Genomic DNA, 42,886 nt, shown 5'->3' on the forward strand with positions numbered 1-42,886 from the left:
CTGCTCCCCTGCCCCCTGCCCCCTTGGTGCAGCTGCTACTGTTGTAGAGCAGTTTGGGGAACCTCCTGCTATTTTTTTCATCCGATTCGATGGCGCTAGGGCTGTCAAATAATGATTGATAGAAGCTTTTAACCAGGCATTATCTAACTCGGCGGCTGAGGCTGTATCTGTTCCCCAGCGCCAGCCCAAAAAGGTGGTACGCTCAGTTGTCACTACTGCCGCTGGATTATCTTTGGAATTCCAAACAGCAGGAGATTCAGTGCCCATATCATTAGGAATCACAACACCGCCGCGGATTTTTCCAAAGAGTTCGGTTTGATTTGCCCATTCTGGGATCTTGGTTTTTGTGGGCTTGATCTGTTCTATTTCACTAAGGCTGAATCCCCAATAACCTCCCAAGAGCGATCGCAATAACTGCCGTACTCCTGGCGATGACAAACTACCTATGGGGCCGCTAGCAATCAAACGCCCTCCCTTACTCATCCATTCTTCAAGAGCGATCGCTTGGGTTGGCGTTAATGTCTCGACGTTTGGCAAAAATAATACTCGGCGATCGCCCCAATCTGCACCACTCTTGACATCTGTTAAGGGAATTACACAATATTTCACCCCGATTGTCTGCAAGCGGTCAGTTATCCCTGTCCACTGATTCGCATTTTCTTGGCTATGCACTACGCTCAATACAGGTTCTTCAGTCGCTGCCGTGACTGGCAAAATATTAAAACTATTTAAAATTAAAAAGTTAAAACTTAAAATGAAGAATCCGGCTTTCTTTATGTGAGAATTTGCCTTTTCATGAAACTCTTCCCGATTCTTCACTACTGGCTCCTCAGTGGATTATTTGTTAGGCATTACTTCTTATTTATCATCCAGCATAACAATAAATTACCTCCGAAAAACAACTGATCTTTGATAACTAAACCTGAACAAAATTGGAAATGCATGTTTTGATTAAATCTTCAACTCCTGCTAGTGGGAAAATTTTTGTATTTAGTCTGCCAGCTAATTCCTCGATACTCATATCATCTAAAAACACTAATTCCCCATTTTTTAACATGACATTGGGTAGCAAAATCCCATCACCTAAATCTTGCTCTTCTAAATTTAAAAGTAAATCATGACCAGTTAGTAATCCGGTTACACTGATAGTTTGTCCCCAATAATCACTACATAAAGCCCGCATATTGACCTCTAAACCTTCAACACAATTTAAGCGTTTCAAAATTGGTTGAAATGCTTTTTCTACGGCGTTGCCCACTACCCAGGTCAATTTTCTTTGAGGATATACTTTTGGCGGGAGTAATTCTGCTGCAACGGTGGCAAATTGCTTGATAAATAGTTGAATCGAACCAACTCCGTTATCAATTTGGGGGTATTCTTCATATTCAGACTCACTGGGTAATTCTTCACCTGCAATCAAAAACCACTCATCGGCTAACCAAACAACGCTAGAACCAAATTGTTGGCGAAATTGTCGTGAGAGCATTTGCACTTGAGAAATCACTTCTTGAGCTTTTTCTCTAGTTACAGGGATAAGTTCATCTTCTGGAGGGCGAAACCGTGTCAACCCAACTGGCACAACTGCCACTGATGCCACCGCCGGGACTTCACCAGTATGAAAAGAAGTTAAATCTTTGAGAGTTTGTTCCAGATGTTTGCCATCATTTATACCAGGACAAACAACAACTTGAGCATGAATTTGTAGTCGCCTTTTTTGAAACCACTTCAGTTGTTGCAAGATTTGTCCCGCACGCTGATTTTTTAGCAGCCTAATTCTCACATCAGCTTCTGTCGCATGAACAGAAACATACAACGGAGACAAGCGCATTTGCTCAATTCGCTGCCATTCTCTTTCTGGCAAATTGGTCAGGGTAAGATAAGAACCGTACAAAAAGCTCAGACGATAATCGTCGTCTTTTAAGTACAAACTGGTGCGTTTACCTGGTGGCTGTTGATCTATAAAGCAAAATGGACAGCGATTATTGCACTGAATTAAGCCATCAAATAGGGCAGTTTCAAATTCTAGCCCCAAGTCTTGATCGTAATCTTTTTCGATTTCCAGGGTATGAGTTTTACCAGTAGCATCTAAAACTTCTAGTTCTAAAACTTCATCAGCACACAAAAACTGATAATCAATTAAATCGCGGGGACGTGTACCATTGATTGCAACGATCGCATCCCCAGCCTCAAAGCCAATCTCTGCGGCTATTGAGTCTGGTAGAACCTTGGTAATTCGGGCGGGATTAATATTCATGGGGCATTGGGCATGGGGCATTGGGAATTGGGAATTGGGAATTGGGCATTAGTCATTTACTTTGGACTAATGACTAATGACCAATGACTAATGACAAATGACTATTATTTAATTATCCTTTCCAACCTGCTGCGATCGCAGCTAAAATGGCGCTACCGAATGCTAATCTATACCAAACAAAAACCAAAGTATTCTTGGTTTGCAAGTACTTGATCAAAAATGCAATTGATAGGTAGGAAAAAATAAAGGTTGAAATAATCCCTACAATTAACAATCCCACAATGTTATCTGGCAACTCGTGGGCTTGAAATAATTTGAAGATTTTCAAACTTTTATACAGTGTAGCAATGGTAAGAGTTGGAAATCCTAATAAAAATGAGAATTTCGCTGCTGTATCGCGTTCTAATCCTAAAAATAAGGCAGTTGTCAACGTCGAGCCAGAACGAGAAACGCCGGGAATTAAAGCAAGTGTTTGTCCGAATCCAACTAAAATACCATCCCGAATTTGCAGTGAATCAAAACCTCGCTTGCGAGTACCAATTTTTTCTGCCAAAGCTAGTAATAGTGCCATGATGATTGACATGATGGCAATAATTAATGCACTCTCTGGTAGAATGTCTTTCAAAAGAAAGCCGAAAATTAAGGCAGGCAATGTTCCGACTACAATACCGACCAGAATTTTCCACTCCTCACGTTGCCAATCTTTCTCTTTGAATGCTTCGATTCCACCTTTGATAATACTAGAAATCAGCGACCAGAAATACCCCACAATTGCGATAACACTGCCAAATTGAATGGCATCAACAAAATCTTTAGAACCTAGTTCTTTCCAACCAAATACTTTGGTAAAAATCAGGAGATGTGCAGTACTGCTAATAGGTAAAAACTCTGTAATACCTTGAACAATACCCAAAATAAAAGCTTGAATAAACTCCATAGCAATTAATACCTTTTTCCTGTTCTAGACATGATTATGAACATTGTCTAGATGATGATGTTGCTTTATATACTCTCTACTGCACCTAATATCTTATAGAAAATTCGATTTTACCGATCAATAACATCATCTAAGACGCTGACCATGTTCTTACACCCACCTGAATAAGTCAACGAAATTTTGCCAGTTCATCAAACTTTAATATTTAATGGACTGATGCCGTTCACAAGAGGCAGGGGGGCAGTGGGAAGGGCAGAAAAACCACGCATAAGGGGTACTTCAATCCTCGGTATATTTGGAACAAGAAGGCTTTTGCCCACAAGCAGGACAAAGTTGACAAAGTAAAATTTTTTTTCTTGTCTCTCCCTACCCCCTTGCCCCACACTCCGGGAAATGTCTGTATAATTACAATGCCCCAGGGGGGGATTTTAAAATGTGATATCTTAAATAAGATAAAGTTTAGTAACAAATATTAAAAACTTTGATTAATAATACACTGTCCTCCTACACTGCTTCTACACCTTCTATTGATACTGAGTTGGATTTGGCTGATACTGGGCAGAATGGCATCAGGCAATTGGAATCTGCACTCTCCTTTTCTCCCTCTTTGCCCTTATCTATTTCTGCCCGACAAAATTGGTTAGTGTTTGCGGCGGCGGTGTTTTTGGTATCAGTGCCAGTATTTGTTGAAGCGCCAATAGTGCGATCGCTGCCAACTCTCAGTTTAGCGCTGACAGCATTTTGGGTGTGGCTAAGTTTTACCTTAATGTCACGTCCTGCAACTTATGTCTGGGGCGATTTGCTCTTAGGATTTAGCTGGAGTTGGTTAGCAGGAGCGATTTATTGGGGCTGGTTACGTTGGGAACCTGTATGGCATCTACCAGTAGAATCTATAGGCTTACCGTTTGCTTGTTGGTGTCTAGCGAAGAGTTGGGGCAAAGTTGGTAGCTGGTTTTATTTAGGATCTTTACTCGGTACAATTTTAACAGACGTATATTTTTATCTAGCCGACTTGATGCCTTATTGGAGGCAAATTATGAGAGTGGATGCAGATTTAGCACCACAAATCTTACAAAATGCCCTGATGCAAGTACAAACACCTTGGGGACAAACTTGGGCAATAACTCTCGCCTTAGTGCTATTAACAGTGGGGGTTTTAGCTTTAGGTGGAAAGCAAAGACAGTGGTATGCCTTTGGTGGCGCAGTTTTAAGCACAATTTTAGTAGACAGCCTATTTTTGTTAGCTGCGATCGCAGCGTGAAGAAAGCAGGATTCAAAAGATTGCAATGATCTTCTAGGCTTCTCTTAGCAAAACTTTTTCCAGTCAGTCTATGGCACATCAAGAATGATGCTGTAGATAATTAATTAGTTAAGAAATATTACATAATAATCCATCAGCCTCAAGTCTTCTTGCTAGGTTATTCGGTATTAGACATTAGACGGCTTCGTATCTACTAGGAAGCTAAAATCAGCGACCCCGAAAAGATTTCGTCTCCTTGGGAATGCTACCGGGATCATTGATAGAAAGCTATTACAGCTCTAGAGATACTCCGATCGCGAGAAAAATTTTTGCTAAAACCCCAGTCAAACCCAGTAACGGTAAATATTGTGGATATTAATACGCTGTATATTAGTTTCTGATGACTGCTGTGTTAATTAAGCTATCAAGTTTTGTCTTTTGTCCTTTGTCCTTGGCGCTCTCACGTAGACGCAATAGCGGCTTCCCGCAGGGTATGACTAATGGCTAATGACTAATGACTAATGACCACTGTTAGCTTAAAACTTTTATTTCTGTTTGATGGAAAGAGGTAGAAAATCGTGAAAGGATTGGCGCGTTTATTAACAGTGTTTAGTTTGTTACTTGGTTGCTGGGGATGGTTGGGAACAACTCAGATAGCCCAAGCTGCTAGTTTCAACAGTTTTGCTTTTCCTCAAGTGCCAATTCTGGCAATTGAGCGGCAGAATCGGGCAGATAAGAAGCTAGGAACGGAATTTGGTAAAAAAATTGATTTGAATAATACCAACGTCCGAGCTTTTCAACAGTTTCCAGGGCTTTATCCCACCCTGGCTAAGAAAATCATCACAAATGCTCCCTACAAAAATGTAGAGGATGTATTGGATCTTCCAGGATTGAGCGATCGCCAAAAAGCAACCCTGCAAGCCAACTTGGATAAGTTTACCGTGACAGAATTAGAGCCTGCCTTCAACGAAGGAGACGATCGCTTTAACAACGGCATCTACAGATAAGTTGTAGTTAATGTAGCAAATAGCAGCCCACTCCTGATTCTAGGGACTGGGACCATTCTATTAGAGATGAGTGGGACAAGGAGGATAAGGGAGATAAGAGGGACAAGGGGGACAAGGGGGACAAGGAAAATAACTATATCCAATTCCCAATGCCCAATTCCCAATTGTCAAGAGTTTGGCAATTGAGGGGGTTCAGCGTTAAACCATTTTTGATAAATTTGCTTGTAAGTTCCATTGGATAACAAAGTCTCTATACCTTTGTTTATTGCATCTAAATGGGGAGAGTCTTTAGGTGTAGCAATCCCGTAGTATTCTTCAGTGAGCAAATCGGCAACAACTCTGATGCCTTTGAGGTTGCCATTTTTAATGGCGTACAAAGTTGCAAAAGCATCGCTAACCACAGCGTCAACGTTGCCATTGAGCAAGTCTTGGAAAAATTCTGGCCCAGAATTAAAAGTACTAATTTTGGCATTGGGGATGGTTTTGGCAAAATCTGCCCCAGTGGAACCAATTTGTACAGCGATTTTTTTACCTTTGAGACTGTTGAAGTCTCTGATATTTTGGTTGTCTTCACGGACAGCGATCGCTAGTCCGGCTTTAAAATAAGGTCGTGAAAAAGCAATTGTTTTCAGGCGTTCGGCGGTAATGGTGATTCCGCTAATTGCCGCATCAACTCTTTTAGCTTGCAAAGTCGAGATCATGCCATCAAAAGGTAGACTTTCAAACTTGACTGCAAAACCTGCTACTTTAGCGATTGCATTCATCAAATCAATATCAAAACCTTCCAAGTCCCCGTTAGCCTTTTGGATTTCAAAAGGGACAAAGGTGGGATCTGTCGCCACTCTAAGAGGTATAGCATCTGAGTTATTAGTAGGATAGAAATTTTTACAGGCAATAATCAGTAGCAGACAGCCTAAGCTTAAAATTAGCTGCTTCCACTTGAGGTTAAATAATTTCACTGTAGTAATTCCGTTCTATCAGTCAAGATTCACGATAGTTGTCATGATGTTATAAGAAAGAATACATCCGTCAGCAGCCACAATCCACCATGAATGCTGGGCGACTAACGAAAGTTTCAGACCCCCACTCTCGTTAAAAGTTGAGATCAGAGGAAGCTTCCAATCTCGGTTTTCGCCAATTACCTTCTTGTGTGTTCTGTACTCTGACTTCCAATTTTTAACTACTTATGGTTTCTACAACCCCTGCTTACCGAATTACTGATTTGTTCGCCGAACGCGCAAAGAACCTTGCACCACCAACTTACGGTACAGAGTTAAGCAAAATCGTCACCGTCAGCTTTGCCTACGGTCTAGCCGATCCAATTCTCTTTCCTCACACTGACTTGGCTGCTGCAAGCGCCGTTGTGCTGGCAGAAGAGGCTCCGATCGCTCTCAATTACGGCCCACCTTCTGCTCAACTGTATGAGCAAATTATCCTCCGCTTGCAGGCGAAGGGAATTGCCGCCGATCGCGATCGCCTAATCATTGGCTACGGTTCTGGTCAAATTCTCGGCTTGCTACCAGATGTGTTTGTGGAACCTGGTGATGTAGTAATTGTGGAAGGGCCAACCTTCTTGGGAGTAGTTACCAGATTTGTCCACGCTGGCGCACGCATAATTACCATTCCTGTGGATGAGTTAGGAATGGATGTAGATGCACTAGAAGTAACATTGAACGATTTAAAGAAACAGGGTATCCGACCCCGATTTATTTATACTATTCCCACCTTTCATAATCCCACAGGTGCTACTATGCCGTTATTTCGCCGCCAAAAACTGGTAGCATTAGCGGCTGAGTATGGCGTTCTAATCGTGGAAGACGATGCTTATAGCGATTTGCGCTTTCGAGGAGAAACTATGCCCACCTTGGCAACTCTCGACCAAGAAGGGTGGGTATTATATGTGAGTACCTTCTCGAAAATTATTGCGCCCGGTATCAGGTTGGGATGGGCTTGCGGCGATCCAGCGATTATTGAGCGGCTGGCGATGTTCAAAAGTGAGGGGCCTGTGGGGCCATTTGTCAGCCATGTGGTCGCTCGCTATTGTGCTACAGGGAAACTAGAGAATCACATTCAAGAGCTTATTGCCTGCTATAAACATAAGTGCAATTTGTTATTAGAAGCGATCGCTCAAGAGTTTCCCAGTGATGTAGTTGCTCTGCGTCCCGATGGCGGCTTCTTCGTTTGGTGTAAATTGCCACCAGATATCAGCGCTAAAGCACTTCTGATGGCTGCCAGTGAACATGGCATCAGTTTTCTGCCAGGGACTCGCTGCTACGCCAATGGACAAGGGGATGATGCCATCAGGTTAGCTTTTAGCTTTCAGCCAACACAGAAGATTGTTGAGGGAATCGCTACATTAGGATCGGTATTGCGAGGATTGAGGTAATTCGTAATGACGCTCTCTATGAGATGCTCTTGCTAGCTTGCTTCTCCCAAAAATCGAGATTTGGGACTTGTTAAATATCAACCCAAATCTCAACTACAAGAGACTTTGGACTTATCTCCACACCCCAATACTTTTCGGTTAAGGGGGAAAGGGTTTGAATTTCCCTTTCCCCATTACCCTTTAACCTTTCCCCAGACCAAAAGAGAGATTATTGGGTTTAACCGAAAAGTATTGCTCCACACCCCACTTGACATTTTAGTGATCGCTTTAAGTTGTCACCAATCTAGGCAGTATAAGAACGAGGAGATTAGCCCTTTTAAGGTGGGTAAAAATATTGGTCAACCAATTCCTTTTTAACCTCTTTTCTCTGTGTTCTCTGCGTCTCTGTGGTAGATAAATTACTTTTAAACCGCAGAGACACAGAGAGCGCAGAGAGAAGAAAAGAGATTTTACAAGTCACCTTGAAAGGGCTAGAACTAGGAGATTTAGTTATTGACCAAATACCAATTTTGTAGCGCCAACCGTTGAATTTCGCGCCAGGGGATATTATGTTTTCTGGCTAATTCTGCACAATCTTCATATTCTGGCTGCACATTGGCAATAACTTTCTCTGGTGATTGTCCATTCCATGCTACCTTGACACGTACTTTGCCATATTCAATTTCCACTTGTTGAATTTCCCGTTGTAAAATGGCGCGTTGCTGAGTTGTTCGCCGAATACCCAAAGTTGTAGTTTCACGGAATATAACCGATTCACAACTGAGTAAATTTTCTGGATGACAAATTACAGTCAGCAAAATCCCTGGACGGGACTTTTTCATACCGATCGCTTGGGTAAAAACATCCACTGCACCAGCAGCAAACAAAGCCTCAAAAACATAGCCGATCGCTTGCGGATTTAAATCATCAATTTGGGTTTCTAGTACCGAGATAGTTTCTAAATTTGAGCTAGTATCTTCACAATTGCTGAAATTTGACTGTAAACTTGCGCTTTCGCCCAGCCAGAGGCGTAAAATATTGGGAATTGGTAAATTTATGGTTCCTGCTCCCAATCCTACCTGCTTGATAGCGATCGCGGGTGGTGAACCAAAATCTCTTACCAAAGTAGTAGCGATCGCAGCTCCTGTGGGTGTCACCAGTTCTCTATCAATGCCATTGCTATAAACTGGACAACCCCGCATTTCCCAAAGTTTTAATACTGCTGGTACTGGTACTGCCATTTGACCATGTGCAGCCCGAACAGTACCGCCACCAGTGGGAAACGCCGAGCAGTAAAGCAGGGGCCATCCTTCGTCATTACTCTCAATCCCCAACCAATCTAGCCCCAGGCAAGTACCCACAATATCTATGATCGCATCTATCGCACCCACTTCATGAAAATGAACTTTTTCAGGGGAAATCCCATGCACCGCTCCTTCTGCGACTGCTAGCTGTCGGAATACTGCCAAACTCCAAGCTTCTGCCCGTGATGGCAACCCCGCTTTGAGAATCATCTGTTCTATTTCTGGCAAGTGGCGTGTGTGATGGTGATTGTGTTCGTGGTCATGGTGGTCATGGTGATGGCGATCGTGTACTAAATCCACATGAACTTTAGTCGCCTGCTGACCATTCCGTTGGACAAGTTCTGCTCTTAACTGATATTCCTGTTCAATTCCCAATCCATTGAGCTTTTCAATTAAATACTCCACAGGAACACCCAAACTTACCAAAGCACCCAGGCACATATCACCAGAAATTCCTGTCGGACATTGAAGATAAGCAATTTTATTCATAATAAATTAGTCATTAATCATTAGTCATTAGTCATTAGTCATTCTTTCCTATCCCCAGTCCCTAGTCCCCAATCCCTCTATGGCTAAAATTTTCTCAGTTCATCCGGATAATCCTCAAGTTCGCCGAATAGAGGAAATAAAGTCGGCGCTTTCTAGTGGCGCAGTCATGCTTTACCCTACTGATACAGTTTATGCGATTGGTTGTGATTTGAATGCTAAGTCGGCGGTAGAACGAGTGCGGCAAATTAAACAGCTAGCAAATGATAAACCACTGACATTTTTATGTCCCTCGCTTTCAAATGTGGCAACTTATGCCTTCGTAAGTGACACAGCCTATCGGATTATGAAACGCTTGATTCCAGGGCCATACACGTTTTTGCTCCCAGCAACTAAATTAGTACCGCGATTGGTGCAAAGCCCCAAGCGGAAAAGTACTGGAATTAGAGTACCAAACCATACTGTGTGTTTGGAGTTGCTGGCAGCTTTGGGCAATCCGATTATTTCAACTTCAGCACATCTGCCACCAGATGAAGCAGATAACGGCATGATTCGGATAGATCCAGAAATTGTTCAGTCGCGGGTAGAGCTATTTGACCGTTTGGACAAGTTGGTAGACATAATTGTAGACACTGGTGAAGAACCTACTTATGAAGTCTCTACCATCTTAGATATGACCGGAGACGAAGCAGCAATTATACGGAGGGGTTTAGGTTGGGAAGCAGCAGCAGCATGGGTATAAGAATGAGACTTCACACGCACACCTCTCCGTTTCGGAAATTGTGATAAAAGCAACTCCAGTTTTTAAATTGTCATATTTAAACGTGATGTCTACGACGGGCACAGATGCAATAACAGGATGGTGGTAATAGTAGGTACAGCAAGGGATTTGACAACTTTGAGAAAATGGTGGGTACTCATGTACTCGCGTCAATGTGGTGGCTTGTGAAAAAACCGACACATTGGCATAACTGTAACTCTCTCGTATTTCCTACAGTTTTATATATGAGCTTTAGATGTGAGCATTATATGGGGCAAGTCTTAATTGATAAATGCCCAAAGATTCACAAGCCTTGGCCGGCCTTAATTGCTGTGTCTGCGTTGTAATTACGGTGCAATACTACTCCCTGGAAAAGTCATGAAAGCTAACGTCATCAATCTACCAAACTCTACACCCATTTTTGAAAACCACCTTTCGACCGAAGAATTTTCAGACAGCAGCGAAACCTTGATTGAATTGCTGTGTCAAGAAATGCAAGCACAAGTGAAAGCAGCACCCAGATGCGTAGAAGCTTTAGCAAACCGCATAGCCGTAGAAGTAGAACGCATTTGCGATAAAAGCTCGCGTATCCAAACATCTGGGCAAATCAAATCCTGGCAGATTACGCTGGGAAGGCATCGGATGCAAAAGTGCTTACGTTACTACCAACTAGGTTCCAAACAAGGGCGGGTGGAATTACATAGTAATTTGGGTGCTATGGTTTACCGCCATGTAACTTTATCTGGCTCAGAGTTGGGCTTTGATGCTCGTTACAGCCTAATTGAAGATTTTTTACAAGCATTTTATATCGAAGCTATCAAAGCTTTCCGCAGAGAAAACGAACTACCTGACGATCACACACCGCGTACTCAGCTGCAATTAGCTGAATATATGGCGTTTACAGAACAGTACGCCAAACGTCGCATCAATTTACCTGGTGGTGCAAATCAGCAATTAATTATCTTGCGGGCCCAAGGTTTTGCTCGTCGTCAGCCGCAAGAAACTACCGTGGATATTGAAATGGCGGTGGAGTCTGCTAAAGGTGAAGAAGCAGAATCTTACCAGCGTAACTCGGCGGTGCAACAGTTGCGATCGCAGATGATTGCCCAAACTAATTTCGATCCATCTGAAGAGTCAGAACGCGATCGCGTCATCACTGAATTGATGAAATACCTGGAGTCTCAAGGTCAATCTGACTGTATGAACTACCTCAGCCTGAAACTTCAAGACCTCTCAGCCCCAGAAATTGACCAAATTCTCGGTTTAACCAGCCGTCAGCGCGATTATCTCCAACAACGCTTTAAATACCACGTAGAAAAGTTTGCCAAACAACATCACTGGCAATTGGTACATCAATGGTTAGGCGCGGGTTTAGAGCAAAAGTTGGGTTTATCTTCCCAACAGTGGGAAATCTTTGTGAATCAACTCACAGAACAACAACAGCAAATATTACAGTTAAAAACTGCAAGGCAAACTGACCAAGCGATCGCTAAAACCATCAAATGCACCCCCAAACAGTTACAAAAGCGCTGGACTCAACTATTAGAACTAGCATGGTCTATCCGCAACGGTCATACTGAAGCACAAACAGGTTGAAGCTAAGGTGAAATAACCAAAAAACATTATCTAAGCTTATGACTGGGACGAGGAGCGCGAATTTAGCTTATACACTAAGTACAAAATCTCATTAATTCGTAGTGAATTCTTTGCGTGCCTCTGCGCTTCCCTCTGCGCCCCTATGCGTTTAAATTTCACCTTCAATTCGCCACGATCTTCCACAAATAACTCTTATCTGAATTACTAACTTGTACCTCATCCAAATTATTAATACATTTGTATTTCTTTAGTACAAAAATACCAATAATTTCCGATTTTTTACCCATTAATCCAACCTTGTTTACGTCATAATCAAAAATTCATATTAAGAAACTGACCCTTTTTTACTACTTCTGTGAAATCCTATAATTAGTAGGACTTTTGGCAGAGGGATTTAGGATGGCTCTGACTCAAGGCGGACGGGCAAATAAGTCGGGGAATATTTTAGAAGGAAATGTTGAAGCAATCTTAAATGGACATAATTATTTCCAAGTAGGGAACTATGTTCCAAAAGAATTTATACTAAATGCTGCTTTATTACCAAAGCGCTATGGAAAAGAAGTTTATATTGGAACTGGGATTTATCATACCGATTTGAAGGTTGATTTTTATGTTGTTGGCTCACCTGCAATGCCATCTGGTTTAATTTTCGAGTGCAAATGGCAAGAAAGCCCCGGTTCTGTCGATGAAAAGTTTCCTTACTTGAACATGAACATCCAGAACTATTACCCTGCACCAACTATCGTCATTTTAGGCGGGGAAGGTATGCGAGAAGGTGCCAGCAAATGGCTAAAAGCAAGAGTTAATGATAACCATAATTTATTAGCAGTTTATAGCTTAGACAGATTTATTGCTTGGGCAAATAAAAATCTTTAAAAGATGTAATTAATAGTTCGTCAATCATGCCTCTATTTTTTATATTGGAGTTAATTGATCGGGCTGCTTTGATTTTGTAGGTTTCAAAATTGATATCTGTATAAATATTACTAATAAATTCGCTATCAGAATTACAGACCATAACTTTAACACCACGACTTGCCAACTCTGCACAAGTATCTCTTAAAAGTTCTTGGTCTTTTTTACTAAAACAATTTTGACTATAAGCGGTGAAATAGCTAGTATCACTTATAGGATGATAGGGTGGGTCAAAAAATACAAAGTCATCACTGCTAGTTGCATGATTTAGGACTTCTGTAAAATCTGCTTGTTTAATTTCTGCATGAGAAAGCGCTTCTGATGCAGCTTGTAGTAAAACCTCAGAGCAAATATTGGGATTTTCATATCTGCCTAAAGGCACATTGAATTTTCCCTGTGAATTGACTCGATAAAGACCATTAAAACAAGTCTTATTCAGATAAATTAGACGAGCTGCTTTTTCTAGATCAGTGCCACCAGAGTTGTTTCTGACACTATAATAATAATCTTTATTATGTCGAATTTTATGCTCTTTCAATAGAGAAATTAATTCTTCAACACGATCTCTAACACAACAATAAGTGTTAATTAATTCGGCGTTAATATCAGTTAAAGTTGCTGTTTTTGGTTGGAGATAGAAAAAAACAGCACCACCACCTAAAAATGGTTCATAGTAATTTTTATAACTTTTGGGAAAATAAGGAATATATTGCTGTATCAACCTACTTTTACCCCCTGCCCACTTCAAAAATGGACGCGGGCTAGTTTCCTTGGGGATTTGAATTACCATTTACTTGCGATTTAACTGAAAATAATCGTGACTAAATAAAGCCAATATAACCGACGAGGCATATTTTATATTAGCTGGCTAATTTTCCGGCTGCATAGATTACAATTGAGTTGATAAAGCATATCAAAACAAACGTAAGTATATAACAAGGCAGTTTAGATTCAGATGTTTGACGGATTTTGGGATAACGTCTTTCGCTACCCCCGGTACTTAATTACTATCGTCTTAGGGCTGTTTTTGAACACCTTTGCGCCATTAGTGCCACTGTTGAAGCGCCCTGTTACCTTAATCGCCCTCTTAGGTTTATTTGTGAGCAGCCTAGTCTTTCTTACTTTCACCCTACGGGCAATGCTGGGCTTGAGTGCAATCTAGACTAGCGCTATATCGGGGCTATGCCCTACAGACGGTTGCTCTTGGCGTTGCTTTCGCTAAGTACTGTCTACCCAAATTGCATCTATTTTTGTCGTACAACCTCTGTCAGGAGGCGAAATTTTTATGGCTACAAATCGCCGGGTTTCCCGCGTTGCAGAATTGATCAAACGGGAAGTTAGCCAAATGCTGCTCAACGGCATTAAGGATGACCGTGTGGGTACAGGAATGGTAAGTGTGACTGATGTTGATGTTTCTGGCGATCTCCAACACGCCAAAATCTACGTCAGTATCTATGGTACAGATGAAGCTAAGGTAGAAACAATGGCAGGCTTAAAGTCAGCCACAGGTTACGTCCGCAGTGAACTTGGGGCGCGGGTACGGCTACGTCGTACACCAGAGGTCATCTTTCTCGAAGATCGTTCCATAGAACGCGGTAACAAGGTATTGGCACTACTAAGCCAACTCAATCACGATCGTCCGCCAGAAAACCTGTTAGCAGTAGAAGACAGCACAGATGAAGATGATGAATCATTTAGTGAATAAGTAACTTAAATAACAATGTAACTTCAGAACAATTAATCTCAGCAAATCCGCCAAACAGTTTACAGACGTGACTAGATCGCGTCTGTTTTAATGTAACCATAACCAACTTCAGCGATCGGTAGTTGCATCTATACGCTTGATGTTTGCCTTGGCTTTCGTCTTTACTCTACTAGGACTTACGCAAAACTACACGCGGTAGGGGCAATACTCTGCGGGTACTCCGTTGGAGAATTCGTAGAGTAGCCGCTTCTCTAGAGATGCTTTGCATAGCTTACTTCGACCTAGGAGTATGCGTTTACATGAATTTCCGCTAAGTGAAAATTATGGTTTTGGCTGTACCCTGTGGGAAGCGAACGCAACGGTGGCTTCAAATCTTAGGGGTTGAATCCCCAACTGATTTGCTCCTCCTGCCTTTACTCCACCCTTCTACAGATGTTGATCAAAAGAAAACTGTGTAATATTAGTGCTGAAAATAACTAAGCAATTGCAATTTTACTTAAGAAATTGTTAACAGATGATAGGGTAAAAGCCTTCGTAGTGTACTTTAGCCGTTATGTTTTGCAACAGTTTATACCGTAGTATCTGACAAATATTCTTGTGTTGTTTACCCTTAGATAAATACCAGCAGTTCTAGATCCGGCTTTAAGGTGATTATTTGATATGTAAGCGATTGCAATATGAATTCTTACCACCCAGCGAATCTTGCCTAAATACAGTAATGGCAATACTTTCAGACTTGTTGCATAAAAACCATACAACCGCCATAGCAGGTTAAGTTAACTACTCGGAATTTTTTTTGTAAAGCAGATTTTTGATAAATGTCAGGATTCGTTGACTTTCTTAACATTTCTTGAGATAATTTCAGGATATCTAGCGTCAAAATAAAAATAGTTCCGTATAGCAAACTACAAAATACTAGCCACAAGTCTAATTTCTGTAATGTTTGTTCCTAATTATTAACGGGAACACTATCGTAAGTGTTAATTTGTGAGTAAAAACCATGAGTGTGAATACGGTGCCTTCTATCAATTACTACTCTCTCGATTTGATCCAAGACGAAGCACGTCGACTGGTGCAAAAGGGAATGATTAGCCGACAACAGCCAATATATACCCTTTGCCAATACATTCCAGCGAGAGAGTGGGTTTGCGTTGAATGTGAATTAGAGAAATGTGACTTTTTGTTGCGCGATCGCATTGGCGACCTAATTGGTCGTGAACAGTGGGACAACGACTAAATCAATGTTTGATTTCGGGTTTGGGGTTGGGGGTTAATTTTCGATGTGTGGATGTCACAGTCAACGATCCTACGCCCAATTTGGGGGATAATCTCTGGTTTTTAATGAGCATTGCCCCATACAAAATCTTGCGTTTTTCATTAACACAGAAGCATTGGAGTCTTAATTTATATAAGTTTTCAAGTTAAAGAAAGCATCAGAACTATTTTTTCTATATATCTGGTGCTACAGCTTGAGTTTAATATGTAAATTCAGTGAAGCTCCTACATTGATCCGATAGAAGTGTAGGAACTTCACTTTTGACTCGCAATTGACAGCATCGCTTACTTTAGGGAAGCGATCGCTTGCTGTTCAAAGGTAGAATCCGTCTGGAAAAGTTTGCTCAGTCGGGCTAACCAACACCAGTTGCGACAATAGAGGAAGCCTCCGCAAGTAACTGGCTCAATTTTCGCAAAATCCCAAATTTGTATAGGATTATTTGTTAAAAAATCTCTAAAAGCAGAGAAAAATTATATAAACGATTATCCGACCTGCTCTAAATATTGATTAATGTCTTCAATAATACGGGTAAGTTCAGCTTCAGTAGTCAAGCGGATGTTGACGTTGCGGACAGTGAGCAAAACTTTGGCTGCGAAAGGCGTTGGCCAGATATTAGGATTACAGAAAATTTCTAAAAATACTTCACCCGTATAACGATATTCCATTGGAGGCTGGGGAGTGACTTTACCACCGCCAGGAGTGGGTTTAGCGGCGATAGCTTTCAGGCGCTCCATCAGTTGATCTGTCGCTGTCTTTAATTCTCGTGCTGCTTGGGGTGAAAAACTGAAGGAGACAGAACCTTCAATTAGGTTCAATGTTAGAGGAATTGAAGACATAAGTTTTTATTAAAGCTTATTGATAAGTACTAATCTTACCGGAAGAAGAGACGAAGCCGCCGAGATCGACGGCGGCGAAGCCCAATTTTTTGAGGATGCACCCCAGCGCTGATATTGTCGCCAGACAGATTTACACGATCGGATTTTTCTTGGTTCTGCTTTATCAGGCTGAAAAGCCACCATCAATCTTCAGGCTTGCACCGGTAATGAAACCAGCTTCTGCACTGGCGAGATAGGAAACCATCTCGGCGACTTCTTCTGTTCGACCATACCGTTGGAGGGCAATCATACTTTTCATAGTGTCGGCAAAGGGCCCTTCCGCCGGATTCATGTCAGTGTCTATCGGGCCGGGTTGAATATTGTTCACCGTGATGCCACGAGGACCGAGATCGCGGGCAAGACCGCGTGTGAAGCTTGCAATCGCACCCTTGGTTAAAGCGTAAACGGAGCCGCCAGCAAAAGGCATTATGTCACTGTTGACGCTGCCAATCATAACGATCCGTCCGCCCTCACCCATGTGGCGGACAGCCTCCTGAGTTGCAACAAAGACACCCTTGATGTTAACCGCAATCAGCCGATCAAAATCATCCATTGAGAATTGATCGATTGGGGCTAAAGTGGCGACCCCCGCATTGTTCACAAGGATGTCAAGACGACCAAAGGCTTTCACTGTATCGGCAACAGCATTTTTTACGGCTTCGACATTGGCACTGTCGGCGCGAAGAGCCTTGGCTTGACCACCTGCCGTTTCGATGGCAAGCACCACCTCGTCGGCTTTTTGCGGCGAGCTAGTGTAGGTGAGGGCGACTGCTGCACCATCCTTTGCGAGACGTTTGGCGATCGCTGCTCCCAGACCGCGTGAGCCGCCTGTTACCAATGCCACCTTACCTGTAAGTTTTTTGGTACTCATAATATTCGTGATTGAAACTTGCCGTCTGAGGAAAATTGACCTTTGGAATTATATGGCTCAAGTTCTTACTCAAACTCGTAAGAGGATTAAATTTTCACTCATCACTCTGGCTTGTTAATTTATTTTTAGCGAGGGGAACGCGAAATTTTACCTCTAGGTTTACTAATTATTCCAAAACCTGTAAATATTTTTCGATTTTGCTGCTCAAATTTTGACCATTTTTTGAATGAAGCGCAGGCTTCTTTATCCTTGCAAAGTAGCAAATGAAACTCATTCACTCATCAGTTATCCTAAGTAAATACACACCACTGATGGTCGTCATAGTATCTCTGGATACAATTTTGTTTGGAGTAACTAGATGTAGAAATAACAAAATTAATTAAAATATTTCTGGAATTAATGCTAAAAATATGCTGTTATTTATAAAGGCAATTACTAATAGCTATAAAGCTTGTAGCTGCTGTTAATTATAAATAATCTCAACAGAATAGTATAAAAAATAGAGTCTATAGAGAGACTTAATTCTTACTGCGTAAGACTTTGATACATTTGATTTGTGTTTATTTATGTTTTGAGTTCTACATTAGAAGTCATAGAACTTGATGTGATAAATTATCTATGCTTTACGATAACCGCGCCGAAGTGCGAAAGGTTTTAATTATTACCCTACTGCTCAACCTGTTTGTAATGGGATTGAAAGCACTTGTGGGTTACTGGACAGGTTCGTTGAGTTTGCTAGCTGATGCCTTGCATAGTGTGACAGATAGCGCCAACAACGTTTTAGGATTAATTGCAAGTAAATTTTCTTCTCCACAACCCGATCGCGAACATCCCTATGGACACAGCAAGTTTGAAGCTGTGGGGGCTTTAGGAATAGCCTCATTTTTAGGAATAGCCTGTTTTGAAATTCTGCAAGGAGCAATTGAACGAATTCTCAAAGGTGGTGGTGAACCTGTGAGAATATCGCCACCGGAGTTGTGGTTATTACTAATTGTGCTGGGCGTGAATATTTTTGTGGCGTTTTACGAACGTTCTGTGGGTAGGCGGGTAGGTAGCTCAATCCTCATAGCTGACGCGACACATACCATGAGCGATATTTGGGTGACAATCTCTGTAATTGGCGGCTTGATCGGAGTTTGGCTAGGTTATCAATGGATGGATTTGGTGTTAGCTTTTCCTGTCGCCTTGTTGGTATTTTGGAGTGGCTGGTCAGTTTTAAAAGAAAATTTGCCTTGGCTTGTGGATCAAATGGCGATCGCACCAGAAGCAATTCATGCGATCGCTACTTCTGTTCCAGGTGTAATTAACTGTCATGATATTGCTTCTCGCGGTGTTCTTGGTCGTCAGGTATTTATTGAAATGCATTTAATAGTAGATGCACCAGACGTAGAAACCGCTCACCACATCACCGAAGAAGTAGAAAGCCGATTAGAAGAAAGGTTCCGTCCAGTCAGGATTTTAATTCACGTAGAGCCACCAGCATATAAGTCTGAGCAAATTAGCTTTGAAACTGGAGCAAAGTAGTTTCAGCAATTCCAAATCAAGCCCTATTCATTTAATGACCCACAAATGACTGCATCTTTGCGTTAATTCTTATAAGAAGCAACCAAATCAGCAACGATCGCAACTAGTTCTCCTGGATCGACTGGTTTAGGCACATGAGTCTGAAAGCCTGCTTCCAGCGCACGGCTACGATACTCGCTATCACCATAAGCAGTTAAAGCGATCGCAGGGAGTTTTTCCCAAATATCAGGCTTCAGCGCCCGGATCTTGCGAATAAGGGTGTAGCCATCTTCACCAGGCATAGCAATATCACAAATTAAGACATCTGGCTGCAACTCAGGTAGTACTTTCAATGCTACCGCCGCCGATGGAACTGCCATAACGGTGCCTCCATCAGCTTCTAAAACGGTAGTAATGTAAAAGCGGCTATCGTCATCATCATCAACTACAAGGATGTTTAAGCCAGCAAGGGGGAGAGGAGGTTCCATAACATCTCCATAAATGTTTATCAAATGAAAGTTATTTCTAATGAGCTGCTGGTTTTTTGTCTTTTACCACACCCTTGGTAATTTTACTGCGATCGCGCCTATTTTTCTAGACAATAATTCAATTTGTCTAGCCACCATCTAATTGATGGTTAATTATTCGCTGGAATTTATAATTCTTGACTGGATAAAATTATATTTGTGTTTAAATTCATTTTTACAAATAATTGTTTTACAAAATTATTTGGATAATCGCTGCCTATTTTATTACAAAAAACTTGCGATTTTGCTGGGACTTTTCAATTTAGCAAGCATGGCATTTTTTACATCTAAATTGTATTAATTAAATCAAGCTCTTTTAGGGTATGCATCTTGTCCGCCATAACTATTTAAGTTAAATGTAGAGTAGCTTACCAAAGCTATAGCCAAAAAAATAGACAATGCCAAAACTCAAAACGAGTCAGCTCGGCATTGCCATTTAAAATATGTGAATCTAAATTACTGCAAAGAACATGAATAATCGGAAAGAGTGATGAGCTTTTTAGTTAACTCAACTCAAAACTTAATTACTCCCACTCAATGGTTCCAGGCGGCTTAGAGGTGATGTCATAAACCACACGATTCACCCCTTTTACCTCATTGACAATCCGCGTAGAAATCACTTCCAGGACATCGTAAGGCACTCTCGCCCAATCAGCAGTCATGCCATCTTCACTGGTAACAATTCGCAAGACGATGGGATAAGCATAAGTACGTTGATCACCCATAACGCCAACACTACGGATTGGCAGCAATACAGCAAACGCTTGCCAGAAATCATGATACATACCGCGTTGGTTAATTTCTTGTCGCACAATCAAATCAGCATCGCGCAAAATATTTAACCGCTCAGATGTAACTTCTCCCAAAATGCGAATTGCCAAACCAGGCCCAGGAAAAGGTTGTCGTTGGACAATTTCTTCTGGTAAACCAATGGAACGCCCAACTTTGCGGACTTCATCTTTAAATAATTTCCGCAGTGGTTCCACCAATTTAAATCTTAGGTCTTTGGGCAAACCGCCAACATTGTGATGGCTTTTAATTTTCACCGCTACCCGCTCACCAGTTTGGGGATCAACATTGGTGTCAGCAGATTCGATGACATCTGGATAAAGAGTGCCTTGAGCTAGATAGTCAAAATGACCAAGGCGCTTGGAGGTTTCCTCAAATACATTGATAAATTCGTGTCCGATGCGGCGGCGTTTTTCTTCAGGATCTGTAACACCAGCAACTTTAGCTAAAAAGCGATCGCGCGCATTCACATACTCTACAGGAATGTGAAATTGCTCTTGGAACAGCTTTACCAATCGCTCTGGCTCATACTTCCGCATAAAGCCTTGATCGATAAACACACAAGTTAGTTGCTCGCCAATGGCTTTATACAGCAAGAACGCCAGGGTAGAAGAATCAACTCCCCCAGATAGTGCCAAAAGCACTCGCTTCTCGCCAACTCTGGTGCGAATTTCTCGAATTGCCTCTTCAACAAAAGCCGCAGTTGTCCAAGTGGGTTCGCAATCGCAGATATGGTAGACAAAATTACGAATTAATGCTATGCCACCAAGAGAATGCACCACCTCTGGATGAAATTGAACCCCGTAAAGTTTCCTTTCGTGGTCAGCAATGGCAGCACAGGGGGTATTTTCTGTATGTGCCAGCAATTCAAACCCTGATGGCATTTGGGTAACTGAGTCTCCATGACTCATCCACATGGTAGTGCCATCTTCGACGTTAGTGAGCAAATCTGTGGGATCGTCAATATATAATGATGCTTTGCCGTACTCACCTCGGTCAGCCTTTGCCACTTCACCACCGAGTTGGTTTACCATTAGCTGCATCCCATAGCAAACACCCAAGACGGGTATTCCCAAATTCCAGATTTCTGGGTCACAATGGGGAGCGTTGTCACCATAAACCGAACTCGGCCCACCAGAGAGGATAATTCCCTTGGGATTGAGTTGGCGCAATTGTTCAGAAGTAGTGCGATAGGATAAAACTTCAGAGTATACTTGAGTCTCGCGGATGCGACGGGCAATCAATTCAGAATATTGAGAGCCGAAGTCCAGAATTATAATTAATTGGCGATCAAGTCGCCCAACATTTTCCAATGTTTGGGGCGCTTGTTCTGTCGGTAGAGTCACCACTGTATTCATGATGGAAGTGTTATGTCTGTTAAGGATAGATGCTTTATGGTCTATGGTGATGCTATTATTCAGCCTGCTTAGGCTGATAATGGTATAGAATCCCTAGACAAACGCGAGGTTATGTGCGTTTGTCTAGTCCCGGAGCTAGAGATGATATGAAAACGATAAACTTACCCTAGAGTGGTTACTTAAAAAATTATTTATTTGGATTGTTTACGATTATTCATAATAAATTAACATAATTTTCCCATTAACAGACCAGCAGTTTTACTCTTCACGATAATTTTGCGATCGCGATCAAAGAGAATTGAGCCACAGACTGTAACTGCTGTGCCCCTTTCGCTATGGCTTTGAATGTATTCTTGAGAACGAACATCGATAGTTTCTGCGATCGCACTGTAAACTTGATTTACCCAATCACTGCCGGTTGAAGCATCTAGCGATTTTAGATATATTAGTGCTGCTTCGGCGGTAGCACTATTAAATACAGCTTGGATATCTGGTGATTTTAAACCTGCGATCGCACAGTGCGCGGCCAAAATTTCTCGCCGTCCATCAGCCAAGTAGTGATGGGTGTGAAAAATCCCTCCAGCCAGCTTCATCAGCTTACCGTGATAGCCAAATAATAAGATTTCTTTCACGCCTAGTACATCAGCTTCTACTAACATTGGGCCGAGCCAGTTAGCAGTTTTGACCAATTGTTCGGGATTAATCCCTAGTTTACGCGCTAAATCTAGGCCATTCTCGCCGATACAGAATACTAAACTCTCAAAACGACTGGCTTTATTTTGTAATTCTGCCCGAAAAACTGCAAGCTGATCTGGTGTACTCAAAGGTTGAGAAATGCCGGTTATGCCTAAAAGCGAAAGTCCTTCCACCACACCAAAAGCAGAATTTGAAGTCCGAACAGCTAGCGATCGCCCTTCAGGTAGAATAATCGTCACCGTGATTTTTTCCCCTGGTGCTAGCATTCGTTGCAAGTTTTCTTTTAAAAGTCTTTGAGCATAATCATAAATAGCAGGTTTGTCACCAGCATTCATCTGTCTGCCAATCCCTTCCCCACCTTTTATAATTACAGTCTCCCCCTGTTCTCGCCATTCTACTAATACCCAAATCGGTGTATCCCTAGTCAAATCGAGATTATCACCGGGATCGCTGCGGGTAATTGCTAAAGCTGTATTCTCAGATAGTCCTGCTACCTGTTCAATAGGGATTTCGGCGATTTGAGCCGGTTCAATCAAATCTACAGATGCTAGAGTTAGGGGTTTGCGATCGTGTAACCAGTGTAAAGCTGCAACAGCAGCAGCGCACGCAAAGACGGGAAGTGTGTATCCAGAACGGGACATTTTTTAAATTTAAAAGTCAAAATAAATCTTCAAAATTTTACCCTTACAGGGATCTTGCTACGTGCAGCGTCTTGTAGAGAAAACAGTTTCAGACAGCAATTTAGACCAATCTGTAGCTTGCTTTCTTCAGGGTAACGTTCCTGATCAGGGGTTAAACTCAGCACTAGCGGCTTTCATCCATCGGCTGCATTGGGGTTGTTAGGCTGTGTCGCCGTCTGTTGTTTGTGGCATTGACTCAATTAGTGCCCTGAGCACTTTATTGACCGATTCTGGTGTTGTAAAAACTTGAGCTAAATCTTCATCTAGAACCACAACTTTTAGCAGTTGCTTTCTTCTACTTTGAGCAGTAAAGCGGTTGGGCTTCGCCTTCTTATAATCAAAGTGGTAGTCAGTTAGAAGCTCGTCATCGGAATTGTGTGACTCCTCAAAAGGCGTTTTGTTCATAATCTTCACGCTCCCTTCGAGTGGCTAAACGGGCACTGATAATGCGAATGGCATTAGAACGTTCGGTGAAAGAAATTAATAGCAAGCGATTGTTTTGGGAGTGCCCAATAATAATCTCTCGCTTCTCACCCACTGAGTGAGCTTCATTATCAAAAATAACTGCCAGTACATTATCAAAGACGGTCTTAGCTTCTTCAAAGCTGACACCATGCTTTGTTAGATTAGCTGTTGCTTTTGACTCATCCCACTCAAACTCCATGTCTAAATCATATCTGAGGTTCACGCCTCTAATTTTTCTATTTTAGGCTAACAATTTGCGCCTACCAAGCTATCCGACCTAGTTTTATTTTCGGACAAAGTTATCTCTGTCGCCGGAACAGGTCTGGACTCTTCTGGGTACGCCCGAACAATTCCCATTGTCCAGTTCTGACAGTAGAAGAGTGCTGGAAAAACCGAACACACAACCTGAAAACCGATATTGTTGTTGCGGTAGGCGGGAGAGTTATAGTTGCGGTTGGCAGCGCGACAGTTCGCCGGATTATTGTTCCAGGAACCGCCCCGTTTACCGATGCCTGTCCCAATAAACTATTGTAGGAGTTAGTTACCCTTGGGAGGAATCGCGCAATATTTGCAATATTTATTGATAGCGAATGGAAGAAATATAAAAAATTTTTGACCGCGCTTCGCGCGAAAGAAGGGTAAAGAAATAAAGAGTAGAGGGCAAAAGAGCAAGAGAGTAAAGGGCTAAAAGAGTCCTGGAAAAACCGAACACACAACCCGAAAACCGATATTGCTGCTGCGGGAGACGGGAGAGCCATAGGCGCGGTTGGCAGCGCGACAGCCCGCCGGAAAAAGGTCCCAGGAACCGCCCCGAACTACCCGTTTTTCACTATTTCCATTCACTATCCAAGCTGTGCCATCAGTGGGCGCACTTGCATAGTTGCCATGCCAGTGATCGACACACCACTCATAAACATTGCCATGCATATCGTACAAACCGAAAGCATTGGGCAAGTAGCTGCCCACAAAAGAAGTTTCTCCACTAGACAGAAACGCAGTGACAAAAACCATACCAAGATGAGCTTGACACCGAGCCAGTTTTAGTGTGATAGTCTCACCAAAATAGAATTCAGTCGTTGTTCCGGCTCGACAGGCATATTCCCATTCGGCTTCGCTAGGCAAGCGGTATGAATGCTCCGTCACAACAGACAAGCGCCGACAAAATTCCACAGCCTCATCCCAAGAAACTTTTTCCACTGGGCGGCTATCTCCCTTGAAATTTGAAGGTTCGGCTTTGAGTGCGATCTCTACTTGGGGCAGAGCGGCAACCCTCCGCCATTGTGCTTGAGTAACAGGATATTTTCCCATCAAAAAAGCTGGCATATTAACAGTATGTTTAGGCTTCTCATTCTCCTCTCCCTGGCCCTGTAGTGAACCCATCTGGAAGGTTCCCGATGGAATCTTAACCATCTCTAGAAACACTCGATTACCCAAGTCTTCAGAGAAAAACTCTGCTGCCTTCCTAGTGCGGCTTTTTTCTTCTCCTTGTTTATCAACAGTAATGACATCAAATTCAAAACGCCGCAATTTATTACCTGCGCTGTTTTGAGGGCTGGAGGCTTGACTAGTTCCTGCTTGTGTTTGAGCTTTATGTTTTGCTTCAGCTTGCTTACGTTGCTGCTCAAGTTTTATTTGTCGTTGCCGCTCCTCTTCTACTTGCTGCTTCAGTTTTTCCTGATACCTTGCCTCTGCTGGTTCACGAATTGAGCGCTCAATTTTGGCAAAATCTTCATTCTTAAGTCCCAATTGCTGCTGAAAGTTTCTCAACCCCTCTACAACAGGCTGACTGAGTGGATATTCTACTTCAACGACTCTGGAAAATTCCTGCCTATAACGCTGTAATTTGGCTTCGTACTCCTTCAGTTTTTCTTGATACTTTACCTCTGCTGGTTCACGAATCGACTGCTCAATTTTGGCAAAATCTTCATTCTTAAGTCCCAATTGCTGCTGAAAGTTTCTCAACCCCTCTACAACAGGCTGACTGAGTGGATATTCTACTTGAACGGCTCTGGAAAATTCTTCTCTATAACGCTGTAATTTAGCTTCGTACTCATCTTGCTGCCGACGCTGCTCTAGCGACTCTAGTTGCTCGACTTCAAGCTGGTTTCTTTTAGCTTGATAATCTAACTCAGCTTGGTCAAGAATTGGCTTTGAAATTCGAGCGACATCTTCAGGCTTTAGCCCCAAATCTCTCTGACGATTTTCCAGATCCTTCTCAATCTCCTCACTGAAAGGATAATAACCCTTCTCAATTAATCTGTTGAGTGTTTGCTTATATTTATTCAGGTTTTCCAGAACTCTGCTGTAAGGCTCATACGCACGAGTTTCGATTTCCTTTGCCTCTTCTGGCGTTAAACCCAGCGATTCTCGAAGTTCGTCTAACGTGTCTCGTTCCACAATCGAAATCACGCCGTCAGAAAGAGCCTCTTCAACCTTTTGCAGATATTGTGTTTCAATGACCTTTTTCTGCTCTGCTTGCTGCTTGCGGTAGTCTAGCATTAGCTTCGCTGCTGTGCGGATGCCTTGTGTGACGCTCACAAAGGCTTCATCCTGGTTTACCCAAGTCGTTACAGCTTTGGCATCTTTAGGAAACGCTTGTAGTTTGGCAAAAGGTGCTTCAAACCAGTCAAATGGGCGCAGAATGACTGGAACAACATACGCCTTTTTTGACTCATGCTGCTGTAACGCCATTGGAATTTCAATATCACGGCAGTATTTGGAGGCGATAAAGTCTGGGCTAATCAGTAATAGAATAATATCAGCAGATTCAAGCTCAGTCTTAATCTTGTCATCCCACTCCGTTCCGGCAGTAAGTTGGCGATCGTACCAGCTAGAGATAATGCCTTGCCATTGCAGGTTACTCAAATGAGTTGCAAGACTATCTCGCAATGGTTCGTCTTTGTGGGAATAGGAAATGAAAACTCTAACTGCGTCCTCTGCCATGTTACCCCAAGAAGTTGTTGAGAAGAATAAAGTACCTATATTTATTCTCCAACGGCGTAACTACCTAATTCGGCAAGATATTCCGAAAAATAATGCTTCTAGTTCAATCGATTATTATGTCGTATTTTTAACATGTATTGAATCAGGATAAAAATCTACATCTTCGTCATACCAAGCAAGAATGTATAAATTACGAGTCCGATTCATCTTGACTTCAACATTTCTTCAGTAGTCAAACCAATATCATTTGCAATCTGACGTAGCAACTTGAGTGATATGTCTCGACCTTTGTGAAATGGAACCGTTGTACCTCGTCCATCTTCATGGCGAAATTGTTTGTGTGAACCTTTCTGACGCACCTCTATAAATCCAAGATTCTCAAGAATCCGAACAACCTCTTGAGGTTTTAAAACGGGAATGTTGCTCATGAACTATCGAATTACAATTTGCTGTGTACCAACAAATTCAGTATCAAAAACCAGATTTTCATCTTCTAGCAGCATCTCAATCACTTCACGTAGATTTTCGTGTAATTCATCCAAGGTTTCACCCTGAGAATGCGCTCCAGGAAAACCAGGAACGTAGCCTACATACAGATTTGCATCAGAGTCACGTTCGACGATCGCAGTAAATGTTCTCATAAAAAATTGACTGTAATTTATCTAAAAGCGTTGCTTGAGTCAGTCTAACAACTAACTTGAGACAAAATTTTAGTTAGACTCCCACTTCTGATAATAGAGCTTCCATCGCTTCCCAAGAAATTCCTTGTTGAATATAACGGGGTGCTTCAGGATTGTAAGGACTGGCTACCCTGTCAATATTGAGAATCTTTGCCCCATCTGGCAAAACTGCTACATCTGCATCAAATGCTGTGGGGCGCATCAAAGAGCTGGAAAAGCCTTTGAAAATAGCAATTGTATCTTCCTCATCGGCAATTTCCACTATTACAATCAAGACTTCTTTGGGGCGTTTAGCGGTGTATTGTTCTAGCCGCTTACCAATGGAATTCATTTTTTTACATTAGGGGTATGTGACGTAGCGACAGTTATTGTGGTGTGGCTGAACGTCCCTGCTTGCCAAGCTTAATCAGAACAAAATAGCTTAAGTAAACCACATAAATTACTAAACTAGTTATGCCAAGAAAACCTAAAAACTCAGCTTTGCTATTAGCATGAAAATATTCTTTGAATAATAACGGAATCTCAAACCAGACGCGACAATAAGCAGTCTTCATCACACTGGCAGAAAAAGCACAACCCAAAAATGGGATCAACGCTAGTGTACCCAAAATACAATAAACAGTTGTAGCCCAGCGCCAAGAGGTAAAAATAAATTTCAAAACTCCACTGGTTTGATATTCAATTTCATCATTGATATCTACCCAGAACCACAGTGAAATTGGGATTAAAATCTGAGCCATCAATCCAGAGATAAAGCTAACTGGATACTGGGCAATCATTAAGTAAATCGTGATTGCCACCAAGCTTGATACTTTCCAGTATATAGTCAACAAGCGTTGTATAGCTTCTGCTTTTTGCACAAATGCCCAAATTAAAAGAATTAGCGGAATAATTACCAAGAATAATACTGCCAGTCGGTAATCAATCCAGACGAAAGGGCGAAACCAAACGTTATAGTCCATAGTTTTTCTCAAACGATAAATAAAACAATTTAAACTAAAAGCAAGTATCCATAACTGACAAACTTGTAAGCTATTAGCTAGCTAGTAGTCTATCTATATTACAAACAGTTTAATCAAAGCACAAAATCTAGCCTCAAGATTGCGCTCTAACTTCTTGGTGGAAGTAAGTGGCTACCAAACTTATACCATTTCACGCAGTTTCTACTATAAACACGTTTGTAGGGGCATACAGATGTACGCCCCTACAACCAATTCATGCCTTGCAAAGATTTTTGGAAAAATTTTTAAATGGTAAATTATTTAATTTACTTTCCTAAATCTCTCAATTTGGCAAAAAAACAAGCAACTTAAAGATCCTCAACTTAGATTTACACTTGCCTGTAGTAGCGTCAGGGAACCTGTTAAAAGCCCACCTAGCAGCTATATACTTGATACTCGCGGACAAAAACCAATTTTTTTGGGTGTAAAGGTTTCCTTTTAAGATAAAAATTCTCAAAGCTTAACCCTGATACATCCGTAACTCCAGATATTTCACCATTTTTTTGTCCATTGGAGAAAATAATGAAATAGGGAGAGTACGGTTTTAGCCGGAAGTAGCGTAAAAGTGCGAAATCTCAGTAAGTAAATCTTGGTTGCTTGGTGACAAACGAACAGAAAATTCACTTGTTTAAATTTCTAGTCGTCATAAACCCGGCATTCAATTGCATCTGGGTTGTCATCACAATACTGTTCTAGAGAATTTTTGGGCTTGCTTTGGCGCTTGTGGGAAGCTTCGGCTTGCAATTCTTCTACTGCATCCCAAGCAGCAGCACATTCTGGTGAACCGCTACCGTTAATGTCACAGACAGTACGCGCTTGTTCTACTTCTTCTTGAATTTTCTCTTGGATGTCGCTTGTTGCTGTTTCTTGGATGTTGGTCATTGCTTTAGTCTCGTTGTGTGTTGTTAATACTAGTATAGAAAAACTTCAGAAATGGCAGATTTTAGCTTGATTACTAACCATTCTAACTATTCAGTTCATAAGTTAGTACTTTAGCCTATTGATTTATAACCAATATAGTAAACTGCCGCATCTATAATGCATTCATCTTTATGTTTTAAGATTTTGTGGGATTAGTACCATAGATAAACAATCATACAATATATTTAGATGCATCTATTCGGGAATGACAACCCCAGCTTCTTGGATGGAGGAGACAAAAGGCTGGCACTAATTCTTGTAGGATGCAATTTTTCCCAAAATAAAAATAAATCAAAATCTACTAGCACAAAAAGAGAAAGAAGCTCAAAACTCATGGCAGACCAAATGCAGTGGGCAAATGCCCTATCAACCCGTCATTCTTTAGAAGCCGCCGTTACAGATGTGGTGGAACGAGCTGTCTCATCATTAACAGCACCTGCGGATCTAGGACTGGTATTCATTTCGTCTGCTTTTACAAGTGAGTATTCCCGATTGTTACCCTTGTTAGCTGAGAAACTTTCTGTACCAGTGCTAATTGGCTGTAGCGGTGGAGGTGTGATTGGGACGACAGTTGACGGAGAAACCCAAGAACTCGAAGCGGAACCAGCTATTAGCTTGACTTTAGCACATCTTCCAGGGGTAAAGGTTCAAGTTTTTCATGTTGTTGCTGAAGAATTACCTGACTTAGATAGTTCTCCAGATGCTTGGGTTGATTTGATCGGTGTGCCAGCATCACCGACACCCCAGTTCATTTTGCTGTCTAGTTCTTTCGCTTCTGGAATCAACGATTTGTTGCAAGGGTTGGATTTTGCTTATCCAGGATCGGTGATCGTGGGAGGACAAGCTAGTGGTGGGGGTATGGGTGGTCGTGTTGCCCTATTTTGTAATGAGAGTGACGGCGAGGAATGTCAAAGCCTTTATCGTGAGGGCACTGTTGGGATAGCTTTGACTGGCAATATTGTTTTGGAAACGATTGTAGCCCAAGGATGCCGACCGATTGGCAAACCATTGCAAGTTACAAAAGCCGATCGCAATATCATCTTAGAGTTAGATGAGCAAGTGCCGCTAGTGGTGTTGCGAGATTTGATTGCTAGTCTGAGCGAACACGAACGAACTTTAGCACAGCACTCTCTGTTTGTTGGTGTGGCGATGGACGAGTTTAAGCTGGCTTTGCAGCAGGGAGACTTTTTAATTCGTGGTATTCTTGGGGTCGATCCAACAGCTGGAGCGATCGCAATTGGCGATCGTGTTCGTCCTGGTCAAAGGCTGCAATTCCACCTACGCGATGCCCAAGCCTCTGCTGAAGACCTAGAATTACTCCTCCAAAGTTATCAAACCCAACGAGAATCTGAACCCTCTGCCGTCGCTGCCTTAATGTTTGCCTGTCTGGGACGAGGCGAAGGACTCTATGGTAAACCCAATTTCGATTCTGAACTATTTCGCCGCTACCTCAGCGATATTCCTGTAGGTGGCTTTTTCTGTGGTGGTGAAATCGGCCCTGTTGGTGGCAGAACCTTCTTACACGCCTACACTTCCGCATTTGGAATTTGTCGTCAAAATCGGTTATGAGTTATGAATTAAACTCCTCACTCCCTAGTAATACTATCTGATTTGTGAAAATTTCCAGTGTCTAAATCCCTGACTTCTTAAAGAAGTTGGGGATTTAACTTTTTACGGATGATTTATGACTGTTTAGCATTTAACTGTCCTTCTATATTTGCAGATATATATCGAGATAAACACTCTGAATACTTGTCTATATAGACAAATATATTTTTTGTATAGGCTAGTTTAAATATTAATTTATACCTTGTATTATCTAACAAAAAGCTTGATGATTGATTGAGAAAATACATAGCTATAGGTTAGCTAATAACAATGTCAATATAATTCATTATTTTTTCTGATTCATTTTCCGAAAATATCTGATATTTCTCTGAATTTTATTCATGTCGGAGCTGAAATAATCCAATGCTAGAAGGATGGATTCAAATTGCATTAACGCTGTTAATTATAGTAGCGATTACTCCATTTTTTGGGCGCTATATGGCTCGTGTATACCTAGAGCAGAGTACTTTTCTCGACCCAGTTTTGAATCCGGTTGAGCGAGTGCTTTATGCTTTAGTTGGTGTTAAAGCCAAAGAAAATATGACGGGCTGGCAGTATGGGCGAGCAATCATTTACAGCAACGTAGTTATGGGGTTGCTGCTTTTCTTTATCATCATGAGTCAAGGATGGTTGCCCCTCAATCCTACGGGGATAAATGCCCCAACTTGGGATACAGCGCTGCATACTACCATTTCCTTTATTACTAATACCAACCAGCAACATTATTCTGGTGAAACCTACATGAGCTATGCCAGCCAAATGTGGGGACTGGGCTATCACATGTTCACCTCTGCTGGTACTGGTTTGGCAGTAGGAATTGCTTTTATTCGGGGATTGACGGGTAGATCATTAGGCAACTTTTATGTAGACCTAATTCGCTCGATTACCCGAATTTTGTTGCCTATTTGTATTGTGGGTGGGATTGTGTTGATAGCTGCTGGTGTTCCCGAAACTCTGGCGGGTGCAGTTGTATTCCCTACCTTGGAAGATCCGAATATTAGTCAAGCGATCGCTCGTGGCCCCGTTGCCCATTTTGAAATTATCAAGCAATTAGGAGAAAACGGCGGCGGCTTTTTCGCCATCAACTCGGCACACCCCTTTGAAAATCCTAGCGGATTTACTAACTTAATTCAAATCGTGGCCATGCTTTCAATTCCTACTTCCCTAATCTACACTTATGGGTTGTTTGCGAACAACACTAAGCAAGCCTGGTTAGTCTACGGAATGGTGGGCATCCTTTATGTAATATTTATTATCGTTACTGCCATTGGTGAATACAACGGCAATCCGGCTGTGAATGCACTGCTGGGTAGTCAGCAACCAAATCTAGAGGGTAAAGAAGTCCGGTTTGGTTGGGCACAATCTGCACTATTTGCGGTAAGTACAACCGGCACCATGTGCGGCGCAGTCAATAGTTTACACGACTCTTTCATGCCCAACGGTGGTTTTATTACGCTTTCTAATATGTTCCTGCAAATTATCTGGGGTGGACAGGGTACTGGAACCGCTTATTTGTTTGCTTACCTGATACTGGCTGTGTTTGCTACAGGGCTGATGGTGGGGCGCACACCAGAATTTCTCGGACGCAAGATTGAAAAGCGTGAAGTTGTACTTGCTAGCTTCTTGATTTTGCTAGTTCACCCGATCGCCATTTTGATTCCCGCAGGAATCGCCTTGGCATTTCCCGATCAACTATCAGGAATTAGTAATCCGGGCTTTCACGGCTTTGCTCAAGTTATCTACGAATATGCCTCAGCTGCTGCGAACAACGGTTCTGGCTTTGAAGGTTTAGGCGATTCACAACCTTCTCCTTTTGCGATCGCTACAGGTACAGCAACAACTACAACCGCTTTGTGGTGGAACTTGAGTACCTGCTTCAGTTTACTAGTTGGACGCTATATCCCAATTTTAGGTTTGCTGTTCTTAGCAGATAGTATCTCTCGCAAGCAAGCTGTTCCCTACACTACTGGTACATTACGAACCGATACTGGACTATTTACAAGCGTTACCGCAGGCGTAATTTTAATCCTGGGCGCACTCACATTCTTCCCAGTGCTGGCATTAGGCCCGATCGCTGAAGCCTTTTTTATCGCTAAAGGCATCGGCTAGGGAGTGGGGAGATGAGGTACAACGCCTCATTCCCAATGCCCAATAATGCCCAATCCCCCATTCCCAAAATTTAATATATGCCAATTATTACTGATTCTTCTTCGCCTCGTATTCCATCTGGAACTCGTGATTCGCGTAAGCACACCCCCAAAACAGATATGCGGGGACTTTACCAAAGAGCAATTCGTGAGTCATTTGTCAAACTCGATCCGCGAATTACTGTCAGAAACCCAGTTATGTTTGTTGTTTGGGTGGGGACAATTGTCACCTTTCTTGTTACCCTTAACCCAAATCTGTATGGCACAGTCCAGGCAGATATCAACCAACAACGCCTGTTAAATGGGTTGATTACCTTCATTCTCTTTTTTACCCTGGTTTTTGCCAACTTTGCCGAAGCTGTCGCTGAAGGACGCGGTAAAGCACAGGCTGATTCACTGCGATCAACGCGATCGGATACGATCGCTAACAAAATCCTCCCTGATGGTTCGATACAACAAGTCAATTCTACGGAACTGCGGCGGGGCGATTTGGTCAAGGTGGTTGCAAATAATATGATTCCCGCCGATGGGGATGTAATTAAAGGCATTGGCTCAGTAGATGAGTCTGCAATTACTGGGGAATCGGCCCCGGTATTGAAGCAACCAGGTACAGATATTGCCAGTTCGGTGACAGGAGGTACACGCCTACTCTCTGATGAGTTGACAATTCGCGTTAGTGCCGATCCTGGTCAAGGCTTTATCGATCGCATGATTGCCCTGGTAGAAGGCGCACAACGTACCAAGACTCCCAACGAGATTGCTTTGACAGTATTGTTGGCAGTGCTAACGCAAGTGTTCTTGATTGTAGTGTCAACCATTACCCCCTACGTGGGCTACATTGCCAGCTTTATCAGCACAGCCTTTAGCGTTGAGGCCGGAAACAGTTTGCGGGCGGGTGCTAGCGTTGCGATTCTCATCTCGCTACTGGTAGCTTTGATTCCCACAACTATCGGTGGTTTGCTCAGTGCGATCGGTATTGCAGGGATGGATAGAGTTGCACAATTTAACGTCATTGCAACCTCTGGTCGAGCCGTAGAAGCTTGTGGCGACATCAACACCTTGGTGCTGGATAAGACAGGTACGATCACCTTGGGTAATCGGATGGCTGATGAGTTTATTCCTCTGGATAATCACTCAATAGAAGATGTGGCGCGAGTCTCCTTAGCTGCTAGCTTGTTTGACGATACGCCAGAGGGCAAGTCAATTGTGATATTGGCAGAAAAATCCCAAGCTGCGGTAGACTTCAATATCGACAAAGCCGAAGGTGTGGAATTTACCGCCAAAACCCGGATGAGTGGCACAAATCTGCCTGATGGTAAACAGATTCGCAAAGGAGCGGTGGATGCCATTAAGGGATTTGTCCGTTCTCGTGGCGGTTACGTTCCTGATGATATAGACGCAGCTTATGAGCGAGTTTCTCGGTTAGGCGGTACACCTTTAGCTGTTTGCCAAGATGACAAAATTTATGGTGTGATCTACCTCAAAGATATTGTCAAACCTGGTTTGCGGGAACGATTTGACCAACTCCGGCGCATGGGCGTTCGCACTGTCATGCTCACAGGTGACAATCGAATTACCGCTTCGGTAATTGCCGAGGAAGCTGGGGTAGATGATTTTATTGCGGAAGCGACTCCAGAAGACAAAATTGAGGTGATTCGCTCGGAACAATCTCAGGGTAAATTGGTGGCGATGACCGGGGATGGTACTAATGATGCCCCTGCTCTCGCTCAAGCAAATGTGGGTGTGGCAATGAACTCTGGGACGCAAGCTGCCAAAGAAGCTGCTAACATGGTGGACTTAGACTCTGACCCCACAAAGTTAATTGACTTAGTAACCATAGGTAAACAGTTGCTAATTACTCGTGGAGCCTTGACAACATTTTCCATCGCCAACGATATTGCCAAGTATTTTGCAATCATTCCGACTATTTTTGGGGCTGCTGGAATCGGCGCACTGAATATTATGGGATTAAAGAGTGCCCAATCTGCGATCGTCTCGGCGCTGATTTACAATGCCTTGATAATTCCGGCATTAATTCCGCTAGCACTCAAAGGGGTAAAGTTTTTACCTTTAACAGCAGATCAACTGCTACGTCGCAACATCTTCATCTATGGCGTTGGTGGCATCATTGCTCCCTTTATTGCCATCAAACTAATAGATATTATCTTACCTTTGTCTTAATTTACTATGAAACCCGTTCATACCCGACGCACTATCGCTGCATCCCAAGTATTAGAAGAAATAACTGAAATTTGGTGTCAATGGCGTAGACAAAAGCTGCCACTGTATTTATTTCTGGCGATGTGTTTCAACCTAGTGGTTGCACCTATGGTCTATGCAGCTACTAGCGAACAACTTTCCCGCAGTCAATCTTGGGGATTGGGACTGTTAGGAATGGTGACGTTAGGGCTTTCTATCTATCTATTTTTTGTAATGTTTGTACCGGAGAAATTCTAATGAGTTTTGCACGTGAAGCTAGCAGAGCTGTTCGTTCTACCTTGGTACTCTGGGTAATCGGTGCGATTATTTATCCTTTTGCGATGATTGCCATTGGGCAGATTGCGTTTCCGTTTCAGGCAAATGGTAGTTTACTGAAAAATAGCACAGGCCAAGTTGTGGGTTCTGCTTTGATTGGTCAACCCTTTACTAGCGATCGCTATTTTAACAGCCGTCCCAGTACCACCAGTTACAGCACAGCCGATCCCAAAAAGGATGATGGGGGAGTTTTGAAAACTGGGGTTTCTGGTGCTAGTAACTTGGCTCCTAGTAATCCCGCATTACTCGAACGCATCAAAGGTAAAGATGACCCAGATCCAAGTAAAAAAATTGAAGGCGATCTGACTCGTCTGAAAGCAGCAGGTGTGCAGCCGACTGGCGATTTAGTCTACACCTCTGGTTCTAGCCTTGACCCTCACATTACCCCAGAAGCTGCGATCGCGCAAATTGCACGAGTAAGCAAGGCACGAGGATTTCAGCCAAACCAACTAGAAACTTTGATTGCCCAAAACACAGATGGACGCTTTCTCGGCATCTTTGGTGAGCCTGGAGTTAATGTGTTGAAGCTGAATTTAGCTTTGGATCAGATGAAGAAATAAAGTTATGGGAAATAGTAGAGACGAGGAATTTTGCGTCTCTACTGTTCAGAATTATCTCAGACTCATTTTTTATGATTAATATTGAAAGCCTCAATATCTCGTATTAATGAACAGCGTAAGCAGTTACTGCAATTGTTTCCTAAAAACTCATCGAGAGTATTTTATGGGTTAGAAGCCGAGTTTTTTAAACAAAATTTTTCCAAAATTATTGATGATGTCATTAGCCAATGTCATGGTTCTTTAAAAATATAGCTAACTCTAGTTCAAATCTGCTACTCTTACAAAGATAAAAAGGATTTACCGCAAATAAGAGTCAAGAATAAGAAGATAAAGTCAAAAAATGGCGCAAAATTGAGCGGAATTCAATCATAAACTCTTAATCTGGCAAACAAAGCATAAGCAAGTCTTTACGATTCTTCATCCGTAAAAATTTTGTCAGATATGGCTTAAGTAACAGCAATCTGATAAGATTTCAAATTAAGTAGAATAACTGCTTGTTATCTTTTTCTTTAACCCATTGATTTCGGGTATTTTTTAGGAAAGGAAAATAAAGAATGTCTCATCTATTGTGGAAAACTCTGGTACTAAGTCCAGTAGTTTTGGGAGTGACGGTGTTGGTTTCCGCTAGGGCTATAGCTACTGAAGTAGCAGGCTCCTCTGAAGATATAAAGGCAAAAACTGCTCAGACAGAAGCACCAATGTCTTCTGATGCTTCAACATTTATTCAAACAGAGCAACCAAAAGTTAATCAACTATTGGTTGCCCAAAAGACTGATGATAATCAGGTTTTAGAAGAGGTTAACCGCTACAGCACCGAGGGTAAGAATCAAAATTCCCTGTCTCAAGTCACATCAGTTTCTCAGTTTTCTGATGTACAGCCGACTGACTGGGCGTTCCAAGCTTTACAATCCCTGGTTGAACGCTACGGTTGTATTGCTGGATACCCAAATTCTACCTATCGTGGTAATCGGGCACTGACTCGTTATGAATTTGCCGCAGGTTTGAATGCTTGTTTAGATCGGGTTAATGAACTGATTGCAACAGCGACTGCTGACTTGGTAACAAAACAAGATTTGGCTACCCTCCAGCGTTTGCAAGAAGAATTCTCGGCAGAACTAGCAACTTTGCGTGGTCGAGTTGATGCTGTAGAAGCACGGACTGCTGAACTAGAAGCAAATCAGTTTTCTACTACAACCAAGCTTGTGGGTGAAGCTATTTTTGCCGTTAGTGATATTTTTGGCGGCAACACTGGCGATGCTAATAATACTGTTTTCCAAGATAGGGTACGTTTAGACCTGCAAACCAGCTTCACAGGTAAAGACGTTTTACACACCCGTCTTGCAGCTGGTAATGCACTAGCCTTTAATCAAGTGGATAATGCTGGTGTTCCTATCAATACTGCTGAAGGTACACAAACTTTTCAAATCGGTAGCAGTGTTAACAACAGTGTCAATATAGACTGGTTAGCATATTACGTACCCATAGGCCCAGTTGAAGCTTACTTTGCGGCTACTGGAGGTATTCATAGCGATTATGTTGCCACTAATAATCCTTACTTTGAGGACTTTGATGGTGGTAATGGTGCTTTGTCTAGCTTTGCTTCTGAAAGTCCCATCTATCGGATTGGTGGTGGTGCCGGTGCTGCATTGACTATACCTTTTAGTAGCGGTGGCAGCTTTTTCAAACCAAGTTCATTGACTGTTGGTTACTTGGCATCAAATGCTAACAATCCTGGAGCCAATCAAGGTTTGTTGGAGGGTAACTATGCGGCTCTTGGACAGTTGAACTTTAGTGTTGGCGATCGCTTGGCGATCGCTGCTACCTACGTTCACGGTTATCATGGTGCTGGAGGCGGGAATTTATTTGATCTAGGCGGCGGTTTGGGTAGTGCTAACCGCGTCGTAGGTACTAATCAAGCTAACACCCTAAGTACCCTCAGCGCATCTTCTAGTAATTCTTACGGTATAGAAGCAGCCTTCAGACCCAGCGACAAACTTTCAATTAGTGGCTTCGTTTCTTACCACGATATCTCCGGCTTTGGTGCTGGTGATGATTATGAAGCTTGGAGCTACGGTCTTGGGGTAGCCTTACCTGACTTCGGTAAAAAAGGTAACGTTTTAGGTATTTTTGCTGGCGCAGAACCATATTCGTTTAACCGACCAGGTTTTGTTGGTAATGATATCCCTTATCACTTTGAAGGCTTCTACAAGTATCGCGTGTCAGATAACATCTCAATCACCCCTGGTGTCATCTGGTTGACCTCTCCTGGTCAAAGCAGCGCTAACGACGATGCAATTATTGGTACTCTGAGAACAACTTTCACCTTTTAAAAGATTTGGTGAACACAAGTCCAATCTAGGAAAAGGTTAAAGTGCAAGGGGGAAAGGTGAATTTAAATCCTTTCCCTCTAACCGAAAAGTTTTGTATTTAGGTTGAAATAGCTTTCCTGCTGTCTGGAGTATATAGATAACTGGAAGAAATGCCAGGACAAATGGTTTACTAATCCAAACAAACCTTCAAATATCGGCCCGGAATACCATTTAAAATTACCTTATTCACCTCTATATGAAGATACTGGATGTCTCTTGACTTACTTAGTCTTGCAGAGTGCCAGACATAGCAGCAAATATGATGAGACTGTTGGCGAATAAGTGAGGGGTCTTACCCCTCATAAAACAAGGGAGTAATTAGTGAGCAGAATAATTGTGAGACAAAAGTGGCATAAATAATCAGGTATGACTCTTCATCTGCGAGACTGGTCATTGATTCCAGAAACAACAGCGCAAGTAGCACGAAAATGCTTTCCCAAAGGAAACGTGTATATGAAAATGCGGGATGAACTGGGAGTACTGTACCTTGATAATGACTTTGTAACATTGTTTCGGGCAGACTGTGGACAAAGCGGCATATCACCAGGACAGTTGGCATTAGTAAGTGTGATGCAATTTGCCGAAGGTTTGACTGACCGACAAACGGCAGATGCAGTCAGGAGTCGGATTGATTGGAAATACGCATTGGCACTAGAAATCACTGATAGCGGTTTTGATTACACAGTATTAAGTGAATTTCGCAGTCGATTAATTGCTTGCGGGCGAGAAAGCGAATTGCTAAATTTGATGCTGGTACATTTTCAAAACAAAGGTTGGCTCAAAGCTAGGGGAAAAGCCAGAACCGACTCGACCCATGTACTAGCAGCAATCCGGCAACTCAACCGTTTAGAGTGTGTTGGAGAAACCTTACGCCATGCCTTAAATCAGTTAGCAACGGTTGCTGATGAATGGTTATTAAGAATAGTTAATGAAGATTGGTATTCGCGTTATGCAACCAGATTTGAACAATATCGCTTACCAAAATCGAAAACAGAACAACGAAGCTTGGCATTGACCATTGGCTGTGATGGTCATCAGTTATTGGCAGCCTTGTATGACGCATCGAACCCAGAATGGTTACGGCATCTCAAAGCGGTAGAAATTTTACGCTGTGTGTGGGTACAGCAATATGAACTACAACAGGGGCAAGTCTATTGGCGAGAAGCCGACAACTTACCACCGAACAAACAGCTCATCCAGTCTCCGTATGATATTGAAGCGCGTAACCGCACAAAAAGAGAAATGAATTGGACAGGTTATACCCTGCATTTAACAGAAACTTGTGATGACGATGCACCGCATCTAATTACCAATGTCGAAACTACATCTGCAACCACTGCGGATGTGGAAATGACTCAGATTATTCATCAAGCTTTGGCTGATAAAAACCTCTTGCCAGATGAACACATCGTTGATACTGGTTATGTTGATGCCCAACACTTGCTAACGAGTCAGACTGAGTTAGGAATTGACATCGTTGGCAGAGTACCTCCTGATTCCAGTTGGCAAGCCCAAGCCCAACTTGGTTTTGACGCTTCTAGTTTTACTGTCGATTGGCACAATCGCCGTGCTATTTGCCCACAAGGTCACACCAGTCAATCTTGGCATTTGCGAACGGATAACTATGATAATCCTGTGATTCAAGCACGCTTTCACAAAAGTGATTGTACTACTTGTCCTGTCCGCTCTCAATGTACTCACTCGCCAAAGTTATCCCGTGTTCTCACCCTCAAACCTCAACCTCTTTATGAGGCTCTTTCCTCTGCTAGAGCTAGACAAAACACCCAACAGTTTAAACAACTTTATTCTAAACGTGCTGGTGTTGAAAGCTCTCTTTCTCAAGGAATTCGTGCATATCAATTGCGCCGCACTCGTTACATTGGTCTTGCCAAAACCCATCTTCAACATATCGCCACTGCTGCCGCCATTAATCTCTCCCGGATGTGGGCTTGGTGGTCTAATGTTCCTATTGGCAAGACCCGTGTCTCTCGTTTTGCTGCTCTTTTTACCTCTGCTTCATCATAATCCCTTTGCCATTTTTATGGGATGTTTGGTTTCACCCTCTTTTAATTCGCCAACAGTCTCATATGATTCGACATCCAGCTTAAGGGCTGTGATATTATGGGAGACTGCTGCATACATTTAGAAAAACTAGCAATTGAATCAATCATGGCCCTGACGCAACTGCGGAAACAAGAAATAATTTCCAATTACCAAGTTCACGAAACCGACACTGGTTCGGCTGATGTCCAAGTTGCCATGCTAACTGAGCGCATCAACCGCCTCAGCGAACATCTCCAGGCAAATAAAAAAGACCATTCTTCTCGACGGGGACTGTTAAAGCTAATTGGTCAGCGTAAGCGTCTTCTAGCCTACATATCGCAGGAAAGCCGTGAAAAGTATCAAGCTTTGATCGCTCGCCTCGGTATTCGTGGATAGGGACTACTGCTTATGTCTGCTGAAGAATCTGAACGCAGTCGCTTGCCCTTTGAACCAAACAAAAAGCGCCAAAAACCCGCAAAAACTCAAAGTAAACCAGCAGCACAGCCACAAGAATCTGGCAAACAGGCTGATAAAAAACTGACTTACACCAAACAAGAGATGGCTATTCCTCAAGTAGTCAGCCAGAGGATGATCCGACGGGTAGCTGGTTTCTGTGGCGTACCAACAGCTTTGGGCATTAGTGTCCTGGTTGTTAGCTATCTGCTTGCTATCTACTCCGACATCCAACTAGCTCCCATCGCCGTGTTATTGGTGAACATGGGATTATTTGGTTTGGGGGTCTTAGGCATAACTTATGGCGTTCTCTCTGCCTCTTGGGATGAAGAAAGAGTCGGAAGTTTGCTAGGTGTGGGTGAGTTCAACACCAATTGGGGACGAATGGTGGCAGTTTGGCGCGAAACGCGGCAAAAAAACTCATAATTAAAGGCGCTCAGGTATTAAGTAACTGCGGTATTGGGTAAATAAAAGAAGTGAATGTTGAAGTTGAAATTTTATAACTTCAACATTGCTAATTAAAATTATATAATCTTTTTATACCTACATCCAGCTACTCAGTAGTAAAACTACTGACTGAGCGCTATAATTTTGTCTATTTATTTTGTAAATAAATTTTGTTTTTAACTATTCGTAATTAGGGCAATAGGCAACAATAAAGTTAGCCCATTTACAGAAAATTTTACTCAATTAATCAGGAAATTTCACATGATTATAGTAATGAAAACTGGTTCCCCAGAAGCGGAAATAAACCGCATTGATGAGGAATTAACTAGCTGGGGGCTAACTCCAGAAAAAATTATTGGTCAACATAAAGTAGTTATTGGTCTTGTAGGTGAAACCGCCAGCTTAGATCCATTACAAATTCAGGAACTTAGCCCCTGGATTGAGCAGGTGTTACGGGTAGAGCAGCCTTACAAACGAGCCAGTCGCCAATACCGTCACGGCGAAGCTTCGGAAGTAGTAGTTAATACTCCTAATGGAGCAGTGGTATTTGGTGAACATCAGCCTTTGGTAGTTGTTGCAGGTCCCTGCTCAGTAGAAAATGAAGAAATGATTGTAGAGACAGCACGGCGCGTCAAGACGGCTGGAGCAAAATTTTTGCGCGGAGGGGCATATAAACCCCGAACTTCACCTTACGCCTTCCAAGGACATGGCGAGAGTGCTTTGGATTTATTAGCAAAGGCGCGGGAAGTCAGTGGACTAGGTATTATTACAGAAGTGATGGATGCGGCTGACCTGGATAAAATTGTCGAAGTTGCTGACGTGATTCAGGTAGGAGCAAGAAATATGCAGAATTTCTCCTTGCTCAAAAAAGTGGGAGCGCAGCCGAAACCAGTTCTCTTGAAGCGGGGAATGGCAGCTACTATTGAAGATTGGTTGATGGCAGCCGAGTATGTTTTGGCATCTGGCAATTCCAATGTAATTTTGTGTGAAAGGGGAATACGCACCTTTGACCGCCAATATACGCGAAATACGCTGGATTTATCGGTAGTGCCAGTGTTGCGGAAACTGACTCACCTGCCAATTATGATTGACCCCAGCCACGGCGTAGGTTGGTCTGAGTTTGTGCCTTCAATGGCAATGGCTGCGATCGCAGCTGGCACAGATTCTCTGATGATAGAGGTTCATCCCAACCCTGCCAAAGCTTTATCCGACGGTCCCCAATCTGTGACACCAGACCGTTTTGATAAATTAATGCAAGAATTAGCAGTAATTGGTAAGGCGGTAGGACGCTGGCAGCAACCAGCAGTAGCTCTAGCTTAAAATTCAGTTCAACTTCTTGCTAGGCATAAATAAATTAAAGTTTGTAGTCAGGACTAAAGTCCTGATAACTCTGAAGAGGCGATGAATAGCTCACTACAAACTAAGTTTTTATATGTTTAATTATGCCTATCTAAACCTCGTCTACCTTGAGAACCGTAGTTTTGTGGATTGGGTGCAGCGATCGCGTAACCCAACATCAAATTTGGTGGTAATGTTGGGTTGCGTTTCACTCCACCCAACCTACATAAAT

Annotated in this window: 39 protein-coding genes and 1 pseudogene; 21 read left to right on the top strand and 19 right to left on the bottom strand. The window is 42.5% G+C overall.

The window, feature by feature from the left end:
- The 3 genes and pseudogenes from G1O98_RS14555 to G1O98_RS14565 form a co-directional block, all read right to left on the bottom strand.
- Positions 1-819: pseudogene (locus G1O98_RS14555) on the bottom strand (glycoside hydrolase family 10 protein); the annotation flags it as partial.
- Between the two features lie 97 nt (positions 820-916).
- A complete protein-coding gene (locus G1O98_RS14560; protein WP_163929485.1) occupies positions 917-2,254 on the bottom strand; it encodes a TIGR03279 family radical SAM protein in 1,338 nt (445 codons plus the stop codon).
- 112 nt (positions 2,255-2,366) lie between these two features.
- Positions 2,367-3,191, bottom strand: coding sequence for an undecaprenyl-diphosphate phosphatase (locus G1O98_RS14565; RefSeq protein ID WP_163929458.1), 825 nt, complete (start codon positions 3,189-3,191; stop codon positions 2,367-2,369).
- 481 nt (positions 3,192-3,672) lie between these two features.
- On the opposite strand from G1O98_RS14565, the gene G1O98_RS14570 reads away from it, so the two are divergent.
- On the top strand, positions 3,673-4,452 hold the full coding sequence (locus tag G1O98_RS14570) for a DUF3120 domain-containing protein (protein ID WP_175586678.1): 780 nt from the start codon (positions 3,673-3,675) through the stop codon (positions 4,450-4,452).
- Positions 4,453-5,009: 557 nt separating this feature from the next.
- Complete coding sequence (gene psbU / locus G1O98_RS14575; protein WP_012410836.1) at positions 5,010-5,438, top strand: photosystem II complex extrinsic protein PsbU; 429 nt, start codon at positions 5,010-5,012, stop codon at positions 5,436-5,438.
- 167 nt (positions 5,439-5,605) lie between these two features.
- Here the strand turns inward: psbU and G1O98_RS14580 are convergent, their stop codons facing one another.
- Positions 5,606-6,397: a basic amino acid ABC transporter substrate-binding protein gene (locus tag G1O98_RS14580; RefSeq protein WP_163929459.1), complete on the bottom strand. Its 792-nt coding sequence runs from the start codon at positions 6,395-6,397 to the stop codon at positions 5,606-5,608.
- A gap of 227 nt (positions 6,398-6,624) precedes the next feature.
- Here G1O98_RS14580 and G1O98_RS14585 point away from each other — a divergent pair, with 227 nt between their 5' ends.
- On the top strand, positions 6,625-7,824 hold the full coding sequence (locus G1O98_RS14585) for a PLP-dependent aminotransferase family protein (protein WP_163929460.1): 1,200 nt from the start codon (positions 6,625-6,627) through the stop codon (positions 7,822-7,824).
- 485 nt (positions 7,825-8,309) lie between these two features.
- Here the strand turns inward: G1O98_RS14585 and larC are convergent, their stop codons facing one another.
- Entirely contained in the window at positions 8,310-9,596 is a 1,287-nt protein-coding gene (gene larC, locus G1O98_RS14590; RefSeq protein ID WP_163929461.1) for a nickel pincer cofactor biosynthesis protein LarC, read from the bottom strand.
- A gap of 79 nt (positions 9,597-9,675) precedes the next feature.
- On the opposite strand from larC, the gene G1O98_RS14595 reads away from it, so the two are divergent.
- The 3 genes from G1O98_RS14595 to G1O98_RS14605 all read left to right on the top strand — a co-directional run bounded on the left by G1O98_RS14595 (position 9,676) and on the right by G1O98_RS14605 (position 12,825).
- A complete protein-coding gene (locus G1O98_RS14595; RefSeq protein WP_163929462.1) occupies positions 9,676-10,335 on the top strand; it encodes an L-threonylcarbamoyladenylate synthase in 660 nt (219 codons plus the stop codon).
- A 396-nt stretch (positions 10,336-10,731) separates the two neighbouring features.
- Positions 10,732-11,949: a HetZ-related protein gene (locus G1O98_RS14600; protein ID WP_163929463.1), complete on the top strand. Its 1,218-nt coding sequence runs from the start codon at positions 10,732-10,734 to the stop codon at positions 11,947-11,949.
- Between the two features lie 399 nt (positions 11,950-12,348).
- Entirely contained in the window at positions 12,349-12,825 is a 477-nt protein-coding gene (locus G1O98_RS14605; RefSeq protein WP_163929464.1) for a PD-(D/E)XK nuclease superfamily protein, read from the top strand.
- On the opposite strand, the gene G1O98_RS14610 is transcribed toward G1O98_RS14605, so the two are convergent.
- Positions 12,797-13,654, bottom strand: a complete 858-nt coding sequence (locus G1O98_RS14610) for a DNA adenine methylase (protein ID WP_163929465.1) — start codon at positions 13,652-13,654, stop codon at positions 12,797-12,799. The genes G1O98_RS14605 and G1O98_RS14610 overlap by 29 nt on opposite strands.
- A gap of 165 nt (positions 13,655-13,819) precedes the next feature.
- Between G1O98_RS14610 and G1O98_RS14615 the strand changes: the two genes are divergently transcribed.
- The 3 genes from G1O98_RS14615 to G1O98_RS14625 all read left to right on the top strand — a co-directional run bounded on the left by G1O98_RS14615 (position 13,820) and on the right by G1O98_RS14625 (position 15,806).
- Positions 13,820-14,026: a DUF751 family protein gene (locus G1O98_RS14615; protein WP_012407479.1), complete on the top strand. Its 207-nt coding sequence runs from the start codon at positions 13,820-13,822 to the stop codon at positions 14,024-14,026.
- A gap of 123 nt (positions 14,027-14,149) precedes the next feature.
- Positions 14,150-14,569 carry a 30S ribosome-binding factor RbfA gene (gene rbfA, locus G1O98_RS14620; RefSeq protein ID WP_114082051.1) on the top strand — a complete coding sequence of 140 codons (420 nt, stop codon included), beginning with the start codon at positions 14,150-14,152 and terminating at the stop codon, positions 14,567-14,569.
- 1,000 nt (positions 14,570-15,569) lie between these two features.
- Positions 15,570-15,806, top strand: coding sequence for a DUF4327 family protein (locus G1O98_RS14625; protein WP_012407481.1), 237 nt, complete (start codon positions 15,570-15,572; stop codon positions 15,804-15,806).
- Positions 15,807-16,327: 521 nt separating this feature from the next.
- Here the strand turns inward: G1O98_RS14625 and G1O98_RS14630 are convergent.
- Entirely contained in the window at positions 16,328-16,681 is a 354-nt protein-coding gene (locus tag G1O98_RS14630) for a hypothetical protein (RefSeq protein ID WP_163929466.1), read from the bottom strand.
- Positions 16,682-16,844: 163 nt separating this feature from the next.
- Complete coding sequence (locus G1O98_RS14635) at positions 16,845-17,591, bottom strand: 3-oxoacyl-ACP reductase family protein (protein ID WP_163929467.1); 747 nt, start codon at positions 17,589-17,591, stop codon at positions 16,845-16,847.
- Positions 17,592-18,209: 618 nt separating this feature from the next.
- Between G1O98_RS14635 and G1O98_RS14640 the strand changes: the two genes are divergently transcribed.
- Positions 18,210-19,115, top strand: a complete 906-nt coding sequence (locus G1O98_RS14640) for a cation diffusion facilitator family transporter (RefSeq protein ID WP_163929468.1) — start codon at positions 18,210-18,212, stop codon at positions 19,113-19,115.
- Between the two features lie 62 nt (positions 19,116-19,177).
- Here G1O98_RS14640 and G1O98_RS14645 read toward each other — a convergent pair whose 3' ends face one another.
- The 6 genes from G1O98_RS14645 to G1O98_RS14670 form a co-directional block, all read right to left on the bottom strand.
- On the bottom strand, positions 19,178-19,582 hold the full coding sequence (locus G1O98_RS14645; RefSeq protein WP_012407485.1) for a response regulator: 405 nt from the start codon (positions 19,580-19,582) through the stop codon (positions 19,178-19,180).
- Between the two features lie 563 nt (positions 19,583-20,145).
- Positions 20,146-21,768, bottom strand: a complete 1,623-nt coding sequence (guaA, locus tag G1O98_RS14650; RefSeq protein WP_114082045.1) for a glutamine-hydrolyzing GMP synthase — start codon at positions 21,766-21,768, stop codon at positions 20,146-20,148.
- 224 nt (positions 21,769-21,992) lie between these two features.
- Complete coding sequence (gene cbiD / locus G1O98_RS14655) at positions 21,993-23,105, bottom strand: cobalt-precorrin-5B (C(1))-methyltransferase CbiD (RefSeq protein ID WP_163929469.1); 1,113 nt, start codon at positions 23,103-23,105, stop codon at positions 21,993-21,995.
- Between the two features lie 198 nt (positions 23,106-23,303).
- Positions 23,304-23,549 carry a hypothetical protein gene (locus G1O98_RS14660; protein ID WP_163929470.1) on the bottom strand — a complete coding sequence of 82 codons (246 nt, stop codon included), beginning with the start codon at positions 23,547-23,549 and terminating at the stop codon, positions 23,304-23,306.
- Entirely contained in the window at positions 23,530-23,808 is a 279-nt protein-coding gene (locus G1O98_RS14665; RefSeq protein WP_163929487.1) for a BrnT family toxin, read from the bottom strand. Before G1O98_RS14665 ends, G1O98_RS14660 begins: the two co-directional genes overlap by 20 nt.
- Positions 23,809-24,293: 485 nt before the next feature.
- Entirely contained in the window at positions 24,294-26,498 is a 2,205-nt protein-coding gene (locus G1O98_RS14670; RefSeq protein WP_163929471.1) for an SUMF1/EgtB/PvdO family nonheme iron enzyme, read from the bottom strand.
- Between the two features lie 25 nt (positions 26,499-26,523).
- On the opposite strand from G1O98_RS14670, the gene G1O98_RS14675 reads away from it, so the two are divergent.
- Positions 26,524-26,703 (top strand): hypothetical protein, encoded by a 180-nt coding sequence (locus G1O98_RS14675; RefSeq protein WP_163929472.1) that lies wholly within the window; start codon positions 26,524-26,526, stop codon positions 26,701-26,703.
- Between the two features lie 52 nt (positions 26,704-26,755).
- Here the strand turns inward: G1O98_RS14675 and G1O98_RS14680 are convergent, their stop codons facing one another.
- From G1O98_RS14680 to G1O98_RS14700, 5 genes are all read right to left on the bottom strand, one after another.
- Positions 26,756-26,980 (bottom strand): type II toxin-antitoxin system HicA family toxin, encoded by a 225-nt coding sequence (locus G1O98_RS14680; RefSeq protein ID WP_163929473.1) that lies wholly within the window; start codon positions 26,978-26,980, stop codon positions 26,756-26,758.
- A gap of 3 nt (positions 26,981-26,983) precedes the next feature.
- Positions 26,984-27,193 (bottom strand): type II toxin-antitoxin system HicB family antitoxin, encoded by a 210-nt coding sequence (locus G1O98_RS14685; RefSeq protein ID WP_163929474.1) that lies wholly within the window; start codon positions 27,191-27,193, stop codon positions 26,984-26,986.
- A 73-nt stretch (positions 27,194-27,266) separates the two neighbouring features.
- Positions 27,267-27,563 carry a hypothetical protein gene (locus tag G1O98_RS14690; protein WP_163929475.1) on the bottom strand — a complete coding sequence of 99 codons (297 nt, stop codon included), beginning with the start codon at positions 27,561-27,563 and terminating at the stop codon, positions 27,267-27,269.
- A 34-nt stretch (positions 27,564-27,597) separates the two neighbouring features.
- On the bottom strand, positions 27,598-28,194 hold the full coding sequence (locus G1O98_RS14695; RefSeq protein WP_163929476.1) for a DUF3177 family protein: 597 nt from the start codon (positions 28,192-28,194) through the stop codon (positions 27,598-27,600).
- Between the two features lie 675 nt (positions 28,195-28,869).
- Complete coding sequence (locus G1O98_RS14700; RefSeq protein ID WP_012407493.1) at positions 28,870-29,115, bottom strand: Calvin cycle protein CP12; 246 nt, start codon at positions 29,113-29,115, stop codon at positions 28,870-28,872.
- A 372-nt stretch (positions 29,116-29,487) separates the two neighbouring features.
- On the opposite strand from G1O98_RS14700, the gene G1O98_RS14705 reads away from it, so the two are divergent.
- The 10 genes from G1O98_RS14705 to aroF all read left to right on the top strand — a co-directional run bounded on the left by G1O98_RS14705 (position 29,488) and on the right by aroF (position 42,636).
- Entirely contained in the window at positions 29,488-30,723 is a 1,236-nt protein-coding gene (locus tag G1O98_RS14705) for an FIST N-terminal domain-containing protein (protein ID WP_163929477.1), read from the top strand.
- Between the two features lie 402 nt (positions 30,724-31,125).
- Positions 31,126-32,871, top strand: a complete 1,746-nt coding sequence (kdpA, locus tag G1O98_RS14710) for a potassium-transporting ATPase subunit KdpA (RefSeq protein ID WP_163929478.1) — start codon at positions 31,126-31,128, stop codon at positions 32,869-32,871.
- A 77-nt stretch (positions 32,872-32,948) separates the two neighbouring features.
- Positions 32,949-35,090 carry a potassium-transporting ATPase subunit KdpB gene (gene kdpB, locus G1O98_RS14715; RefSeq protein WP_175586679.1) on the top strand — a complete coding sequence of 714 codons (2,142 nt, stop codon included), beginning with the start codon at positions 32,949-32,951 and terminating at the stop codon, positions 35,088-35,090.
- Positions 35,091-35,096: 6 nt separating this feature from the next.
- Complete coding sequence (locus G1O98_RS14720) at positions 35,097-35,366, top strand: potassium-transporting ATPase subunit F (RefSeq protein WP_163929479.1); 270 nt, start codon at positions 35,097-35,099, stop codon at positions 35,364-35,366.
- Positions 35,366-36,004 (top strand): K(+)-transporting ATPase subunit C, encoded by a 639-nt coding sequence (kdpC, locus tag G1O98_RS14725; protein ID WP_163929480.1) that lies wholly within the window; start codon positions 35,366-35,368, stop codon positions 36,002-36,004. The genes G1O98_RS14720 and kdpC overlap by 1 nt, the downstream gene beginning before the upstream one ends.
- A 554-nt stretch (positions 36,005-36,558) precedes the next feature.
- On the top strand, positions 36,559-38,334 hold the full coding sequence (locus tag G1O98_RS14730; protein WP_163929481.1) for an iron uptake porin: 1,776 nt from the start codon (positions 36,559-36,561) through the stop codon (positions 38,332-38,334).
- A 405-nt stretch (positions 38,335-38,739) separates the two neighbouring features.
- Positions 38,740-40,398, top strand: a complete 1,659-nt coding sequence (locus G1O98_RS14735) for an IS1182 family transposase (RefSeq protein ID WP_163929482.1) — start codon at positions 38,740-38,742, stop codon at positions 40,396-40,398.
- Positions 40,399-40,542: 144 nt separating this feature from the next.
- A complete protein-coding gene (gene rpsO, locus G1O98_RS14740; RefSeq protein WP_041565894.1) occupies positions 40,543-40,812 on the top strand; it encodes a 30S ribosomal protein S15 in 270 nt (89 codons plus the stop codon).
- Between the two features lie 12 nt (positions 40,813-40,824).
- Positions 40,825-41,295: a PAM68 family protein gene (locus G1O98_RS14745; protein WP_163929483.1), complete on the top strand. Its 471-nt coding sequence runs from the start codon at positions 40,825-40,827 to the stop codon at positions 41,293-41,295.
- A 282-nt stretch (positions 41,296-41,577) separates the two neighbouring features.
- Positions 41,578-42,636 carry a 3-deoxy-7-phosphoheptulonate synthase gene (aroF, locus tag G1O98_RS14750; protein WP_163929484.1) on the top strand — a complete coding sequence of 353 codons (1,059 nt, stop codon included), beginning with the start codon at positions 41,578-41,580 and terminating at the stop codon, positions 42,634-42,636.
- The last annotated feature ends 250 nt before the right edge of the window (positions 42,637-42,886 follow it).

The organism is Nostoc sp. UIC 10630 (assembly GCF_010747425.1).
GTDB lineage: Bacteria > Cyanobacteriota > Cyanobacteriia > Cyanobacteriales > Nostocaceae > Nostoc.

Excerpts from the sequence above, each read along its gene's own strand:
- G1O98_RS14685 (WP_163929474.1), bottom strand. The coding sequence starts at position 27,193 with ATGAGAACATTTACTGCGATCGTCGAACGTGACTCTGATGCAAATCTG.
- larC (WP_163929461.1), bottom strand. The coding sequence starts at position 9,596 with ATGAATAAAATTGCTTATCTTCAATGTCCGACAGGAATTTCTGGTGAT.
- G1O98_RS14615 (WP_012407479.1), top strand. The coding sequence starts at position 13,820 with ATGTTTGACGGATTTTGGGATAACGTCTTTCGCTACCCCCGGTACTTA.
- G1O98_RS14660 (WP_163929470.1), bottom strand. The coding sequence starts at position 23,549 with ATGAACAAAACGCCTTTTGAGGAGTCACACAATTCCGATGACGAGCTT.
- rbfA (WP_114082051.1), top strand. The coding sequence starts at position 14,150 with ATGGCTACAAATCGCCGGGTTTCCCGCGTTGCAGAATTGATCAAACGG.
- kdpC (WP_163929480.1), top strand. The coding sequence starts at position 35,366 with ATGAGTTTTGCACGTGAAGCTAGCAGAGCTGTTCGTTCTACCTTGGTA.
- G1O98_RS14585 (WP_163929460.1), top strand. The coding sequence starts at position 6,625 with ATGGTTTCTACAACCCCTGCTTACCGAATTACTGATTTGTTCGCCGAA.
- G1O98_RS14600 (WP_163929463.1), top strand. The coding sequence starts at position 10,732 with ATGAAAGCTAACGTCATCAATCTACCAAACTCTACACCCATTTTTGAA.
- guaA (WP_114082045.1), bottom strand. The coding sequence starts at position 21,768 with ATGAATACAGTGGTGACTCTACCGACAGAACAAGCGCCCCAAACATTG.
- G1O98_RS14675 (WP_163929472.1), top strand. The coding sequence starts at position 26,524 with ATGAAAACTCTAACTGCGTCCTCTGCCATGTTACCCCAAGAAGTTGTT.
- kdpA (WP_163929478.1), top strand. The coding sequence starts at position 31,126 with ATGCTAGAAGGATGGATTCAAATTGCATTAACGCTGTTAATTATAGTA.
- G1O98_RS14720 (WP_163929479.1), top strand. The coding sequence starts at position 35,097 with ATGAAACCCGTTCATACCCGACGCACTATCGCTGCATCCCAAGTATTA.
- G1O98_RS14605 (WP_163929464.1), top strand. The coding sequence starts at position 12,349 with ATGGCTCTGACTCAAGGCGGACGGGCAAATAAGTCGGGGAATATTTTA.
- G1O98_RS14745 (WP_163929483.1), top strand. The coding sequence starts at position 40,825 with ATGTCTGCTGAAGAATCTGAACGCAGTCGCTTGCCCTTTGAACCAAAC.
- G1O98_RS14560 (WP_163929485.1), bottom strand. The coding sequence starts at position 2,254 with ATGAATATTAATCCCGCCCGAATTACCAAGGTTCTACCAGACTCAATA.
- G1O98_RS14640 (WP_163929468.1), top strand. The coding sequence starts at position 18,210 with ATGCTTTACGATAACCGCGCCGAAGTGCGAAAGGTTTTAATTATTACC.
- G1O98_RS14730 (WP_163929481.1), top strand. The coding sequence starts at position 36,559 with ATGTCTCATCTATTGTGGAAAACTCTGGTACTAAGTCCAGTAGTTTTG.
- G1O98_RS14735 (WP_163929482.1), top strand. The coding sequence starts at position 38,740 with ATGACTCTTCATCTGCGAGACTGGTCATTGATTCCAGAAACAACAGCG.
- G1O98_RS14630 (WP_163929466.1), bottom strand. The coding sequence starts at position 16,681 with ATGTCTTCAATTCCTCTAACATTGAACCTAATTGAAGGTTCTGTCTCC.
- G1O98_RS14705 (WP_163929477.1), top strand. The coding sequence starts at position 29,488 with ATGGCAGACCAAATGCAGTGGGCAAATGCCCTATCAACCCGTCATTCT.
- G1O98_RS14695 (WP_163929476.1), bottom strand. The coding sequence starts at position 28,194 with ATGGACTATAACGTTTGGTTTCGCCCTTTCGTCTGGATTGATTACCGA.
- G1O98_RS14610 (WP_163929465.1), bottom strand. The coding sequence starts at position 13,654 with ATGGTAATTCAAATCCCCAAGGAAACTAGCCCGCGTCCATTTTTGAAG.
- G1O98_RS14700 (WP_012407493.1), bottom strand. The coding sequence starts at position 29,115 with ATGACCAACATCCAAGAAACAGCAACAAGCGACATCCAAGAGAAAATT.
- rpsO (WP_041565894.1), top strand. The coding sequence starts at position 40,543 with ATGGCCCTGACGCAACTGCGGAAACAAGAAATAATTTCCAATTACCAA.
- G1O98_RS14680 (WP_163929473.1), bottom strand. The coding sequence starts at position 26,980 with ATGAGCAACATTCCCGTTTTAAAACCTCAAGAGGTTGTTCGGATTCTT.
- G1O98_RS14690 (WP_163929475.1), bottom strand. The coding sequence starts at position 27,563 with ATGAATTCCATTGGTAAGCGGCTAGAACAATACACCGCTAAACGCCCC.
- G1O98_RS14665 (WP_163929487.1), bottom strand. The coding sequence starts at position 23,808 with ATGGAGTTTGAGTGGGATGAGTCAAAAGCAACAGCTAATCTAACAAAG.
- G1O98_RS14565 (WP_163929458.1), bottom strand. The coding sequence starts at position 3,191 with ATGGAGTTTATTCAAGCTTTTATTTTGGGTATTGTTCAAGGTATTACA.
- G1O98_RS14645 (WP_012407485.1), bottom strand. The coding sequence starts at position 19,582 with ATGGAACCTCCTCTCCCCCTTGCTGGCTTAAACATCCTTGTAGTTGAT.
- aroF (WP_163929484.1), top strand. The coding sequence starts at position 41,578 with ATGATTATAGTAATGAAAACTGGTTCCCCAGAAGCGGAAATAAACCGC.
- cbiD (WP_163929469.1), bottom strand. The coding sequence starts at position 23,105 with ATGTCCCGTTCTGGATACACACTTCCCGTCTTTGCGTGCGCTGCTGCT.
- G1O98_RS14595 (WP_163929462.1), top strand. The coding sequence starts at position 9,676 with ATGGCTAAAATTTTCTCAGTTCATCCGGATAATCCTCAAGTTCGCCGA.
- G1O98_RS14635 (WP_163929467.1), bottom strand. The coding sequence starts at position 17,591 with ATGAGTACCAAAAAACTTACAGGTAAGGTGGCATTGGTAACAGGCGGC.
- kdpB (WP_175586679.1), top strand. The coding sequence starts at position 32,949 with ATGCCAATTATTACTGATTCTTCTTCGCCTCGTATTCCATCTGGAACT.
- G1O98_RS14625 (WP_012407481.1), top strand. The coding sequence starts at position 15,570 with ATGAGTGTGAATACGGTGCCTTCTATCAATTACTACTCTCTCGATTTG.